General features: G+C 73.7%; 52 protein-coding genes (1 of these 52 running past the window's edge). 25 read left to right on the top strand and 27 right to left on the bottom strand.

Translation table 11 applies throughout. The annotated features are described in order from the left end of the window. Positions 1-358 carry the 5' portion of a hypothetical protein gene (locus ACPYO6_RS15360; RefSeq protein WP_425715652.1) on the bottom strand. 254 nt of this gene lie to the left of the window's left edge, so the window shows 358 of its 612 coding nt (coding positions 1-358); the start codon lies at positions 356-358; its stop codon lies beyond the left edge, outside the window. A gap of 71 nt (positions 359-429) precedes the next feature. Between ACPYO6_RS15360 and ACPYO6_RS15355 the strand changes: the two genes are divergently transcribed. From ACPYO6_RS15355 to ACPYO6_RS15335, 5 genes are all read left to right on the top strand, one after another. Further along, a complete protein-coding gene (locus tag ACPYO6_RS15355; RefSeq protein WP_425715651.1) occupies positions 430-2,388 on the top strand; it encodes an ABC transporter ATP-binding protein in 1,959 nt (652 codons plus the stop codon). A gap of 204 nt (positions 2,389-2,592) precedes the next feature. After that, entirely contained in the window at positions 2,593-4,506 is a 1,914-nt protein-coding gene (gene typA / locus ACPYO6_RS15350) for a translational GTPase TypA (RefSeq protein ID WP_425715650.1), read from the top strand. Then, positions 4,506-5,153, top strand: coding sequence for a hypothetical protein (locus ACPYO6_RS15345; RefSeq protein ID WP_425715649.1), 648 nt, complete (start codon positions 4,506-4,508; stop codon positions 5,151-5,153). Before typA ends, ACPYO6_RS15345 begins: the two co-directional genes overlap by 1 nt. Then, positions 5,150-5,659, top strand: coding sequence for a flavin reductase family protein (locus tag ACPYO6_RS15340; RefSeq protein WP_425715648.1), 510 nt, complete (start codon positions 5,150-5,152; stop codon positions 5,657-5,659). The genes ACPYO6_RS15345 and ACPYO6_RS15340 overlap by 4 nt, the downstream gene beginning before the upstream one ends. Positions 5,660-5,764: 105 nt before the next feature. Further along, the gene (locus ACPYO6_RS15335; protein WP_425715647.1) at positions 5,765-7,492 is read left to right on the top strand and encodes a VanW family protein; all 1,728 of its coding nucleotides are present in this window, start codon (positions 5,765-5,767) and stop codon (positions 7,490-7,492) included. On the opposite strand, the gene ACPYO6_RS15330 is transcribed toward ACPYO6_RS15335, so the two are convergent. Then, a complete protein-coding gene (locus tag ACPYO6_RS15330; protein ID WP_425715646.1) occupies positions 7,459-7,788 on the bottom strand; it encodes a hypothetical protein in 330 nt (109 codons plus the stop codon). The genes ACPYO6_RS15335 and ACPYO6_RS15330 overlap by 34 nt on opposite strands. A gap of 124 nt (positions 7,789-7,912) precedes the next feature. Between ACPYO6_RS15330 and fdxA the strand changes: the two genes are divergently transcribed. The 4 genes from fdxA to ACPYO6_RS15310 all read left to right on the top strand — a co-directional run bounded on the left by fdxA (position 7,913) and on the right by ACPYO6_RS15310 (position 12,164). After that, on the top strand, positions 7,913-8,254 hold the full coding sequence (gene fdxA, locus ACPYO6_RS15325) for a ferredoxin (RefSeq protein WP_425715645.1): 342 nt from the start codon (positions 7,913-7,915) through the stop codon (positions 8,252-8,254). A 1-nt stretch (position 8,255) separates the two neighbouring features. Continuing rightward, positions 8,256-9,383, top strand: a complete 1,128-nt coding sequence (dapC, locus tag ACPYO6_RS15320) for a succinyldiaminopimelate transaminase (RefSeq protein ID WP_425715644.1) — start codon at positions 8,256-8,258, stop codon at positions 9,381-9,383. A gap of 188 nt (positions 9,384-9,571) precedes the next feature. Then, positions 9,572-10,858, top strand: coding sequence for a citrate synthase (locus ACPYO6_RS15315; protein WP_425715643.1), 1,287 nt, complete (start codon positions 9,572-9,574; stop codon positions 10,856-10,858). Positions 10,859-10,985: 127 nt separating this feature from the next. Next, positions 10,986-12,164 carry an acyl-CoA dehydrogenase family protein gene (locus tag ACPYO6_RS15310; RefSeq protein ID WP_425715642.1) on the top strand — a complete coding sequence of 393 codons (1,179 nt, stop codon included), beginning with the start codon at positions 10,986-10,988 and terminating at the stop codon, positions 12,162-12,164. Between the two features lie 37 nt (positions 12,165-12,201). Here ACPYO6_RS15310 and ACPYO6_RS15305 read toward each other — a convergent pair whose 3' ends face one another. The 13 genes from ACPYO6_RS15305 to ACPYO6_RS15245 form a co-directional block, all read right to left on the bottom strand. Then, entirely contained in the window at positions 12,202-13,308 is a 1,107-nt protein-coding gene (locus ACPYO6_RS15305) for a fatty acid desaturase family protein (protein ID WP_425715641.1), read from the bottom strand. Between the two features lie 308 nt (positions 13,309-13,616). Then, on the bottom strand, positions 13,617-14,576 hold the full coding sequence (locus ACPYO6_RS15300) for a hypothetical protein (protein ID WP_425715640.1): 960 nt from the start codon (positions 14,574-14,576) through the stop codon (positions 13,617-13,619). A 13-nt stretch (positions 14,577-14,589) separates the two neighbouring features. Then, a complete protein-coding gene (gene dapD / locus ACPYO6_RS15295) occupies positions 14,590-15,525 on the bottom strand; it encodes a 2,3,4,5-tetrahydropyridine-2,6-dicarboxylate N-succinyltransferase (protein ID WP_425715638.1) in 936 nt (311 codons plus the stop codon). 138 nt (positions 15,526-15,663) lie between these two features. Continuing rightward, complete coding sequence (locus tag ACPYO6_RS15290; protein WP_425715637.1) at positions 15,664-16,932, bottom strand: MFS transporter; 1,269 nt, start codon at positions 16,930-16,932, stop codon at positions 15,664-15,666. A gap of 16 nt (positions 16,933-16,948) precedes the next feature. After that, on the bottom strand, positions 16,949-17,932 hold the full coding sequence (locus ACPYO6_RS15285) for an NUDIX domain-containing protein (protein ID WP_425715635.1): 984 nt from the start codon (positions 17,930-17,932) through the stop codon (positions 16,949-16,951). A 35-nt stretch (positions 17,933-17,967) separates the two neighbouring features. Beyond that, positions 17,968-19,920, bottom strand: a complete 1,953-nt coding sequence (locus tag ACPYO6_RS15280) for an acetyl/propionyl/methylcrotonyl-CoA carboxylase subunit alpha (RefSeq protein ID WP_425715634.1) — start codon at positions 19,918-19,920, stop codon at positions 17,968-17,970. 284 nt (positions 19,921-20,204) lie between these two features. Continuing rightward, positions 20,205-20,870: a Maf family protein gene (locus ACPYO6_RS15275; RefSeq protein WP_425715633.1), complete on the bottom strand. Its 666-nt coding sequence runs from the start codon at positions 20,868-20,870 to the stop codon at positions 20,205-20,207. A gap of 140 nt (positions 20,871-21,010) precedes the next feature. Next, on the bottom strand, positions 21,011-22,705 hold the full coding sequence (locus ACPYO6_RS15270) for a DUF885 domain-containing protein (RefSeq protein WP_425715632.1): 1,695 nt from the start codon (positions 22,703-22,705) through the stop codon (positions 21,011-21,013). A 25-nt stretch (positions 22,706-22,730) separates the two neighbouring features. Further along, positions 22,731-23,726, bottom strand: coding sequence for an ABC transporter ATP-binding protein (locus ACPYO6_RS15265; protein ID WP_425715631.1), 996 nt, complete (start codon positions 23,724-23,726; stop codon positions 22,731-22,733). Continuing rightward, positions 23,723-24,775, bottom strand: coding sequence for an ABC transporter ATP-binding protein (locus ACPYO6_RS15260; protein ID WP_425715630.1), 1,053 nt, complete (start codon positions 24,773-24,775; stop codon positions 23,723-23,725). The genes ACPYO6_RS15265 and ACPYO6_RS15260 overlap by 4 nt, the downstream gene beginning before the upstream one ends. Beyond that, positions 24,772-25,740 carry an ABC transporter permease gene (locus ACPYO6_RS15255; protein ID WP_425715629.1) on the bottom strand — a complete coding sequence of 323 codons (969 nt, stop codon included), beginning with the start codon at positions 25,738-25,740 and terminating at the stop codon, positions 24,772-24,774. Before ACPYO6_RS15255 ends, ACPYO6_RS15260 begins: the two co-directional genes overlap by 4 nt. Continuing rightward, positions 25,737-26,681, bottom strand: a complete 945-nt coding sequence (locus ACPYO6_RS15250; protein WP_425715628.1) for an ABC transporter permease — start codon at positions 26,679-26,681, stop codon at positions 25,737-25,739. The genes ACPYO6_RS15255 and ACPYO6_RS15250 overlap by 4 nt, the downstream gene beginning before the upstream one ends. 13 nt (positions 26,682-26,694) lie before the next feature. Next, positions 26,695-28,263, bottom strand: coding sequence for an ABC transporter substrate-binding protein (locus tag ACPYO6_RS15245; RefSeq protein WP_425715626.1), 1,569 nt, complete (start codon positions 28,261-28,263; stop codon positions 26,695-26,697). Between the two features lie 153 nt (positions 28,264-28,416). Here ACPYO6_RS15245 and ACPYO6_RS15240 point away from each other — a divergent pair, with 153 nt between their 5' ends. Then, entirely contained in the window at positions 28,417-29,223 is an 807-nt protein-coding gene (locus tag ACPYO6_RS15240) for a DUF1028 domain-containing protein (RefSeq protein ID WP_425715624.1), read from the top strand. A gap of 20 nt (positions 29,224-29,243) precedes the next feature. Here ACPYO6_RS15240 and ACPYO6_RS15235 read toward each other — a convergent pair whose 3' ends face one another. After that, the gene (locus ACPYO6_RS15235) at positions 29,244-29,840 is read right to left on the bottom strand and encodes a helix-turn-helix domain-containing protein (RefSeq protein ID WP_425715622.1); all 597 of its coding nucleotides are present in this window, start codon (positions 29,838-29,840) and stop codon (positions 29,244-29,246) included. A 48-nt stretch (positions 29,841-29,888) separates the two neighbouring features. On the opposite strand from ACPYO6_RS15235, the gene ACPYO6_RS15230 reads away from it, so the two are divergent. Further along, positions 29,889-30,488, top strand: coding sequence for a hypothetical protein (locus ACPYO6_RS15230; RefSeq protein WP_425715620.1), 600 nt, complete (start codon positions 29,889-29,891; stop codon positions 30,486-30,488). A gap of 143 nt (positions 30,489-30,631) precedes the next feature. Here the strand turns inward: ACPYO6_RS15230 and ACPYO6_RS15225 are convergent, their stop codons facing one another. Further along, a complete protein-coding gene (locus ACPYO6_RS15225; protein ID WP_425715618.1) occupies positions 30,632-32,095 on the bottom strand; it encodes a CAP domain-containing protein in 1,464 nt (487 codons plus the stop codon). A 187-nt stretch (positions 32,096-32,282) separates the two neighbouring features. On the opposite strand from ACPYO6_RS15225, the gene ACPYO6_RS15220 reads away from it, so the two are divergent. From ACPYO6_RS15220 to ACPYO6_RS15210, 3 genes are all read left to right on the top strand, one after another. Next, positions 32,283-33,350, top strand: coding sequence for a hypothetical protein (locus ACPYO6_RS15220; protein WP_425715617.1), 1,068 nt, complete (start codon positions 32,283-32,285; stop codon positions 33,348-33,350). Between the two features lie 16 nt (positions 33,351-33,366). Next, positions 33,367-34,491 carry a hypothetical protein gene (locus ACPYO6_RS15215; protein ID WP_425715616.1) on the top strand — a complete coding sequence of 375 codons (1,125 nt, stop codon included), beginning with the start codon at positions 33,367-33,369 and terminating at the stop codon, positions 34,489-34,491. A 244-nt stretch (positions 34,492-34,735) separates the two neighbouring features. Further along, positions 34,736-35,311, top strand: a complete 576-nt coding sequence (locus tag ACPYO6_RS15210) for a hypothetical protein (protein ID WP_425715615.1) — start codon at positions 34,736-34,738, stop codon at positions 35,309-35,311. On the opposite strand, the gene ACPYO6_RS15205 is transcribed toward ACPYO6_RS15210, so the two are convergent. Together ACPYO6_RS15205 and ACPYO6_RS15200 are read right to left on the bottom strand one after the other, a co-directional pair. Further along, a complete protein-coding gene (locus ACPYO6_RS15205) occupies positions 35,302-35,685 on the bottom strand; it encodes an acyl-CoA carboxylase epsilon subunit (RefSeq protein WP_425715613.1) in 384 nt (127 codons plus the stop codon). The two genes, ACPYO6_RS15210 and ACPYO6_RS15205, sit on opposite strands and share 10 nt — an antisense overlap. After that, entirely contained in the window at positions 35,682-37,262 is a 1,581-nt protein-coding gene (locus ACPYO6_RS15200; protein WP_425715669.1) for an acyl-CoA carboxylase subunit beta, read from the bottom strand. Before ACPYO6_RS15200 ends, ACPYO6_RS15205 begins: the two co-directional genes overlap by 4 nt. Before the next feature lie 250 nt (positions 37,263-37,512). On the opposite strand from ACPYO6_RS15200, the gene ACPYO6_RS15195 reads away from it, so the two are divergent. The 5 genes from ACPYO6_RS15195 (at position 37,513) to ACPYO6_RS15175 (ending at position 42,521) form a co-directional block, all read left to right on the top strand. Next, positions 37,513-38,373 carry a biotin--[acetyl-CoA-carboxylase] ligase gene (locus ACPYO6_RS15195; protein WP_425715612.1) on the top strand — a complete coding sequence of 287 codons (861 nt, stop codon included), beginning with the start codon at positions 37,513-37,515 and terminating at the stop codon, positions 38,371-38,373. An 81-nt stretch (positions 38,374-38,454) separates the two neighbouring features. Beyond that, on the top strand, positions 38,455-39,636 hold the full coding sequence (locus ACPYO6_RS15190; protein ID WP_425715668.1) for an adenylate/guanylate cyclase domain-containing protein: 1,182 nt from the start codon (positions 38,455-38,457) through the stop codon (positions 39,634-39,636). A gap of 140 nt (positions 39,637-39,776) precedes the next feature. After that, positions 39,777-40,463 (top strand): response regulator transcription factor, encoded by a 687-nt coding sequence (locus ACPYO6_RS15185; RefSeq protein WP_425715611.1) that lies wholly within the window; start codon positions 39,777-39,779, stop codon positions 40,461-40,463. A 1-nt stretch (position 40,464) separates the two neighbouring features. Beyond that, the gene (locus ACPYO6_RS15180; RefSeq protein ID WP_425715610.1) at positions 40,465-41,787 is read left to right on the top strand and encodes an ATP-binding protein; all 1,323 of its coding nucleotides are present in this window, start codon (positions 40,465-40,467) and stop codon (positions 41,785-41,787) included. A gap of 89 nt (positions 41,788-41,876) precedes the next feature. Beyond that, entirely contained in the window at positions 41,877-42,521 is a 645-nt protein-coding gene (locus ACPYO6_RS15175; RefSeq protein WP_425715609.1) for a lysoplasmalogenase, read from the top strand. Between the two features lie 41 nt (positions 42,522-42,562). Here ACPYO6_RS15175 and ACPYO6_RS15170 read toward each other — a convergent pair whose 3' ends face one another. Next, positions 42,563-43,186 (bottom strand): GtrA family protein, encoded by a 624-nt coding sequence (locus ACPYO6_RS15170; protein WP_425715608.1) that lies wholly within the window; start codon positions 43,184-43,186, stop codon positions 42,563-42,565. Between the two features lie 76 nt (positions 43,187-43,262). On the opposite strand from ACPYO6_RS15170, the gene ACPYO6_RS15165 reads away from it, so the two are divergent. The 3 genes from ACPYO6_RS15165 (at position 43,263) to ACPYO6_RS15155 (ending at position 46,289) form a co-directional block, all read left to right on the top strand. Continuing rightward, positions 43,263-44,447, top strand: a complete 1,185-nt coding sequence (locus ACPYO6_RS15165; RefSeq protein WP_425715607.1) for a 5-(carboxyamino)imidazole ribonucleotide synthase — start codon at positions 43,263-43,265, stop codon at positions 44,445-44,447. Positions 44,448-44,533: 86 nt separating this feature from the next. Next, entirely contained in the window at positions 44,534-45,034 is a 501-nt protein-coding gene (gene purE / locus ACPYO6_RS15160) for a 5-(carboxyamino)imidazole ribonucleotide mutase (RefSeq protein WP_425715667.1), read from the top strand. Positions 45,035-45,041: 7 nt separating this feature from the next. Next, positions 45,042-46,289, top strand: coding sequence for an amidohydrolase (locus ACPYO6_RS15155; protein ID WP_425715606.1), 1,248 nt, complete (start codon positions 45,042-45,044; stop codon positions 46,287-46,289). Positions 46,290-46,342: 53 nt separating this feature from the next. Here ACPYO6_RS15155 and ACPYO6_RS15150 read toward each other — a convergent pair whose 3' ends face one another. From ACPYO6_RS15150 to ACPYO6_RS15130, 5 genes are all read right to left on the bottom strand, one after another. Beyond that, positions 46,343-47,764 (bottom strand): hypothetical protein, encoded by a 1,422-nt coding sequence (locus ACPYO6_RS15150; protein ID WP_425715605.1) that lies wholly within the window; start codon positions 47,762-47,764, stop codon positions 46,343-46,345. A gap of 46 nt (positions 47,765-47,810) precedes the next feature. Continuing rightward, the gene (locus ACPYO6_RS15145; RefSeq protein ID WP_425715604.1) at positions 47,811-49,370 is read right to left on the bottom strand and encodes an LCP family protein; all 1,560 of its coding nucleotides are present in this window, start codon (positions 49,368-49,370) and stop codon (positions 47,811-47,813) included. 82 nt (positions 49,371-49,452) lie between these two features. Next, the gene (locus ACPYO6_RS15140) at positions 49,453-50,868 is read right to left on the bottom strand and encodes an LCP family protein (protein WP_425715603.1); all 1,416 of its coding nucleotides are present in this window, start codon (positions 50,866-50,868) and stop codon (positions 49,453-49,455) included. A gap of 146 nt (positions 50,869-51,014) precedes the next feature. Beyond that, the gene (locus ACPYO6_RS15135; RefSeq protein WP_425715602.1) at positions 51,015-51,482 is read right to left on the bottom strand and encodes a DUF2304 domain-containing protein; all 468 of its coding nucleotides are present in this window, start codon (positions 51,480-51,482) and stop codon (positions 51,015-51,017) included. Continuing rightward, a complete protein-coding gene (locus ACPYO6_RS15130; RefSeq protein ID WP_425715601.1) occupies positions 51,482-52,174 on the bottom strand; it encodes a glycosyltransferase family 2 protein in 693 nt (230 codons plus the stop codon). Before ACPYO6_RS15130 ends, ACPYO6_RS15135 begins: the two co-directional genes overlap by 1 nt. Before the next feature lie 105 nt (positions 52,175-52,279). Here ACPYO6_RS15130 and ACPYO6_RS15125 point away from each other — a divergent pair, with 105 nt between their 5' ends. The 3 genes from ACPYO6_RS15125 to ACPYO6_RS15115 are packed head-to-tail and all read left to right on the top strand — an operon-like array spanning position 52,280 to position 55,025. After that, a complete protein-coding gene (locus ACPYO6_RS15125; protein ID WP_425715600.1) occupies positions 52,280-52,879 on the top strand; it encodes an acyltransferase in 600 nt (199 codons plus the stop codon). Positions 52,880-52,893: 14 nt separating this feature from the next. Then, complete coding sequence (locus ACPYO6_RS15120; protein ID WP_425715666.1) at positions 52,894-54,000, top strand: DegT/DnrJ/EryC1/StrS family aminotransferase; 1,107 nt, start codon at positions 52,894-52,896, stop codon at positions 53,998-54,000. A 17-nt stretch (positions 54,001-54,017) separates the two neighbouring features. Further along, positions 54,018-55,025: a Gfo/Idh/MocA family protein gene (locus ACPYO6_RS15115; protein WP_425715599.1), complete on the top strand. Its 1,008-nt coding sequence runs from the start codon at positions 54,018-54,020 to the stop codon at positions 55,023-55,025. 178 nt (positions 55,026-55,203) lie between these two features. Here the strand turns inward: ACPYO6_RS15115 and ACPYO6_RS15110 are convergent, their stop codons facing one another. Together ACPYO6_RS15110 and ACPYO6_RS15105 are read right to left on the bottom strand one after the other, a co-directional pair. Next, positions 55,204-56,196, bottom strand: coding sequence for an IS3 family transposase (locus ACPYO6_RS15110; RefSeq protein ID WP_425713788.1), 993 nt, complete (start codon positions 56,194-56,196; stop codon positions 55,204-55,206). 74 nt (positions 56,197-56,270) lie between these two features. Next, on the bottom strand, positions 56,271-56,657 hold the full coding sequence (locus tag ACPYO6_RS15105) for a hypothetical protein (RefSeq protein WP_425713778.1): 387 nt from the start codon (positions 56,655-56,657) through the stop codon (positions 56,271-56,273). Positions 56,658-56,702 lie beyond the last annotated feature (45 nt).

Raw genomic sequence — 56,702 nt, 5'->3', positions numbered from 1 at the left:
CGCGACCACGCCGCAGGCGGCGTGCCGAGGCCGACGACGCCGGCACTGCCCAGGAGCCGAAGCGCCCCTCGTCGGTCACGACGGTCAGCGACCAGCGCGACTCGACGTCCCGCAGGGCCGGCCAGGGCACGTGGACGTCCCGGAGCAGATCGAGCACACCGATCCCGCCGTCGGAGACCTCGACCGCGGGGCGCCACCACACGACGTGCAGGACGAGTGCGGCGCAGGCGATCCAGGCCAGCGCTCCCGGCCCGACGCCGTCGACCAGGACCATGACGGCCGCCAGGGCGCAGACGACCCAACCGGCGACGGCGATCGGCCGGGCCGCGCGCGTACGGAAGACCAGGGTGGGTCGCATTCGTCGATCCTCCCACCTGCGAGCGGCACAGCCCGTGCCCCGCTCGCCGGCACGACCCCGAGGATGACCACGTGACTGAGACCATCGAGACCACGCCCTCCGCGAGCCGGTTCGCGGACCAGGACCCCATCCTGCGGGTGCGTGACCTGACGATCGAGTTCCTCGTCGACGACGAGTGGTTCACCGCCGCCGAGGACCTCAGCTACGACGTCCACCCCGGCGAGGTCCTCGCGATCGTCGGCGAGTCCGGGTCCGGCAAGACCCAGTCCTCGATGTCGCTGGTCGGCCTCCTGCCGCCCAACGGCCGGACAACCGGCTCGGCGCGGCTCGGGGAGACCGAGCTCGTGGGCCTGCGGGGCCAGCGACTGCGCAACGTCCGTGGCGACGAGATCGCGGTGATCTTCCAGGAGCCGATGACGGCGCTCAACCCCGTCTACACGGTCGGCTTCCAGATCGTCGAGACGCTGCGCACGCACCAGTCGTTGCTGCCGGCGGCGGCGAAGAAGCGGGCGATCGAGCTCCTCACGCTCGTCGAGATCCCCGAGCCCGCGCGTCGCTTCGACTCCTACCCGCACCAGCTCTCCGGCGGCCAGCGACAGCGGGCGATGATCGCCCAGGCGCTCGCCTGCAACCCCCGGCTGCTCATCGCCGACGAGCCGACGACCGCGCTCGACGTCACCGTCCAGGCGGAGATCCTCAAGCTCATGCGGGACCTGCGCGAGCGGATCGACGCGGGCATCATCCTCATCACCCACGACATGGGTGTCGTCGCCGACATGGCGGACACGATCCTCGTGATGAAGGACGGGCAGATCGTCGAGCGCGGCGTCGCCGACGAGATCTTCCACCGGCCGCAGCACCCGTACACCCGCCAGCTGCTGTCCTCGGTGCCCCACCTGGGCTCCCACACCTCCGCGGACGAGTCGTTCGCCCCGGAGGCGGAGGACGGCACCGGCGGGGCGCGGCCCCGGACCGACCGCCTCGAGGTCAGCGACCGCGCCGCCGCGCCGTCCCCGTCCGGTGCCACCGCGGGCACCGCCGAGGTCACCCCGGTCATGCGGGCCGAGGACGTCGTCCTCGAGTACCCCAAGCGCGGCCGGCAGAAGGCCTTCGTCGCGGCCGAGGACATCAACCTCCACATCAACCCCGGCGAGGTCGTCGGTCTGGTGGGGGAGTCGGGCTCCGGCAAGACGACGATCGGCCGCGCCATCGTCGGCCTGCTCCCGGTGAAGTCCGGGTCGCTGGTCGTCGACGGCATCGAGATGCGCGGGGCGAACCGGTCCGCGCTCAAGCCCCTGCGCAGCCGGGTCGGCATGGTCTTCCAGGACCCGGGCTCGTCCCTCAACCCGCGCCTGCCGATCGGCGAGTCGATCGGCGAGCCGCTGCTGCTCCACACGGAGCTGTCGAAGGCGGAGCGCAACACCCGGGTCGAGGACCTGCTCGACAAGGTCGAGCTGCCGCGCGTCATGCGCAACCGCTACCCGCACGAGCTCTCCGGCGGCCAGCGCCAGCGCGTCGGCATCGCCCGCGCCCTCGCGCTCGAGCCGACGATCCTCGTGGCCGACGAGCCGACCTCGGCGCTCGACGTCTCCGTCCAGGCACGCGTGCTCGAGCTGTTCAGCGAGCTCCAGCGGGAGACCGGGTTCGCCTGCCTCTTCATCAGCCACGACCTCGCCGTCGTCGAGATGCTGTCCTCCCGCATCGCCGTCATGCACAAGGGGCACCTCGTCGAGACCGGTCACTCCGGCCAGGTCGTCAACGACCCGCAGCACCCCTACACGCAGCGGCTCATCGCGGCCGTGCCGGTGCCGGACCCCGACGAGCAGGCGAAGCGCCGTCGCACGCGCGACGCCGTCCTCGAGGCATACGCCAAGGCGGGCGAGGACGGGGAGGTCGTCGTGGACTCGCCGACCGACCGGGACGACACGGTGCGCCGCGCGGAGGAGCGCGACAGCGTGGAGGCCCTCGACCGGCTCGACAACGAGGGCCACGACGCCCAGGACCCGGGCTCGTCCGAGCGCAAGCACTGACACGCCGAGCTGCGCCCGTTCGGGCCCGCTCGCAGGCCCGGGTCGGGGGAATCACGGCCGCGGGGCAGGACGGGGGCGCGCCCGCGCGCGTAGGATCGCGGTTCGGGGCACGTGCCGCGACCGGCGAGCCGACGCCCCTGCCGATCGGTGCGCACCAGCGCGTGGACGCCGGAGGTAGCCACCGGACCCGAAGGAAGCACTGCCATGCCCCAGCGCCAGGACCTGCGCAACGTCGCGATCGTCGCCCACGTCGACCACGGCAAGACCACCCTCGTGGACGCCATGCTGTGGCAGTCCGGGGCGTTCGGGGAGCACGACCACGTCGACGAACGGGCGATGGACTCGGGCGACCTCGAGCGCGAGAAGGGCATCACGATCCTCGCGAAGAACACGACGGTCAACTACAAGGGACCGGCGGCCGCCGCCGCGGGCGCGCCGGACGGCGTGACGATCAACGTCATCGACACCCCGGGGCACGCCGACTTCGGCGGCGAGGTCGAGCGCGGCCTGTCGATGGTCGACGGCGTCGTCCTGCTCGTCGACTCCTCCGAGGGCCCGCTCCCGCAGACCCGGTTCGTCCTGCGCAAGGCGCTCGCGGCGAAGCTGCCGGTCATCCTCGTCGTCAACAAGGTCGACCGCGGCGACGCCCGCATCGCCGAGGTCGTCGAGGAGGCCACGGACCTGCTCCTCGGCCTGGCCTCCGACCTCGCGGACGAGGTGCCGGACCTCGACCTCGACGCCGTCCTCGACGTGCCCGTCGTCTACGCCTCCGCGCGTGCGCGCCGCGCCTCGCTCACGCGTCCCGGGGACGGCGAGATGCCGGACTCCGAGGACCTCGAGCCGCTGTTCGCCACGATCCTGCAGACGATCCCCGGGCCCCGCTACGAGGAGGACGCTCCGCTCCAGGCGCACGTCACCAACCTCGACGCCTCCCCGTTCCTCGGCCGCCTCGCGCTGCTCCGCATCCACAACGGGACGATCCGCAAGGGCCAGACCGTGGGCTGGGCGCGGCAGGACGGCACCGTGGCCAACGTCCGCATCTCCGAGCTCCTGCGCACGGAGGCGCTCTCGCGGGTGCCCACCGAGTCGGCGACCGCCGGTGACATCGTCGCCGTCGCCGGGTTCCCGGACATCACGATCGGCGAGTCCCTCGTCGACGCCGACGACCCGCGCCCCCTGCCGCTCATCACGGTCGACGACCCGGCGATCTCGATGACGATCGGCATCAACACCTCGCCGCTCGCCGGCCGCGTCAAGGGCCACAAGCTCACCGCCCGCCTCGTCAAGGACCGCCTCGACCGCGAGCTCATCGGCAACGTCTCCCTCAAGGTGCTCCCCACCGAGCGGCCGGACGCCTGGGAGGTCCAGGGGCGCGGCGAGCTCGCGCTCGCGATCCTCGTCGAGCAGATGCGCCGCGAGGGCTTCGAGCTGACCGTCGGCAAGCCCCAGGTCGTCACCAAGGAGGTCGACGGCAAGCGGCACGAGCCGATGGACCGGATGACGATCGACGTCCCCGAGGAGTACCTCGGCGCGGTCACGCAGCTGCTCGCCGCCCGCAAGGGGCGGATGGACTCGATGGTCAACCACGGCACGGGCTGGGTCCGGATGGAGTTCCTCGTCCCGTCCCGCGGCCTCATCGGCTTCCGCACCCGGTTCATGACCGAGACCCGCGGCACCGGCATCGCCTACTCGATCGCCGAGGGGCACGAGCCGTGGCACGGCCCGATCGAGCACCGTTCGACCGGATCGCTCGTGGCCGACCGCCCGGGAGCCGTCACGCCGTTCGCGATGATCAACCTCCAGGAGCGCGGCTCGTTCTTCGTCGAGCCCACCGCCGAGGTCTACGAGGGCCAGATCGTCGGCGAGAACTCGCGCAACGAGGACATGGACGTCAACATCACCAAGGAGAAGAAGCTGACGAACATGCGGTCCGCCACGGCGGACTCGTTCGAGAGCCTCGTCCCGCCGCGCAAGCTCACCCTCGAGGAGTCCCTCGAGTTCGCCGCCGACGACGAGTGCGTCGAGGTCACCCCCGAGATCATCCGCATCCGCAAGGTCATCCTCGACGGCACCGAGCGCGCGCGGGCCGCCGCGCGGTCCAAGAGGCAGGGCGCCTGATGACGGCGGCCGCGGGACCGGGCCACGCCGGGGGGCCGCAGGTCGGCGGCGAGGCACCCACCGGTCACGCGGCACCGCGCCGCGGCGTGGGGGAGTGGGTCCTCGAGGCCGTCGTCACCGTGCTCCTCACGGTCCTCGTGGCCGTCGCGGGAACGGTCGTCCACCGGATGGAGTCGGGCGGCCTGCCGCTCGGGATCACCCTGGGGATCGCGCTCGCACTGTCCGGCGCCGTGCTCGTGCGCGCGGTCTGCGGCACCACGGCCCTGCTCGCGTACGGCGCGCTGGGGATCGGCGTCGTGCTCCTCATGACCTACTGGGGACCGGGCGAGGACGTCCTCGTCACCTCCACCCCGCGCGCCATGCTGTGGATCCTCACGATGCCGCTCGCCGCGGCGATCGGGTGGGCCGCCCCGCGCGCCTGGTTCTCGTCGTCGAGCGTGCGGTTCGGCCACCGGCGTGCCGCAGGCACCACCGGGCACGACGACGAACGACGCGATGCGCCCGCTCATGTCGACGGGGGCGCCGGCCGGGACACGCGCCCCCACGGAGAGGTGCAGGTGGGCACGGATGCGTCCGCCGGCACCGGCACCGACGCGTCCGCCGGCACCCCCGCCGTCTCCGACGAGGGCGCCGGGACGCAGCGGTGAGGGGCGACGCGCTCGAGGAGGGCTTCCGGGCGGCGCTCGCACGCCGGCCCGCGGGGATCGCCGTGCTCGGCGTCCGCGCCGGAGGTCATCCCCTTCTCGTGCCGGTGACCGACGTCGCGTCGGCGTCGCTGCGTCCGCCGATGGTCACCGTCTCGGTCTACGCCGACTCGCGCGCCGCCGAGGCGCTCGAGGACGCACCGGAGTGGGGGCTGTCCGTCCTGGACGGCTCCACCGAGGCCGGTGCCGCGCTCGCCCGCGTCGCGGAGCCCGGCCGGCCGCTCGTCGGCCAGGCCGTGGGCATCGAGCTGGTCGAGCGTGCCGGGGACGCGGTCCTCCTCGAGGCGGCGAGCGCGCACCTCGTGCTCCGCACGTCGTGGACGCGGCTCGCGGGCGACCACGTCGTCGTCGCCGCGGACGTCCTCGAGGCGCGGGCCACGGGCCGGCCCGGCGCCCACGTCCACGCCCTCGGGCGCGCGCGGCCGTGGTCGCCTCCTGGACAGGGCTGACGTCCCCATCACGGCGTCCGCGCGCCGCCCTCCACGTGCGATGAGATTCCCTACGATGGACCGGGCCGCAGCGATGACGGCCACACACCACGGAACGAGGAACGCATGACCCGCCACGCCCGCGACGCAGGCCCAGCCGACGGCCGGAGGCGGCGCCGCGGTCGCGGCTGGCTGATCGGGCTCGGCGTCACGGTCCTCGTGCTCGCCGGTGCGTACTTCGGCGTCGCGTGGTTCATGGGGGACAAGGTGCCGACCGGCACCGTCGTCGCCGGCGTCCAGATCGGCGGGCTCGAGGCCGAGGAGGCCGTCGAGGAGCTGCGCACCGGCCTGTCCGACGAGGTCGAGGCCCCCGTCCGGCTCACGCTCGACGGCAACGAGGCGGAGATCAGCTCCGCCGAGGCCGGCCTCACCTTCGACGCGCAGAGCACGGTCGACGGCCTCACCGGCTTCGCCCTCGACCCGCGCGTGCTGCTCGGCCACTTCACCGGCCTCGGCGCCTACGACCCGGTCCGCAGCGTCGACGAGCCCGCGCTGCTCGCCGCGATCGAGGCGGCCGAGGAGGAGCTCGCCACCGAGCCCGTGGACGGAGCCATCGAGTTCAACGGGTCCACCCCGAGCGTCACCGACCCGGTCGTCGGTCAGCAGATCGACGCGGAGGCCACCGGCGAGATCGTCGTCGAGGAGTGGCTCGTCTCGACCACGCCCATCGAGGCCGTCGCGACCGAGGTCCAGCCCGAGATCGGCGAGGAGGAGATCGCGGCCGCGCAGGAGTCGATCGTCGCCCCGCTCACCTCCGGCCCGGTCACCGTCCAGGTCGGCGACTCCGAGGTGGACCTCGGGGTCGACCAGCTGACGGCCGCCGCGACCATCGAGCCCGTCGACGGGGCGCTCACCCTGACCATGGACGGCGACCAGCTCGCCGACGCCGTCCTCGAGTCCGGTCCCGACATCGGCACCGAGCCCCAGGACGCGCAGATCACCCTCCGCAACGGAGGGCCCTACATCGTCGGCAGCGAGACGGGCGCGACCCTCGACCCCGAGGGCCTGGGGGCGACCGTCGCGGCCGCGGCGACCTCGACCGAGGACCGCGTCGCGGTGGCCGACGTCGTCGAGGAGGAGCCGGAGTTCACCACGGAGGACGCCCAGGAGCTCGGCGTCCTCGAGGTCGTCTCCGAGATCAGCACGCCGCTCACCTCGGACGACGTCCGCACGCAGAACCTCGTCAACGGCACCGCGCTCGTCACCGGCACCCTGGTCCTGCCCGACGAGCAGTTCGACCTCGCGGCCGAGCTCGGCCCGATCACGGAGGAGAACGGGTTCGTCAGCTCCGGCGTCGTCGAGAACGGCTTCAACGCCACGGCGCTCGGCGGCGGCGTCTCCCAGCTCTCGACGAACATGTTCAACGTCGGCTGGGAGGCCGGGCTCGACGACATCGAGCACCGTCCGCACAGCAAGTACTTCGACCGGTACCCGATGGGCCAGGAGGCCACCCTCTGGGTCGACGAGGACAACCCGGAGAACTCGATCAACATGATCTGGGAGAACAACACGCCCTACGGCGTGCTCGTCGAGGCATGGGTCGCCGACGGCGAGGTCCACACCCGCCTGTGGTCCACCCCGTACTGGGACGTGACCACCGAGATCCAGGGCCCGTACAACATCACCGCGCCGCAGGACGTCGTCAACGACTCGCCCTCCTGCGTCCCGGAGTACGGCGGCGTCAACGGGTTCTCGGTGACGGTCTCCCGCGAGCGCAGCCACGAGGACGAGACGCTGCCGCGCGAGGAGTACGAGTGGACCTACTCCCCGCACAACCGGGTCACCTGCGGCTGACCGAGCCTGCTCGTCAGGGCGTCAGGGCGTCCGGCGGGGCGCGGGCCGCTCGGACCTCCGCCTCGGGCCGGCCGCGGGGGCACCCGGTGCCCGGACAGGATCGCCGCCACGGGCACGACGACGCGGCCCCGCCCGGTCTCGACCGTGAGGCCGTCCTCGCCGGATGCGACCAGGTCGCCGAGCGCGTCCCGGGCGTGGTCGCCGTCCCGGAACCGGACCACGACCCGGTCGCCGAGGGACCACGTGCGCCAGGCGACGCCGCCCGGCCCGGGGTAGCCGTCGAAGGTGTGGGCCATGCGCCTCAGCGTCGCACACCTGCTCCGGCCGGTTCGTCCGGAACGACCGGTCCTGCGCCGGAACGGGTGTCTCGCGAGCGAGCCTGGGCCGCGCGCCACGCGAGTCTCGTGGGACGATGGGGGCATGACGTACGTGATCGCCCAGCCCTGTGTGGACGTGCTCGACCGCGCATGCGTCGACGAGTGTCCGGTCGACTGCATCTACGAGGGCGACCGCATGCTGTACATCCACCCCGACGAGTGCGTCGACTGCGGCGCCTGCGAGCCGGTGTGCCCCGTCGAGGCCATCTACTACGAGGACGACACCCCGGCCGCGTGGTCCCAGTACTACGACGTCAACGTCAACTTCTTCTCCGACGTGATGCCCGGCCAGTCCGAGCCGGTGGGTTCCCCCGGCGGCGCGGCCCGCACCGGGCGGCTCGGGTTCGACCACCCGGTGGTGGCCGGGCTCCCGCCCCAGGCCTGACGTGACCCTGCACGGCGACGCGCTGCCGGACTTCCCCTGGGACTCGCTCGCCGGCGCGCGCGAGGTGGCGACCGCCCATCCGGGCGGGATCGTCGACCTGTCCGTCGGGACCCCCGTGGACCCGACGCCGGCGGTGGTCCAGGACGCGCTCCGGGCGGCCGCGGACCGGCCTGGCTACCCGACGACGATCGGCACCGACGAGCTGCGCGCCGCGATGGTCGACTGGTTCGGGCGGCGGCGCGGCGTTCCCCTGACCGAGCGCGGCGTGCTGCCGACGGTCGGTTCGAAGGAGGCCGTGGCGCTCGTTCCCGCGATGCTCGGGATCGGCGCGGGGGACCGGGTCCTGCACCCGGCCGTCGCGTACCCCACCTACGACGTCGGGGCCCGGCTCGCCGGTGCCGAGCCGGTCGCCGTCGACCCCGCGCGGCCGCAGGACTGGCCGCGGGACGGCGTGCGGCTCGTCTGGCTCAACTCCCCGGCGAACCCGCACGGGCACGTGCTCGGGGTCGACCAGCTCGCCGCCGCGGTGGCGTGGGCGCGGGAGGTCGGCGCGGTTGTCGTCGCCGACGAGTGCTATGCCGAGCTGGCCTGGGAGGAGCCGTGGGCGAGCTCCGGCGTGCCCAGCCTGCTCGACCCGCGGGTGACCGGCGGCGACCACACCGGCCTGCTCGTCGCGTACTCGCTGTCCAAGCAGTCCTCGATGGCCGGCTACCGCGCGGCCCTGCTCGGGGGCGACGAGGCGCTCATCGGTCGCCTGCGGGAGATCCGCAAGCACGCCGGGATGATGGTGCCCGCCCCGGTCCAGGCGGCGATGGCCGCGGCCTTGGCGGACGACGCCCACGTCGACGCGCAGCGGGCCCGCTACGGCGCTCGGCGCGAGCGGCTGCTCGGCGCCGTCAGCGCGTACGGCCTCGCGCCCGACCCGGACTCGGTGGCCGGTCTCTACCTCTGGCTCGGCCGGGAAGGCGCGCAGGGGCGCGAGCTCGTCGACGAGCTCGCCGCGCTCGGCGTCCTCGTGGCCCCCGGCGAGTTCTACGGCTCGCTCGGCGAGGGCCGGGTGCGCATGGCGCTGACGGCGAGCGACGAGCGCGTCGACGCCGCGGTCGCCCGCCTCACCGACGGCGAGTGAGCCGGGCGGTGCTCGACGGCACGGTCGAGCACCACGCGGGCGGGGTTCGTCGTCGTCGGCGGGTGTGACCCGTGGGCGCCCGTGACCTCCGACCGGCGGTATCTTGGACGGTGGACGACCTCCGACGGGGGCGGTGCTCCGCCCCTCGTGCGCCCACGAGGCGCTCACCATCCACGAAGGGGACCAGCATGACCGAAGACGCCACGCTCACCGTCGACGACAAGACGCTCTCGCTGCCGAGGGTGAAGGCGTCCGAGGGCAGCGACGGTCTGACCATCGGCAAGCTCCTCGGCGAGACCGGCACCGTCACGCTGGACTACGGGTTCACGAACACCGCGTCGACCGAGTCGGCCATCACGTACATCGACGGGGACGCGGGCATCCTCCGTTACCGCGGGTACCCGATCGAGCAGCTCGCGAAGCAGTCGACCTTCCTCGAGACGGCCTACCTGCTCATCTACGGCGAGCTCCCCGACGCCGAGACGCTCGAGGCCGTCACGCGCCGCATCAAGCGCCACCGCGTGCTCCACGAGGACTTCAAGGGCTTCTTCACCGCGTTCCCGCCCAACGGCCACCCGATGTCGATGCTCCAGGCCGGTATCGCGGGGCTCGGCACGTACTACCCGCACACGCTCGACCCGCACGACGAGTACCAGAAGGAGCTCTCCACGGTGCTCCTCATGGCGAAGCTGCCGACGATGATCGCGTACATCGCCAAGCGGGCGTCGGGCCTGCCGCTGCTGTACCCGGACCAGTCCTACAGCTACACGGCGGACTTCATGCGGATGACGTTCGACCTGCCCTACCAGCACCGCGACGTCGACCCCGAGATCATCCGGGCGCTCGACCTGCTGCTCATCCTCCACGCGGACCACGAGCAGAACTGCTCGACGTCGACGGTCCGGATGGTCGGCTCGTCCGACGCGAGCATCTACGCCTCGATCTCCGCCGGCGTGGGCGCGCTGTCCGGCCCGAAGCACGGCGGTGCGAACGAGGCCGTCCTCGAGATGCTCTCGCGCATCCAGGGCAGCGACGACTCGGTCGAGACGTTCATGAAGCGCGCGAAGGACAAGAACGACAACGTCCGGCTCATGGGCTTCGGGCACCGCGTGTACAAGAACTACGACCCGCGCGCCGCGATCGTCAAGAACGTGGCGCACGACGTCCTCGAGCGCCTCGGGACCGACGACGAGCTGCTCGACATCGCGATGAACCTCGAGGAGATCGCGCTGAACGACGACTACTTCGTCGAGCGCAAGCTCTACCCGAACGTCGACTTCTACACGGGGCTCATCTACAAGGCGATGGGCTTCCCCACCCAGATGTTCACCCCGCTGTTCGCGCTCGGGCGCCTGCCCGGCTGGATCGCCCAGTACCGCGAGATGATCGAGGACAAGAACACGAAGATCGGCCGCCCCCGGCAGGTCTACACCGGCGCCACCGAGCGGGACTACGTCCCGATCGAGAAGCGCTGAGCCGGTACCGGGGGCGCAGGCGGTCCGCCGCCCCGCCCCCGGTCCCCCCGTACTCGTCGAGAGTGCGGTTCGCACGCGTGGCCGTCGCGGTTCGTCGCCGGCCGCGGCCGAGCAGAGAGGCGGGTCGATGGAGACCCTCTACCCGGACAGTGACCTCTACCGGTACGCGGACCTGCTCACCGGGGTCGAGCGGGCCGAGATCCTCCGGCTGCGCGCGGTCCTGGCCGAGCACCTCCCGTCCGAGGTGCTGGCCGACCACTGGGACCGGGCCGCATTCCCGGCCGACGCGGTCGAGCCCCTCGCGGCCGGCGGCTTCATCGAGCCGGAGGCCCTCGGCGGGTCACCCGTCCGGTGGCTGTTCCAGGGCTTCCGCTCCTTCGAGCTCGCCCGCCACGACGCGTCCGTCGCCACCTGGTACAACGGGCAGGCCTCGCTGTTCCTCACGAACATCGAGGTCGGCGGGTCGCCGGAACAGGTCGCGCGGTGGCGGCCCTCGGTGGTCGACTTCTCGGCGCGCGGGGTCTTCGCGATGACGGAGCCGGACCACGGGTCCGACGTCGCCGGGGGCCTCGAGACCACCGTCCGGCGGTCCGGCGGGGACTGGGTCCTCGACGGCACCAAGCGCTGGATCGGCTCGGCCGCCTACGCCGACCACCTCTGCGTGGTCGCCCGCGAGCCCGACCGCGGGCCGGTGCGGATCCTCGTCGTGCCGGCGGACGCCGACGGCGTGCGACTCACCACCATCGAGCGGAAGACCTCGGTCCGGATGGTGACGAACTCGGTCATCGAGCTCGACTCCGTGCGGGTGCCCGACGAGCTGCGGCTGGCGAACGTCGAGTCCTTCGCCGACGTCGGGGCCATGCTGCGGCGCATGCGGATGACCGTGGCGTGGCACGCCGCCGGGGTGCAGGCGGGGGCGTTCGAGGCCGCGCGCCGGTACGCCCGCGCGCGCGAGCAGTTCGGCCGCCCCATCGGCGGGTTCCAGCTCGTCCAGGACAAGCTCGCCCGGATGCTCGGCAACCTCACGAGCACGCTCGGGATCGTCGTGCGGCTCTCGCAGCGCCAGGACGAGGGCGTGTTCGACGAGGTCGAGTCGTCCCTGGCCAAGCGCGAGACCTGCCGGCACATGCGCGAGACGGTGGCGCTCGCCCGCGAGGTGTGCGGCGGGAACGGGATCACGCTCGACTCGGACGTCGCGCGGTTCCACGCCGACGCCGAGGCGATCTACACGTACGAGGGGACCGACGACATCAACGCACTCGTCGTGGGCCGGGCGATCACGGGGCTGTCCGCCTTCACGCGGTAGGGCGCGAGGGCGGGCGGTTCGCCGTCGGGCGGGGTCGTCAGGCCGTGCGCATCTGACCGGCCAGCGGGCACGCCCAGATGTCGGCGCCGCCGCGCCCGACCTTGTGGACGTGCGCGGTGACGGCCTTGTAGGACTGGAACAGCGTGGTCTCGGTGTACCGCACGCCGATCGCCCGGCAGTGCTCCCGCACCATCGGGGCGACCTTGCGCAGGTTCGGGCGGGCCATCGACGGGAAGAGGTGGTGCTCGACCTGGAAGTTGAGCCCGCCCATGAACGTGTCGACCCACCTGCCGCCGGTGATGTTGCGGCTCATGAGGACCTGCCGCTGGAGGAAGTCGACCTTGAGCCCGCGTGCGACGATCGGCATCCCCACGTGGTTCGGGGCGAACGACAGGCCCAGGTAGGCGCCGAACAGCCCCATCTGGATGGCGATGAAGGCGAGGGCCTTGCCCGGCGACAGGACGAGGAACACGAGCGCCACGTATGTGCCGAGGCGGAACGCGATGAACGCGGCCTCGACCCAGCGGTGCTCGAGCTTGGTGCGGGAGAACAGGCGGGCGATGCCCTGGACGTGCAGGCTGAGCCCCTCGAACGCGAGCAGCGGGTAGAACGTGTAGGCCTGGATCCGCGCGAAGAACCGGCCCACGCGGCTCCGGCGCGTCTGCAGCGCCTCGTTGGTCCAGATGACCGGTCCGGGCTCGATGTCCGGGTCCTTGCCGAGCTGGTTGGGCGCCGAGTGGTGCTTGTTGTGCTTCTTGTTCCACCAGCCGTGGCCCATGCCGGTGACGAGGTTGATGAGCACGAGGCCGGCCCACGTGTTCCACCGGCCCGAGTTGAAGATCTGGCGGTGCGCGGCGTCGTGGCCCATGAACGCGGTCTGCGTCATGAGCAGGCCGAGCGCCGCCGCGATCCCCATCTGCCACCACGAGTTCCCGATGAAGAGGAACGCCACGACGAGGCCCGCCCCGATGACCATGAGGATCGCGAACTTCGTCCAGTAGTACGCGTACGCCCGGCGCATGAGTCCGGCGTCCTTCACAGACTTCGTCAGCGTGGTGAAGGAGCTGACGTAGCGCTCGCCGGCGCCGCGCATGGGGCGCTCGGGGCGGGACGGCGGGGCGGGGGCGAGGTCGGTCACCGACACGGTGGGCCTTCTTCCGGGGGAGCTCGAACGAAGCAGGTCGCCCCGAACTCCCTCGACCGTACTGCGTCGGGGCCCGGCCCGTGGGTCGGTCCAGCCGCGGGATCGCGCATCTCTCGCCCGACGACGACGAACGACGCCCCCGACGACGAACCGCAACCTCGACGTCGACCACCCGCAACCTCGAGGACGACGAACCGCAATGTCGGTGGGCGTGAGCCGCACCCTCGACACCGACGACGAACCGCAATCTCGACGACGACGAACCGCAATCTCGACGACGACGAACCGCAATCTCGACGGGCTGCGGGTCAGCCGATCGCGACCTGGCCCGGTTCGAGGCCGGCGGCGGCGTCGACGACCGACTGCTCCACGGGTGAGAGACCGGAGCCGACCTCGTCGAGCGCGGTCCACCCGGCGTCGTCGCCCTCGGAGCGCAGCCACACGCGCCCGTCGGTGGCGACGGCCAGGGCATCCGTCTCGGTGGCCGTCGCCACGCCCCAGTGGGCGACCCCCCAGCCGGCGGCCGCGCCGGAGTCGTCGGAGGCGGCCCCGTCCGGCAGCCCGGCGGAGTCGAGGACGAGCACGCCCGCGTCGCGCTCCTCGGGCGTGAGCCCCAGGTCGCGCAGGGCGAGGTCGGTGACCGTGGCGGTGGCGAGGGAGTCGGTGGCGTTCTCGGCGTCGTCGGGCATGGACAGGCGGCACGTGAGTCCGCCCTCGACCTGGCCGACGAGGTTGGCCGCGAACGCGCGGGCCATGGGCTCGTGCTGGGCGTACGCCTCGGGGTAGCCGGAGCGCTGGACGGCCTGGGCGGCGTCGTTGATCGACATCTCCTCCCAGCCGTCAATCGTCACGAGCTCGTCGTAGAACCGGCCGGTCGAGTAGACGGGGTCCATGATCTCCTCGACCGAGCCCCAGCCCTGCGACTCGCGCTGCTGGAAGAGGCCGACGGAGTCGCGGTCGCCGTAGTCGATGTTCCGCAGCTTCGACTCCTGCATGGCGGTCGAGATCGCCACGGTGGTCGCGCGGATCGGCAGGTCGCGCTGCTGGGCGAGGCCGACCATGAGGGCGGCGTTCGCGGCCTGGTCGCCGTCGAGGGTGGCGGAGAGGTCGCCGCCGGCCTCGGCGCGGCACGTCCCGGACGCGGGGGAGCGCACCACGTAGGTGAGGATCGCGACCACTCCACCGACGGCGACGGCGAGGACGAGCGCGACCACGGCGAGCCCGCCGAGGCAGGACAGGCCGGAGCGGGTGCCGGGCTCGTCGCTCACGCGCGGGGTCGGGTCAGGCGTGCAGGGCGTCGTTGAGCGCGACGCCGTGCCCCTCGCGGGCGAGGACCTGGACCGCGCCGGTGACCGAGTGGCGGCGGAACAGCAGGCCGCTCACGCCGGACAGCTCGCGCGCCGAGACGACCGTCTCCTCGGGCAGGACGGTGACCTTGGTGCCGGCCGTGACGTAGAGGCCGGCCTCGACCACGCAGTCGTCGCCGAGCGAGATGCCCACGCCGGCGTTCGCGCCGAGCAGGCAGCGCTCACCGATCGTCACCTGCTCGGTGCCGCCGCCGGAGAGCGTGCCCATGATCGAGGCGCCGCCGCCCACGTCGGAGCCGTCGCCGACGACGACGCCCTGCGAGATGCGGCCCTCGACCATCGAGCGGCCGAGGGTCCCGGCGTTGTAGTTGACGAAGCCCTCGTGCATGACGGTCGTGCCCTCGGCGAGGTGCGCGCCGAGGCGGACGCGGTCGGCGTCGCCGATCCGCACGCCGGACGGGACGACGTAGTCGATCATCCGCGGGAACTTGTCGAGGAGCTGGACCACGAGGTGGTGCCCGGCGTCGGCGGCGCGCAGGCGCGCGGCCGGGAGGTCGGCGGGGGCGACCGGGCCGAGGGACGTGAAGGCGACGATCGGGAGGACGCCGAAGATGCCGTCGAGGTTGACCGTGCGTGGCGCGACGAGGCGGTGCGAGAGCAGCTGGAGGCGCAGGTACGCGTCGGCGACGTCGGCCGGGGCGGTGTCGAGGTCGATCGTCGTGGTGACGACCTCGACGACGACGCCGCGGACGGCGTCCGTGCGAGCGCCCGTGGCGATCTGCGCGAGCGCCTCCGCGTCGTGCGCGGCGGGCGGGGCGCCCAGTGCGGGGTGCGGGTACCAGACGTCGAGCGTCTCGCCGGACTCGGTGCGGGTGGCCAGGCCGTGGCCCCAGGCGCTGCGGGAGGTCATGGAGCCAGGATAGGTCGCGGCCGCGGGGCAGCGGCGGCCCGTCCGGCGTGAGACCGGTCCCTGGCCGCGGTCGTGGCGGTGCCGGCGCGCTGCCGCGAGCACGACCGGCGCGGTCGGCGCGGTCGGCGTCCGGAGCGGTCAGCCCTCCGCCTTGATCCGGGCGTCCCGCATCGGGGAGAGCGTCACCACGAGGGTCGCGACGGCGAACACCGCCGCGACGGCGACGAACGTCCACCGGTACCCGATCGCACCGACGAGCACGCCGCCGGCCAGCGCCCCGACGAGGGCCACGGTCCGGTTGGCCGACCGCCTGCCCGCGTTGACCCGGCCGAGCATCGCCCGCGGGGTCCGCAGCTGCCACCAGCCCATCTCCGGGGCGTCCTCGACGCCCATCCCGAAGCCGTGGACGAGCTGCACCCCGGCGAGCCAGACGACGAGCAGCCAGACGTCGGCGTCGGCGGGGGTGAGGGCGCCGGCCACCCAGGCGGGCACCATGAGGGCGCGCCCGAGGACGACCGTGCGCCCGGCGCCGAGCCGGGCCGCGACGGTGGTCGAGGTGAGCGTGCCGACCAGGGCGCCGACCCCGCCCAGCGCGAGGACGAGACCGTACGCGGCGGCGGAGAGCTCGAGCTCGCGCAGCACGAACAGCCCGAGAGCCGTCGTCACCGCGCTGTTGGCGAGGAACCACACGTGCGTGGAGATCGCCAGCGGCGCGAGCGTGCGGTGCCGGTAGACGAAGCCGAGCCCCTCGGCGATCCCGCGCCACAGGCGGGGCCGGTCGGGGTGCGGCGGGGGCTCCTCCTCGCGGATCCCCGCCACGAGCAGGGCGGACGCGAGCCGGGAGATCGCCGTGACGACGAGGGCGAACGGGGCGGTGACGAGCGCGACGACGGCGCCGCCCAGCGCGGGCCCGGACGTCTGCGCGACCGTCGAGGCCTGGCCGATCCGCGCGTTCGCCGCCACGAGCGATCCGCGGGGGACGAGGTCGGGGAGGTAGGTCTGCTCCGCGGCGGCGATGACGACGCCACATGTGCCGACGGCGACCAGCACGAGGGCCGTCAGCCCCACGGTGAGCGCGCCCGCCAGGTGGAGAAGGGGGATGGCCGTGAGCAGGAGGGCCTGGACGATGTTGGTGATGACGAGGGTGGGACGGCGCCGCCAGCGGTCGACGTAGGCGCCCGCGATCAGCCCGACGAGCAGGTAGGGCAGGAACTGCGCCGCCCGGACCGCCCCGACCTCGGCCTCCGAGGCGTGCAGGACGTCGATGACGAGGACGTCGACCGCAACCACCGAGACGGCCGCCCCGACCTGCCCGACCGAGGTGGAGAGCCATAGCCCGCGGAAGCCTTGCCGGCGCAGCGGTTCGACGGGACACGACGGGCCGGTGCCGGCGTCGGTGGAGCTCACGCGCGTCCGCCGCGTCTCACGCGCGCGGACGGGACTGTGAGCGCCTCACGAGAGAGGGGCCGACGACGACGGCGCCCACCGCCCGGCACCGCTCGGCGAGCGCGCGGTCGGCCGTCGCCACGACGACCCGCACGAAGCCCGGCTCCGGCGGGGCGGGGGAGTTTGCCGCGAGCGCGGCGGCGACCCGGACGATCTCGTCGTCGCCCTCGCCGGGGGCCTCGTGGACCGTGACGTCCGCGGTCGAGCCGACCCCGCGCGCGGCGCCCTCGGTGACGAGGTGGATCTCGGGGAACCAGCGCGTCCCGGGCAGGCCGACGGCGTCGGCGGGCAGCCCGTTCGCGGCGAGGTCGGTGAGGGAGTCCCGCAGGCGCACCGTGGCGGCGCGTCGGTCGCGCCACCAGCCGTCCGGCACGGAGCCGACGACGTTCGCCGAGTCGACGACGAGCACCACGCGCCCGAGCATCCCGGCGAGCTCGTCGAGGGAGTCGGCGAAGGCGGGCAGGAGGGGTAGGTCCCCGGATCGGAGCTCTGGGGCGCCGACCCAGCGGACCTCGAGCGACTCGGCGTCGGTCGCCGCCACGCGGGCGGACGGGGCGGCCCGGGCGACGACGGTCGTGTACGACCAGTCCGGGTGGGTGAGGACGCGGGTGGCGAGGACCCGCAGGTGGCGCTCCTCGATCCCGGACTCCTCGGCGGCCTCGCGCATGGCCCCGGTCAGCGCTGTCTCGCCGTCGGCGATGGCGCCGCCCGGGATGCCCCACGTCCCGCCGTGGTGGGACCACGCGGCACGGTGCTGGAGGGCGAGCTCGACGCCGGCCGCGTCCGTGGGCCCGGCTGCGTCCACGGCCCTGCTCGCGTCCTCGACGGCGGTCGCACCGGGGGTGGCGCCGTCGTCGTGCCCCGACACCGGCCGCCACGCGAGGAGACCGGCCGCGCCGTTGAGGCCCCAGTGCCGGGCGCCGCAGGCGCACTCGACCCAGCCGTCCCCCGGCATGCGCATCGGGCGTCGCGCGGACGGGGGAGGGCCGGGGGCGGTCACGGGGCGGGCGGCAGCGGGACCGGCGACGGCGTCGTCTCGGGGGTGTCCGTTCCCGGGGCGTCCCCGCCCGGGGCGCCGTCCCCCGCGGGGGGCGACCCTGCGGCGTCGGGCGTGGCGTCGGACCCGGCGTCGACGATCGAGCAGATGACGGTCCCCGCCGAGACGGTGGCGCCGGCGGTGCCGGACAGCCCGGTCACGCGGCCGGCGCGATGCGCGGCGAGCGGCTGCTCCATCTTCATGGCCTCGAGGACCACGACCGTCTGGCCGGCCTCGACGAGGTCGCCCTCGGCCACGGCGAACGTGACGATCGTGCCCTGCATGGGGGCCTTGAGCGCGTCGCCGCCCGAACCGCCGGCACCTCCGGTACCGCGGGCGGCACCGGAGCGGCGCAGGGGCCGGCGGACCGGGCCGCGGCCGAAGCGGTTCTGGGAGATCCCCAGGCCCGCGGGGATGACGACCTCGAGGCGCTTGCCGCCGACCTCGACGACGACCCTCTCGGTCGGGGCCGGCTCCGGCGCGGGCTCGTCGGCCGGCGGGGTCTCGGGGCGGGTGCTCGGCAGGCCGCTGAGCTCCTCGGCGTAGTCGTTCTCGATCCACGTGGTGTGGACGCGGAAGGCCTCGGGGCCGTCGGCGGCGACGTAGTCGGGGTGGTCGAGCACCGAGGCGTGGAACGGCAGGACCGTGGGGACGCCGGCCACGCGGGTCTCGCGCAGGGCGCGGCGCGCGCGCTCGATCGCCTGGGTGCGGGTGGCGCCGGTGACGATGATCTTGGCGAGCATCGAGTCGAACGCGCCGGAGATCTCGTCGCCCGCGACCACGCCGGAGTCCACGCGGATGCCCGGGCCCGCGGGCCACGCGAGCTCGGAGACGGTGCCGGGCGCGGGCATGAAGCCGGACGCGGGGTCCTCGCCGTTGATCCGCAGCTCGATCGAGTGGCCGCGCAGCGGGACCTCGTCGTAGCCGAGGGGCTCGCCGGCCGCGAGGCGCAGCTGCTCGCGCACGAGGTCGATCCCGCTGACCTCCTCGGTCACCGGGTGCTCGACCTGGAGGCGGGTGTTGACCTCGAGGAAGGAGATCGTGCCGTCCACCCCGAGGAGGAACTCGCACGTGCCGGCGCCGACGTAGCCGGCCGCCGAGAGGATCGCCTTCGACGACTCGACGAGACGCGCGTTCTGCTCGTCCGTGAGGAACGGCGCGGGCGCCTCCTCGACGAGCTTCTGGTGCCGGCGCTGCAGCGAGCAGTCGCGGGTGGAGACCACGACCACGTTGCCGTGGGTGTCGGCGAGGCACTGGGTCTCGAGGTGCCGGGGGCGGTCGAGGAACCGCTCGACGAAGCACTCGCCGCGCCCGAACGCCGCCGTGGCCTCGCGGACCGCGGAGTCGTACTGGGCGGTGACCTCCTCGGCGCTGCGGGCCACGCGCAGGCCGCGGCCGCCGCCGCCGAAGGCCGCCTTGATGGCGAGCGGGTAGCCGTGCTCGGCGCCGAACGCCTCGATCTCGGCCGCGCCGGCGACCGGGTCCTTCGTGCCGGGCACGAGCGGGGCTCCGACGGACTGGGCGATCCGGCGGGCGGTCACCTTGTCGCCGAGCGACTCGATCGCGGCCGGCGGCGGGCCGATCCACAGGATCCCGGCGTCGGTGACGGCGCTCGCGAACTCGGCGTCCTCGGACAGGAAGCCGTAGCCCGGGTGCAGCGCGTCGGCGCCGGAGCGTCGGGCGGCGTCGAGGACCTTGCCGGCGTCGAGGTACGTCTCGGCGGCGCGGGTCCCGGACAGGGCGTAGGCCTCGTCGGCGAGCAGCACGTGCTGCGCCTCGCGGTCCTGGTCGGCGTAGACGGCGACGGTGGCGATCCCGGCGTCGCGGCAGGCGCGCACCACCCGGACGGCGATCTCGCCGCGGTTGGCCACGAGCACCTTGCGGGGCAGCGGGTACGTCCCGTCGTTCGCCATGCCTCTCCTCGCTGCCGGTGGGTGCGCGGACGCCTGCGTGCGCGCGTGCCCCGCTACGTTAGCCGAGGGTGCGTCGAGGCCCAATCAGGGGTGGTGTGACGTTCTGCGCGGCCCGCCCGATTCCCGCCGTGGTCGAGAGTGCGGGTCAAGGCCCCCGCAGTCGTCGAGATTGCGGTTCGTGCACGCCGAGATTGCGGTTGGTCGCCCCGCGTCGGTCGAGAGTGCGGGTCAGTGCGACCTGCACCGAGGTCGTGGTTCGACGTCGTCGAGGGTGCGGTTCGTCGTCAGGCCCAGAGCTCGGTCACCGAGACACCGTGCTGCCCGAGCAGGTCGCGCAGCAGCGGCAGCGAGACCCCGACGACCCCGTGGAAGTCCCCCTCGATCCCCGCGACGAACGGCCCCCCGATCCCGTCCACCGTGAATCCGCCGGCCACCTTCAGCGGCTCGCCGGTCGCCACGTAGGCGTCGATCTCGTCGTCGGAGAGGTCGGCGAAGAGGATGACGGCCGAGGACACGCCCCCGACGCCGACCCCGCCGTCCCGGCCGGCCCCGGCGTCGACGAGCCAGTGCCCGGTGTGCAGCACGCCCGTGCCGCCGCGCATCGCGCGCCACCGCCGGGTCGCCGTCTCGGGGTCGCCGGGCTTGCCCACCACCTCGACCCCGGCGCCGAGGTCGGCCTCGAGCATGGAGTCGCACCCGAGCACGAGGACCCGCTCGCCGGGCGCCGGTGCCAGGTGGCCTGCGACGTCCTCCGCCTTGGAGCGGGCGAGCGCGAGGACCTGGTCGGCGGGCGAGAGTGGGGGAGCGCCCGCCTCCGCCGCCGCGCGCGCCTGCGCCTCGAGCACGGCGGGCTCGTCGACGTCGGAGACCTGGACGTCGTGCACGATCTCCGCCGCGGTCAGCGTGGCGGTGCGGGCGGGCGAGGCGGAGGCGAGCAGGAGGCGAAGCACGAGCGGCAGGCTATCGGCGGTACGGACGGCTCCCAACCGCACTCTCGACGCGCAGGCGGTCTCCCAACCGCAGTTTCGGCGTGCACCAACCGCAATTTCGACGTGCACCAACCGCAATCTCGACGAAACGGGGGCGAGGGTCAGGCGAGGGCGCGGCGGAGGGTGTCGAGGCCGACCGAGCCGACGTCGAGCGCCCGCCGGTGGAACCGCCTGAGGTCGAAGTCGGCGCCCTCGCGCTCGGCGGTCTCGTCCCGGATCTGCTCCCAGATCCGCTGGCCCACCTTGTAGCTCGGCGCCTGGCCGGGCCAGGTCATGTAGCGGTCGAGCTCGAAGGCGAGGAAGGCGTCGTCGGAGTTCGCGTTCTCCTGGAGGTAGGGCCACGCGACCTCGGCGTCCCAGGGCCCCGTGCCGAGGTCGGCGGGGCGGGGCAGCCCCAGGTGCACGCCGATGTCGAGGACGACGCGGGCCGCGCGCATCCGCTGGCCGTCGAGCATGCCCATGCGGTCGCCCGGGTCGTCGAGGTAGCCCAGCTGCTCCATCAGCCGCTCGGCGTACAACGCCCACCCCTCGCCGTGGCCGGAGACCCACACGCCGACCCGCCGGTAGGTGTTGAGCAGCGACGAGCGGTAGGCCGTCTGTCCGGTCTGCAGGTGATGGCCGGGCACGCCCTCGTGGTAGACGGTCGTCAGCTCGCGCCAGGTGCCGAACTCGGTCACGCCCTTCGGCACGGACCACCACATCCGGCCTGGCCGCGAGAAGTCCATGCTCGGCGCGGTGTAGTAGATGCCGCCGGTCTGGGTCGGGGCGATGCGGCACTCGAGCCGGCGCACCGGCCCGGGGATGTCGAACGAGGACTCGGCCAGCTCGGCGACCGCCCGGTCGGAGGTCTCCTGCATCCACGCCTGCAGCGCGTCGGTGCCGTGGAGCTTCCGCGCCGGGTCCGCGTCGAGCCGCGCCATCGCCTCGGCGACCGTGGTGCGGGGCCCGTACAGCTCCGCCGCGACGGCCTCCTGCTCGGCCGTGAGCCGCGCGACCTCCTCGAGCCCCCACGTGTACGTCTCCTCGAGATCGACGTCCGCACCGAGGAAGTAGCGCGAGTGCAGTGCGTAGCGCTCGGCCCCGACGGCGTCGCCCGCCTCCGCGTGCGGCGCCAGCTCCGTCCCGATCACCTCGGCGAGAGCGCCGTAGGCCGCCCGCGCCGCCTCGGCGCCCCGCGTCAGGTCGGCGGCCAGCTCGGCGGACGGCTCGGCGCCGTCGACCCGGGCCCCGGCCGCGAACGACGTGAAGAAGGAGTCCTCGCCGGCGAGCTCACGCGCCTGCTCGACGCCGATCCGCACCTGGCGCTTCGACGGGTACCTCCCGCGGGCGGCCTGGGCCCGCAGCGACTCCGTGTAGCCCGCCAGCGCGTCCGGGAGAGTGCGGAGGCGCTCGGAGATCCACGACCAGTGCTCGGCGGTCTCGGTCGCCATGAGGTCGAACGTGTCGCGAAGGAACTGGATCGGTGAGGAGAGGTTGTTGATCGGGGCGAGGTCCTCGCCCGCCTCGTGCAGCGCGATCTCGGCGCCGAGGCGCTCGCGCAGGACGTCGGCGGTCACGGCGTCGACGTCGTCGGCCGGCTCGATCCCCGCGAGCTCGGCGAGCGTGCCGCGGCGCTGGTCCGCCCGGGCGGCCACGCCGGCGGGGGAGAGGTCCGGCCACTCGTGCTCGTGCCCGGGCAGCCCCATGTCGGTCGCCTCGGTCGGGTCGAGGGCCGCGGCGGCGGCGAGGTGGCGCTCGGCCAGCTCGTCGATCGCGGTGGCGGTGCGCGGGGCGGGCTCGGGCGTCGTCGTGGTCACCGGCCCAGGCTAGGGGTGCTCCGACTCACCCGGCGAGCGCTTTGTCGACCACCTGCTCGCCGGCGCGTACGCACCACGAGGAGTGGCCGGTCCCGAGGTCGACCGGGGCCGGCTGCTCCTGCGCGCACGCATCGATCGCGAGCGGGCAGCGGGTCCGGAACACGCAGCCCGACGGCGGGTCGATGGGCGAGGGGACGTCGCCGGCGAGGATGATCCGCCGCCGCTCCCGCTCGGCGACCGGGTCCTCGAGCGGGATCGCGGACATGAGGGCCTGCGTATACGGGTGCCCGGCCGTGCCGTAGAGGGAGGACGCCGGGGCGGACTCCATCGCCCGTCCGAGGTACATGACGAGCACGTCGTCGGACATGTGCTCGACCGAGGCGAGGTCGTGGCTGATGAACAGGTACCCGAGCCCGAGCTCGGTCTGCAGCTCCTTGAGCAGGTTCATCACCTGTGCCTGGACGGAGACGTCGAGGGAGGCGGTCGCCTCGTCGAGGATGAGCAGCTTCGGCCCCGAGGCGAGCGCGCGGGCGATGCACACCCGCTGGCGCTGACCGCCGGAGATCTCGTGCGGGTACCGGTCCGCGAACCGCTCGGGCAGCCCCACGAGGTCGAGGAGCTCGCTCACGCGCCGCCGTCTCCCCGCCCGCTCGCCGATCCCGTGGATCCGCAGGGGCTCGCTCACCGACGTGGCCACCGTGCAGCGCGGGTCGAGCGCCGCCCGGGGGTCCTGGAAGACCATCGCGACGTCGCGGCGCAGCGCCTTGAGCTCGGCGCCCCGCGCGGCGAGCACGTCGCGCCCCTCGAGCCGCACCGTCCCCGAGGTAGCCGGCACGAGGCGCATGATCGCGTTGCCCACGGTGGACTTTCCCGAGCCGGACTCCCCGACGAGCCCGAGCGTCTGCCCGGCCCGGATCGTCAGCGAGACGTCCTCGACGGCGTGCACGCGCGCCGTGCGGGACCCGCGCACGGGGAAGCGCACGACGAGGTCCTCGACCTCGAGCAGCGGCTGGTCGCTCATGCGTCCTCCTCCACGAGATCCGACTCCGCGCGAGCCGTACCACCACCGTCGATCGGCCCCATGTCCGCCCGGTACCACGACCGGGCGAGGTGACCGGGGGAGACCTCCCGCAGCTCGGGGTGCTCGCTCTCGCACCGGGCATCGCCGCGGACCGAGCAGCGGTCCCAGAACACGCAGCCGGGCGGCACGGCGCGCGGGTCCGGCGGCGCCCCGGGGATCGTCGTCAGCGGCGAGCCGTCCCCGCCGGCACGCGGGCGGGACTCGAACAGGCCGCGCGTGTAGGGGTGCGCCGTCGACCGGAAGAGCTCGACGGTCTCGGACTGCTCGACGATCTCCCCGCCGTACATGACGACGACCTCGTCGGCGATCGACCCGACGACGGCGAGGTCGTGGCTGATCCACACGACCGCCGTGCCGAGCCGCTCCCGCAGGTCCCGCACGGCGTCGAGGATCTGCGCCTGGATGGTGACGTCGAGGGCGGTCGTCGCCTCGTCGGCGATGAGCAGGTCCGGGTCGCACGCGAGCGCGATCGCGATCATCACGCGCTGGCGCATCCCGCCGGAGAGCTGGTGGGGGTAGGCGCCCAGGCGCCGCTCGGGGTCCGGGATGCCGACGAGCTCGAGCAGCTCGAGGGCCCGGGTGCGGGCCGCTCGGCGCGTGAGTCCGAGGTGCTCGATCGTCCCCTCGGTCAGCTGCCGTTCGACGTCGAGCAGGGGGTTGAGCGAGGTGGCCGGGTCCTGGAAGACGAACCCGATGCGCCGCCCCCGCACGCGCCGCCGCTGCTCGGCGGACATCGTCAGCAGGTCGACCGGCCCGGCGTCGTCGTCGTCCGCGGCAGGTCCGAGCAGGGACCGGCCCGTGACCCGGGCCCGGTCCGACCCCATGAGGCCCGACGCCGCGAGGACGGACATCGACTTGCCCGACCCGGACTCGCCGACGATCCCGAGCGTCTGCCCCCGCTCGACGGACCAGGAGACGTCGCGGACGATGCGGGCGTCGCGGATGGACACGTGCAGACCCTGGACCTCGAGGGCCGGTGCGGCGGTCATCGGCGCTCCTCTCCGGCGGTGCCGCGCACGTCGAGGACGTCGCGCAGGGCGTCGCCCAGCAGGTTGAAGGACAGCACGGTGAGGAACACGGCCATCCCGGGGAAGACGGCCATCCACCACTGCTGCGGGAACTCGCGCGCGACGTTGAGCATGCCGCCCCAGCTGGGGGTGGGCTGCTGGACGCCGAGGCCGAGGAAGCTGAGCGCGGCCTCGGACAGGATGGCGAACGCGAGGGACAGCGAGGTCTGGACGATGATCGGCGCCACCGAGTTCGGGAGCACGTGCCCGAGCATGAGCCGCGCGGGTCCTGCGCCGAGCGAGCGGGACGCGCTGACGTAGGTCTCGGTGCGCACCGACAGGGCGGAGGCCCGGGTGACGCGCGCGAAGATCGGCGTGTAGACCACGGCGATCGCGATCGTCACGCTCGTCGTGCCCTTGCCCATGATCGCCACCACGGCCATGGCCAGCAGCATCTCGGGGAAGGCGAACATCACGTCGGTGATCCGCATGATCACCGTGTCGAGGATGCCCCGGAAGAACCCGGACACGAGGCCGAGCGTCACGCCCGCGACGAGCGCGATCGAGACGGACACGAGCGAGACCTGCACCGAGATCTGCGCGGCGAGGATGACGCGGGAGAGGATGTCGCGTCCCACCTCGTCCGTGCCGAAGGGGTGGGCGAGGCTCGGCGCCTGCAGCATGGCGGACGTGTCGACCTCGTTGATGCCCTGCGGCGCCACGAGGTCGCCGAAGATCGCGAGGAGGACGACGAGCAGGAGGAAGCCGAGCGAGATCACGGCGACGGGCCGGCGGAGCAGCCGGCGGACCGGGTGCCGACGCTCGAGCGGCGGCGCGGCCACGGCGGTGGTGGCGGCAGCGCCCGCGCCGTTCGTCGTCGGGCCCGTGGGTGTCTCCCCCGCCGGGGACGGGGCCCCGGAGGCCGGGTCGTGGTCGTCGGTGGTCATGCGCCCTCCGCGATCCTCGGGTCGATCGCCGCGTAGGCGAGGTCGACGAGCAGGTTGACGACGAGGAAGAACGTGGCGATGAGGAGGACCGCGCCCTGGACGACCGGGTAGTCGCGGGCCTCGACGGCGTCGTAGACGAGGTACCCGAGCCCGGGCCAGGCGAAGACGAACTCGACGACGATGACCCCGCCGAGGATCGCCGCCACCTGGGTGCCGACGATCGTGACGACCGGGACCATCGCGTTGCGCAGGACGTGCCAGGACAGGATCGTCGAGCGGCGCAGCCCCTTCGACTCGGCCGTGCGCACGTGGTCCATCGCGAGGACCTCGAGGACGGACGAGCGCACGTACCGCGTGAGGATCGCGCCCGCGACGACCCCGACCGTGACCGCCGGCATGATGACGTGGCTCAGCCAGTCCACCGGGTCCTCGGTGATCGAGGTGTACCCCGACGGCGGCAACCACCCCAGCTGCGTGGAGAAGAGCAGGATGAGCAGGGTGGCGAGGAAGAAGTTCGGCAGGGACACCCCGAGCTGGCTGACCGCCCGGGTGATCGAGTCGGACACCGAACCGTGGTGCGTGGCCGTCCAGACGCCGAGCGGGATCGAGACGAGCAGGGCGATGACGATGCCGACGCCAGCCAGCGACACCGTGGCCGGCAGCCGCTCGGCGAGGATCTGCGTGACCGGCTGGCCGGAGCGGAAGCTGACGCCGAGGTCGCCCGTCACCGCCCGGCCGACGTAGGAGAAGTACTGCTCGACGAGCGGCCGGTCGAGGCCCGCCCGCTCGCGCAGCGCGTCGTAGGTGTCCGGGTCGAACCGGGTGCCCATGGCGATCCGCACCGGGTCGCCCGGCACGAGGTGGACGATCGCGAAGACCACGACCGTCACCCCGAGCAGGACGATCAGCGAGTGACCGATCCGGGTGAGGACGAAGCGCACGGGAGGTCCCGCCTCAGTCGGCGATCTCCGCGTCGCGGAACCGGATCGCCCGGTCCGGCAGCGCGGTGTAGCCGGAGAGGTCGGTCGACCAGGCCTGCACGACGTCGGGGTTGTAGAGGTAGATGTAGCTCGCGGTGTCCGCCACGCGGGTGGCCACCTCGTCGTAGATCTCCTCGCGGGCGGCCTCGTCGGTCTCCGTGCGGCCGGCGTCGAGCAGCTCGTCGAGCTCGGGGTCCGCGTTGCCCTGGTGGTTGTTCGACCCCTCGGAGTGGTGCTGGCTGTAGTAGAAGTCGTCGGGGTCGATGTTGCCGAGCCAGCCGAGCATGAGCATGTCGAAGTTGCCCTCGGTCTGCTCGGACAGCCAGGTGCCGAAGTCGAGGGTGTTGATCGTCGTCGTGATCCCGACCTCCTCGAGCTGGCTCGAGATGATCTGCGCGGCGGTGACGGTCTCCGGGTACTCGGAGGTGACCATGAGGTCGATCGTCAGCGAGGCCGGGTCGACCCCGATCTCGTCGAAGAGCTCGAGCGCGCGGTCCGGGTCGTGGCTGTAGGTCGTGTACTCGGTGAACCAGGACGAGGACTCGGGGATGGCGGTCTGGTTGACGGTGGCGGCCCCGAACATCGTGGCCTCCGTGATCGCCTCCCGGTCGATCGCGTAGGCGATCGCCTGCCGCGCCTCGACCTGGTCCCACGGCTCGTTGCCCTGGTTGAGGGCGAGGTACCAGTAGTCGTTCGACCCGACCTGGCCGATCTCGAGGGCGTCCTCGCCGGAGAGCGTCTCGACCTGCTGGGGCGGCACGTTGTCCGTCCAGTGGATCTCACCGGAGCGCAGCGCGGCCAGCGCCGTCGACGCCTCCGCGATGAACTGGAACTCGACGCCGCCGATCGCCGGCTCCCCGCCGAAGTAGTCGGGGTTGGCGGCAAGCTCGACGGCCTGCCCGGAGGAGTAGGTCTCGAACGAGAACGGTCCGGTGCCGATCGGGTCGGTCGCGATGTCGCCGGAGGAGGCGTTCTCCTCCTGGACGATCGCGACGCCCTTGTACCCGCCGATGCTCGCGAGCAGGTTGGGGGAGGGGGCGCTGACCTGGATCTCGACCGTGAGGTCGTCGGTCGCGGTCACCGACTCGACCGCGGCGAACCGCCACGAGGCGGCAAGCTCCTCGTCGATGATCCGGTTGAACGAGTACGCCACGTCGTCGGCCGTGAACTCCGAGCCGTCGTGCCAGGTCACGCCCTCGCGCAGCTGGAACGTCCAGGTGAGCTGGTCCTCCGAGGTCTCCCACGACTCCGCCAGGGCGGGCTGCATCTCGAGGTTCTCGTCCGGCTCGACCAGGGTGTCGAAGACGTTCTCGAGGATCTGGAACGAGAAGTACGAGGTCGTCGAGTGCGGGTCGAGCTGGTCGGGCTCGCCGGCGATCGCGGCCACGAGGACCTCGCCGGAGGAGCCGGACCCGCCGGACCCGTCGGATCCGGACTCGCCGTCGACGTCGACCGACTCGCCACCGCCCCCGCAGGCGGCGAGGACGAGCAGGGCGGCTGCCGCCACGGCCGTCGGGCGCAGGACGCGGGCTGTGAGGCGCATGGGGGATCTCCTCCGGTGCGGGACGACGACGTCGTCGTAATGAACGTGAGTTCACTATGCTTGGCGTTGGCGGGCGATGCAAGCCCGAATGATGATCGGCGTCACATCGTGACGCGGACGAGACCGGCGTCGACGCCGGAGGTAGGAGGGGGCGTGACCTACTCGATCGTCGCGCTGTCCGACGACGGCGCATCCCTCGGCGTGGCGACCGCGTCGGCGTCGCTCGCGCTCGGCGGGATGGTGCCGGCGCTCGCCCCCCGGGTCGGAGCGCTCGTCACCCAGGCGTGGACGAACGTGACCTTCCGTCCGCGCGGCCTCGAGCTGCTCCGGTCCGGGCTCGCGCCGGCCGATGTCGTCGACGTCCTCGCAGCCGAGGACGAGGGGATCGAGCGGCGCCAGGTGGCCCTCGTCGACGCCCGCGGGCGGGTCGCGAGCCGCACGGGGAGCGGGTGCACGCCGTGGGCGGGGGGCCTCGAAGGTGACCGTGTCGTGGTGGTCGGCAACTGCCTCGCGGGGCCGGGCGTGCTCGACGCGATGCTGGCGGCCTACCGGGACTGCGGGGCGTGGTCGTCTGCTGAGCCGCAGTCTCGATCAGTCGCCGAGCCGCACTCCCGACGACGAACCGCAATCTCGACGACGACGAACCGCAATCTCGACGACGACGAACCGCAATCTCGACGACGGACTGAGCCGCACTCCCGGCCGGGCGGGGCGGGGGACCTCGGACGGCGACTCGTGGCTGCCCTGGCGGCGGGCGAGGCGGCCGGGGGAGACGTGCGCGGGCGGCAGTCCGCGGCCCTCGTCGTCGCCGCCGTGGACGAGGACGACGTGGCCCCGCCGCGGACGGCGCTCGACCTCCGGGTCGACGACCACCGCGACCCGGTCGTCGAGCTGGGTCGGCTGCTCGCGCTGGCCACCGCCGAGGGGGAGGCCGCGGAGGTCGAGCGCAGCGACGGGTAGTGGGCGAGCCCTCCGGCGGCTCAGCGGCTCAGCGGCACGGTGACGCCGAGGACGACGGCCTCGTCGGGGCCGGGGTTCGCCCACCAGTGGCCGGTCGAGCAGTCGTAGGTCAGGGTGTCCCCGGCGCGCAGCCGGCTCGTCCGTCCGTCGACGGTGACGTCGAGCTCGCCGGAGAGGACGTGGACCGCCTCGGTGCCGAGGTGCCGGTAGGGGCGGGACTCGTTCGTCAGGCCGACGGGGACGACGGTGCGGATGACCTGCAGCGGGGCGTCGAGGCTCGGGGTGAGGAGCTCGCGCTCGAGTCCGGGGCTCTCGTCGGGGGTCCGCAGGCGTCGCCCCTCGCCGGCACGGACGAGGGCTGACTGGCTCTCGCGGCGCGGCTCGAGGAGGTCGGTGACGCCCATCCCGAGCGCGTCGGCCAGCGAGCGGAGCGTGCTGAGCGCGGGGTTGCCCTGGCCGCGCTCGAGCTGGGAGACCAGGCCGACGGACAGGCCCGCACGGGCGGCGACGTCCCCGACCCGCAGGCCGAGGCGCAGCCGCTGGGCCCGGGCGGTCTCGGCCAGGTCGGCGGCGGGGCCGCCGGGGACGTCGTCGTCGCTCGCGGCGCGCGGTGTCATGGCGTCGACCCTAACCAGGGGCGTTCGTCGCCCGCCTATCGTGGCTCCGTGCGCCGGTCCGACTACCCCGACCTCGTCCCTGCCGCCGGTCTCGAGACTGTCAGGCCGCACCGGCTCCGGGACAACCTCCGGCGCGTGGTGCTCTGGCTCGCGCCCGTGCTGGCGCTGGGCGCCGTGGTCCTCGTGGTCGAGCACTGGTGGCGCAACGGGACGGACGCTCCGATCCCCTGGGGCCTCCACGTCGTCGTCCTTGCCCTCTCGACGGTCGTGGTCCTCGCCATCCTCGTGCTCGTCCTGCGGCAGCATGGTCGCCCGCTGGAGGTCGACCTCGTCGGCCGGCGCGTGCGGGTCCGGGACGAGACGGTCGGGTTCGAGGCGATCGCCGGGATCACGCCCCACGCGGACGCCGCCCGGCGCGGTGCCTTCGGCAGTGGTGTGCGGGCGTCCGCGAAGGAGGGCGCGGCGATCTGGGTGTGCCTGGCGTCGGGGGTTCGGGCCTCGAGGGCGCTCTCGGGGCCGCTCGGTGGCCGGCTCCGCGAGCGGGACGCCTGGTTGCTCGCCGAGCTCGCCCGCGTGAGCGGCGCCCCCGACTCCGACCTCTCGCGGCGCCTGATCCACGAGGCATACGGCTGGCCGCCGCCGCGCTGACCGACGGCCGGCCGACGACGCATCGACGCGGCCGCGGCCCCCACGCACGACGACGGGGCCACCGGTCCGGGTGGACCGACGACCCCGTCGTGGCGTGCAGGCGCCGGGGCGTGGCGGGCCGGTAGAGGACGGCCCGCCACGCGTCAGCGGGTCTGCTCGATGCGGACGACCCCGAGGCTGTCGGAGCCGTCGCCGTCCCAGTCGCCGAACGCGGCGGTGTCGCCGTCGCGCCCGTAGCGGGTCTCGGTGATCTCGGCGTCGGAGGAGTTCTCGTTCGTCACGAAGAAGTCCGCGCCGCGCTGGAGGGCGACGCTGTCCGCGCCGTCGCCGTCCCAGTCGCCCACGAGGACGAGGTCGGAGTCGCGGCCGAGGGAGAGCTCGCCGTCGACGGACGCGCCGGCCGGGTCGTTCGTCCAGATGACGTCGGCGCCGCGGCGGATGCCGAACGTGTCGGTCCCGTCGCCGTCCCAGTCGCCGACGAGCAGCGTGTCGCCGTCGGCGCCGAAGGCCGCCAACTCGATCTCGCCCGGGTTGTCGAGGTCGTTGACGATCTCCATGACGTTGCCGTCGCGGATCGCGAAGGTGTCGGTGCCGTCGCCGTCGAAGTCGCCCTGGACGAGCTCGTCGCCCGCGTCGCCGAGCTCGACGACGTGCTCCGCAGGGCCGGTGCCCAGCGTGTTCGTGATGTGCAGCTCGCTGCCACGGCGTACCGCGATCGTGTCGCTGCCGTCGCCGTCCCAGTCGCCGACGAAGATCTCGTCGCCCTCGACCCCGTAGAGGAAGCTGTGCACGGCGTTGCCGGCGAGCTCGTCGGACAGGAGGAAGCGCGGCGTGCCGGGCACCGGCTCGGGCTCGGGGGCCGGCTCCGGCTCGGTGCGGGCGGTGTCGCGGGTCGCGGCGTCGGCCTCGCGGGCGGCCTCGGCGTCCGTCGTGGGCTCCTGCTCGATCTCGGGCTCGGCCTGCGGCTCCGCCTCGGCCTGGGGCTCGGCCTCGACCTCGGGGGCGGTCTCGGCGGGCGCATCGGCCGTGGGGGTGGAGCCGGAGGGGCCGCCACCGGCGTAGGTGGCGAAGTTCTGCGTGGCGAACACGCGCCCGTCGGCCGAGACGGCCACGCCGACGCCGAAGTGCGTGTAGGACCCGGTGAGCAGGATGTTGTTGTGCACCGGGGAGTTGCGCCACTGGCTCATGAAGTAGTCGGCCTGGTGGTCCGGGTAGATGCCCCAGGACAGGATCTCGGAGGTCCCCGAGGAGCCGGCGGGCACGGCGGAGCGGCCGTAGTCGCCGCGGTGGACCATGGCGCCGATGCTCGCCTGGTGGTTGGACCAGGACTGGGCGACGGAGTCGATCGAGCCGGTGCGGGTGAGCTGCGAGAGGCCGTTGGCTGCGCGGTAGGCGTTGGTCTGCGCCGCGATCGCGTTGGCGACCTGGTTCTGCCAGCCGGCGTCGGTGCGGATCGAAGGGGTCACGGTGCGGACGCCGGCCGGGGCCTCGGCGGCCTGGGCGCTCGTCGCGACCGACGTCGCCGCGGCGACGGTCAGCAGTGCGGTGGCGACCCGGGGGGCAAGGGTGCGGTGCCGTGCGTGGCGGCCGCGCGGGGGTGCGAACACGTCGGGGGTTCTCCTCGTTATCGGAAAGTTACCGGGCGACGCTAAACCGTGACCTTCGATCGGGTCGAGGAGTTGTGTCATGTCTCACCGGTCGCTCATCGACCGCTCATCGGCTGCTCGCCGACCGCACCCCGGCCGGCCGCGAGCACCCGCAGGACGCCCGCACGCCCCCGGTAGCCTCGGCCGCGTGACCTCACCAGCACCGACGCCGCCCGGACCGCAGCCGATCACCCGGGGCGCGATCGTCGACAACGCCCCTGTCCTCCTCCTCATCACGGTGGGCGTCTCGCTCGTCGGCGCGTTCGCCGGGTTCGCCGCCGGTGGGGGCACCACGGCATGGACGATCGGCGGGTTCGGCATCGGTCTCGTGCTCATGGTCGGCATCCTGTGGCTCACCCTGCGCCCCTACGTGCGCGTCGACGCGGACCTCGGCGCCGCGACGATCGCCGCCAAGGGCCGCACCGTGCCGCTCGCCGAGATCGACCAGCTGCACATCGGGCCGGCGAGCTTCGGCACCTTCGGGAAGCCGGGCGTCCACATGGCGTTCGGGCGCGGCACCGACGTCGTCGCGCCCGTCTACCTCCGGGGCGCCCCGCTCCGGCGCCTCCCCGGGCCGCAGGCCCAGCTGCTCGCCGAGGCCATCCACCGCACCTCGGCGGCGCCCGCGGCCGACGCCGTCGAGGCGCTCGTCGTCAGCGGCATGATCGAGCGGCCCGCCTGGCACGAGGTGCCCGACCCCGACCGGCCCGAGGGCATGGTCCGCTACCTCCTCGTGGGCCCGCTCACCGGGCGTCCCGACCCGGCCGGCCTCGCCCGCGTCGCCGCGAACCTCTCCCTCCCCGTCGAGGCCCTGTCCGCGACCATCGGTGGCAGCGTGCGCGCCTCCCGGGAGGTCGCACGGGCGCTCGCCCGGGCCGGCATCCAGGTCGAGCGCCTCCAGGGACCCGCCGACGACGCCGCCTCCGGCGGGGCGGGCACGAGCGACGGGCCCGGCGTCGATGCCGCCGTGCTCGCCGAGCGGGCCCGCGCCGTCACCGTGCTCACCGAGGGGCCGCGCGACCTCACGGGCATCACCGGTGAGGACTCGACGGCCGCGGTCTTCGAGTACGTGCGCCTCGTCAATCCCGCCGGCGCCCGACAGATGCTCGAGCAGCTCGCCTCCGCCCGGCCCGCGGCACGGGACAAGCAGCTCGACTCCGACGCCGGCCTGCGCAAGGTGTGGGCGCGCTACGGCCACGAGGTCTCGGCCACGTGAGCCGCGGACCCGCGGCGTGAGCGGGCCCGAGGAGCTGGTCCGGCTCACCCCGAACCTCTACCGGCACAACCTCCACGTCGTGGTGATCGGTGTCGCGCTGCTCGGGCTCGCCGGCGCCATGGTCGGGGTCGGCCTGGCCGACCTCCGCGGTGAGATCGCGGAGGTGCGCAGCGGGGAGGTCGTCGTGGGCGGCGCGGCCGGAGCGCTGACGGGGGCGGTCCTCGCGCTGCTCCTCCTGCGGCAGGTCGCCCGGCGGTACCCGCCGGTCACCGCGGATCTCGACACTGGCACGATCCACTCCGGCGGTACGGCCACGCCCCTCGCGGACCTCGACAGCTTCCGCGCCGGCTCCCGGCCCGGCGCCACCTGGTGGGCGCCGACCCCGACGTCCGCGCCCCAGGAGCTGGAGCTGAGCGCGGGCGGTGTCGTCGTCGCCCGCATCCTCCTCATGGGTGTGCCGCTCGTGCGGCGGCTGCCGCGGCGCCACGTCGAGCGGGTCGCCGACGTCCTCGGGCGCGCGGGTGGGGCGACCGCCCCGGTCGTGCGCGCCATGGTCGAGCGCGGGCTGCTCGACCCGCCGGGCTGGCTCGAGCCGCCCGCGGACGGCACGCCCGAGGCCACGGTCCGGTCCGTCCTCCGCGGGGCCGTCGTCGACCGACCCGAGCCTGCCGGCACGCGCGCGGTCTCCCGGAGCCTCGGCGTCGACCCGGATGCCGTCCGCCTCGTCATGCTCGGCGACCCCGGTGCGGCGCGCGCCGTGGTGGCGGCGCTCGTCGCGTCCGGGGTCGACGCCGGCCGGCTCGGCGCGGCCTCGCGCGGGGGCGGGGAGATCCTCGAGCCGCTCGAGCCGGAGTCGGGGAGGGTCGTCCTCGGCGAGGTCTCGACCCCTGTACTCGATGTCGAGGTGGTCCGGGCGCTCGCCGTCCTGACCGGTTCGCGCGACGTCACGGCCGTCGCCGCGCAGGACGGCCCCCGGTACCTCGCCGAGCTGGGCATGCTGCTCAGCCCCTCGGCCACGGGGGAGGTCGTCGAGTGGCTCCGGCGCTCCGGACCGGTGGGTCGCGCCGTCATGCTCCGGATCTCGGCGCGCCTCCGGGGGATGTGGGAGCTGTTCGGAGCCGGCACGGGCCACCCGTCCTGAGAGGCGGGTGCGGCCCGCGGGCCCGGATACCCTGACCCGCGTGACCGGACACCAGCCGCCGTGGTCGCCCACGAGCGGGACGCCGTCGTCTGGGCATGGCGCCCCGCCGCCGGGGCATGGCGCCCCAGGGCCGGGCCACGGGCTGCCGGGTCACGGGACACCGGTGCGCGGTCCGGTCACGATTCCACGCCCGTCCCTCTGGGGAACTCTCTGGCGCGCCCTCCTCTACGCCGTGCCGTGCGGGGTGATCGGGTACTTCCTCCTCCAGGTCGAGGGTGGCTGGGGTCACCGGGACCAGGCCACGCCCGAGGAGGCGCTGGTCGCCGCCGTCGGCACCGTGCTCGTCATTCTCGCCGTGCTCGGGTTCGTCGGGGCGCGGCTCCGCGGGCGGATCGTCGTCGACCTCGGCGCCCGGACCGTCACGGTGCGCGGCGAGCGCACCTCGCTCGACGACCTCGCCGACGTCGGCTTCCTGCCCTACTTCAAGCGCAAGGGCGAGCGGCCCGACCCGCGGGCGCTGCCGCCGGCGCAGGGCTACCCGGCGGGCGACACCATGATCTACGTGACGCTCCGGTCCGGCACGCAGGCCGCCCGACCCTTCCGGATGCGGATGGTCGCCCCGACGATGCCCGAGTCCGACGCGCGGCTCCTGCACGAGATCGCCGTCGCGGTGCGCGCCCCGAGCCTCGCGCAGCTGACGACCGCATTCGCGAAGCAGTACGGGTGGGCCGTCCCGGAGCCGTTCCCGTCCCCTCGCCCGGTCTCGCCACCGGGCCCGGTCTCGCCACCGGGCCCGACCTCGCTCCCCGGCTACCGCTGAGCGGACCAGCGCCAGGCGCCCGCGCCCGCGCGTCGAACGCCGAGCCGGTGGGCGTGGTCGCCCCAGGCCGACGTCGCCCGACCGGCACCGCCGGACCCCGCCGCGCCGGCCGTCACGCCGCCCCGGGGCCGTCCCGCCTCGCCCGTCCCGCCGCCGTCCGCGTCGTCGGTGCGCGCGAGCGCCCGCGCCGTCGCGAGGCCGGCGAGCAGGGCCGCGAGCTCGTCCTCGTCGGGGGTCCCGGAGACCACCGTGAGCGCGGCGAGCGCCGCGACGTCCTCGGTGGACGGGCCGTTGCCCAGGTCGCGGCGCGCGTCGGCGACGAGCTCGTCGTCGCCCTCGGGCCCGGACCAGTCCCGCGCGTCCCCCTCGGTCACAGCGGGATGTTCCCGTGCTTCTTCTCGGGCAGGGTGGCGCGCTTGGTGCGCAGCGCCCGCAGCGCCCGGACCACCTGGGAGCGCGTCTCGTGGGGGGCGATCACCGCGTCGACGTCGCCGCGGCGGGCCGCCTCCCACGGGTTGATGAGCGCGTCCTCGTACTCGCCGGTCAGACGGGCGCGCTCGGCCTCGACGTCGCCGCCCTCCTCGCCGACCTTCTTCAGCGCACCGCGGTGGAGGATGTTGACCGCACCGCCGGCGCCCATCACCGCGATCTGCGCCGTCGGCCAGGCGAGGTTGATGTCGGCCCCGAGCTGCTTGGACCCCATGACGATGTAGGCGCCGCCGTACGCCTTGCGCGTGATGACGGTGACGAGCGGGACGGTGGCCTCGGCGTAGGCGTAGATGAGCTTGGCGCCTCGGCGGATGATGCCCTGCCACTCCTGGTCCGTGCCCGGGAGGAAGCCGGGGACGTCGACGAGCGTGAGGACGGGGACGTTGAACGCGTCGCACGTGCGGACGAACCGGGCGGCCTTCTCGGCGGCGTCGATGTCGAGCGTCCCGGCCATCGAGCTCGGCTGGTTCGCCACGATGCCCACCGGGCGGCCCTCGACGTGCCCGAACGCGGTGATGATGTTCGGCGCGAACGCCGCGGAGACCTCGAGCGCCTCGCCGTAGTCGACGATGTGCTCGATGACCGTGTGCATGTCGTAGGGCTGGTTGTCCGAGTCCGGCACGAGGTCGTCGAGCTCGTGGTCCACGGCCACGATCTCCGCGGAGTCCTCGGCGTCCGCCGGCGGCCAGCTCGGCGGCTCGGAGAGGTTGTTGCTCGGCAGGAACGAGAGCAGCGCGCGGACGTAGTCGATCGCGTCGTCCTCGTCGGACGCGGCGTAGTGCGCCACCCCGGAGCGGGTCGAGTGCGTCGAGGCCCCGCCGAGCTCCTCGAACCCGACGTCCTCGCCCGTGACCGACCGGATGACGTCCGGGCCGGTGATGAACATGTTCGACGTTCCCTCGGCCATGACGATGAAGTCCGTCAGCGCGGGGGAGTACACGGCACCGCCGGCGCTCGGCCCGAGGATGAGCGAGATCTGCGGGATGACGCCGGAGGCAGCCACGTTGCGGCGGAAGATCTCCGCGAACTGGGTGAGGGCCGCGACGCCCTCCTGGATGCGGGCACCGCCGCCGTCGGAGATCCCGATGATCGGCACCCCGGTGCGCAGGGCGAGGTCCATCACCTTGGCGATCTTCTGGCCGTGCACCTCGCCGAGCGAGCCGCCGAGCACCGTGAAGTCCTGGCTGTAGACACAGACCTGCCGGCCGTCGATCGTGCCGTGGCCGGTGATGACGCCGTCGCCCGAGACGCGCTTCTTGTCCAGGCCGAACGCGGTCGAGCGCAGCGTGGCGAAGGCGTCGAGCTCGGTGAAGCTCCCGACGTCGAGGAGCGCCTCGATCCGCTCGCGCGCGCTGCGCTTGCCCCGCTTGGCCTGCTTGGCCGCGCCGGCCTCGGTCACGGCGTCGATCTCGCTCTCGCGCCGGCGGGCGAGGTCGTCGATCTTCGACCGGGTCCCGCTCACGCCGTCGGGGCCGCTCGCCTCGTCGGGTCCTGTCGCAGGGTCGGCTCCGGTCGTGCCGGTGGGGTGGGGTGCTGCGTCGCTCACCCGTGGCAGCCTAGATGCTCGACCGGCCACCCCGACGCCGGGACGCGGGGCGAGGACCGGGAATCGATGCCACCCGGACCGCGTCTCCACGCATCTCGACACAGATCCCCCACGTGTCGCACGCTCGGCGGGCGCGCGGGGCCACGACGCGTGGTTGGCTCTGACCATGAGCACCTTCAGCCGCGTGGTCGAGGTCGACTCGACCGGTTCGACGAACGCCGACGCGCTCGCACTCGCGGACACCGACCCCGAAGCCTGGCCGCACCTGTCCGTGCTCGCGGCGCACCACCAGACCGACGGACGGGGCCGCGCCGGGCGCGAGTGGGTCACCGCGGAGGGCTCGGCCCTCACCGCGTCGATCGTCCTGCGGGTCGACCTGCCGCCGGTGCGCACCACCTGGGTGCCGGTCGTCGTGGCGCTCGCCGTGCGCCGGGCGCTCACCGACCTCGGCGTGCCCGCCGCCACGAAGTGGCCCAACGACGTGGTCCTCCTCGGCGCCGGTACCGATCCGGTCGACGGCTGGGGGCGGGCCCGCAAGGTGGCCGGCATCCTCGTCGAGGTCAGCCCACGCACGCGCGCGCTCGTCGTCGGAATCGGCGTCAACCTCGCCCCCGGCAGCGTGCCGGTCGAGTGGGGGGCGAGCCTCGGCGACGTCGGCGTCGTCGCCACGCCCGCGCAGGTGCTCGAGGCGATCGGCACGCACCTGCCGGGCCTGCTCGACCGGCTCGTGGCGGCGGGCGGCGACGCGGAGGAGGCGGGGCTGGCCGACGAGGTGGCCCAGGGGTCGATCACGATCGGGAAGTCCGTGCGCGTCACGCTGCCCGACGGCTCCGAGATCACCGGCCGGGCGGAACGGCTCGACCCGACCGGCGCGCTCGTCGTGGTCGACGACTCCGGCGAGGAGCACGTCCTCGTCACCGGCGACGTCACGCACGTGAGGTTCGTCCAGGTCGACCCGGCGCTCCCCGCCGGGGACGGGACGGCGGGGGACGGGACCGTCCTGCACGACGACGAGGTCGCGCCCTGATCCCGGCCTGAACGCCGCCGACCGGCCACAGGTCGGAGGGCCCACCCACGACCGGCGGGCACCCACTACGATCGCCCTGTGATGCAGCGCACGCCGGAGGGCCGACCTGCCGTCGGCCCGTCCGACGGTGGGGCCCGCGTCGACCCCGGCGCCCCTGAACTTGCCGAGAGTGCGGCTCAGGCGCCGGCGGCCACCTCCGACAGTGTCGAGAGTGCGGCTCAGGTACCGGCGGAGGCAGCGATCGGCCCCGGCACGGTCGACGACCGGGTGCGCGCCCTCATCGGTTCCGACGCCGTGTACACGATCCGCGAGCTGGCCGAGCAGGCCGGGACCTCCCTCGAGCTCGCCCACACGTTCTGGCGGGCGATGGGCTTCCCCAACGTCGGCGAGACGAGCGTCGTCTTCACCGACTCGGACGTCGCGGCGCTGCGCTCGATGGCCACGCAGCTCGACGACGGCAGGATCGACATGTCGACCGCGATCTCGCTGCTGCGCGCGCAGTCGCACACGACCGACCGGCTCGTGCTCTGGCAGACCGAGGCGCTCGTCGAGGGGATCTCGCGCCAGCGCGGGATCGACGACACGTCCGCCCGGCGCCTGTTCCTCGACAAGGTCGGCGACCACACCGACGTGCTCGAGAAGCAGCTGAGCTACGCCTGGCGGCGCCAGCTCGCCGCGCTCCTGCGCCGCACGGAGGCGGAGGTCGCGAGCCGCGAGCCCGCGACGGCGCCGGGATCGGCCGGCTCGGCGGAGCGCTACCCGCTCACCCGCGCGCTCGGGTTCGTCGACATGGTCGCCTACACGCGCCGGTCGACCGAGCTCGGCTCCGCGGCGCTCGCCGACCTCGTCCAGACCTTCGAGTACACCTCGCGCGACGTCATCACCTCGGCCGGCGCCCGCATCGTCAAGACGATCGGCGACGCCGTCCTCTACGTCGCCGACGACCTCGTGCTCGCCGCCGAGGTGTGCGTCGACCTCATCGCCGCGCTCACGGCGAAGGAGCGCATGCTGCCGGTGCGCGCCTCCCTCGTCTGGGGCGAGGTGGTCTCCCGGTTCGGCGACATCTTCGGCCCCAGCGTCAACCTCGCCTCGCGGCTCGTCGACGTCGCCCCGGCCGGGTCCGTCCTCATGGACTCCGCCACCGCGGACGAGCTCTCCGCCCGCGACCGGGTGGGTGAGTTCCGGATGGTCCCGCTGCCGGCCGCCGGCCTCGAGGGGATCGGCCAGGTTTCGCCGGTCGAGCTCGTGCGCGCGACCGGCTGAGCCCCCACGCCACCGGCTGTGCCGCCACGCGACCGGCTGAGCCCGCGTCGCGATCCGCCGAGCCCCCGACGCGACCGCCCCGGCACGTCCACGACCCGTCGACTTGACCAATCGTTGACGATTGCGCCTACGATGCAGATGTGACTGACGTGCTGCTCGTCGAGGACGACCCTGCGATCGCCGAACCGCTCGCCCGCGCCCTCGGCCGTGAGGGTTACGAGGTGCGCTCCCACACCACCGGAGGTGCCGCCCTCGAGGACGTCGCCCGTGGCGCCGACCTCGTGGTCCTCGACCTCGGGCTGCCGGACATGGACGGCCTGGACGTGGCCCGTGCGATCCGTTCACGCGGCCTGACCGTGCCGATCCTCGTGCTGACGGCCCGGGCGGACGAGGTGGACCTCGTCGTCGGGCTCGACGCCGGGGCGGACGACTACGTCACCAAGCCCTTCCGACTGGCCGAGCTCCTCGCCCGCGTCCGGGCGCTCCTGCGCCGCGCCGGTGGGGACATCACCGAGGAGGACGAGCTGGTGGCGCAGGACGTCCGCGTCGACGTCGCCGCCCACCGCGCCTTCCGCGGCACCCGCGAGATGCACCTGACCGCGAAGGAGTTCGAGCTCCTGCGCGTGCTCGTGCGGGACGCGGGCTCGGTCGTCACGCGCGAGGCGATCATGCAGGAGGTGTGGGGGACCGATCCCACGGGATCCACCAAGACCCTCGACATGCACGTGTCCTGGCTGCGTCGCAAGCTCGGCGACTCCGCGGACCAGCCGCGCTACATCACGACCGTCCGCGCGATCGGCTTCCGGTTCGAGACCTCCGGAGGGTGATGTGCGCCGCCGCGCGATCCGCATGATCGTCGTGGCGGTGACGGTGGCGGTCCTCGTCGTCGGCGCACCGCTCGCGGTGTTCGGCGGGGCGATGATCTGGGGCGACCAGCGCGCCACCCTCGACCTGCGCAACTCCTCGCTGTCCCGGTCGGTCGAGCGCCGCATCGCGACGAACGAGGAGCTCGACGACGACATGCTCGTCGCGTGGGTCGGCGGGCAGAACAACATCGAGGCCAACATCGTCGTCCGCAGCCCCGAGGGCGAGGTGTTCAACGGCGGACCGGCCATCGAGGGCGACGTCATGCGCTCGGTGAGCCGCACCCCGTCCGGCGCCGAGGTGATCATGGAGATCCCGATCTCCCAGGTGTGGTTCCGGGTCATGCAGGTGGTCGGCATCATCGCCGTCACCTCGATGATGGCCCTCGGCATCGCGGTGGCCATCGGCTCGCGGCTCGCGCGGCGCCTGTCCGCCCCGCTCATCTACCTCGCCGCCTCCGCCGAGCAGATCGGGTCCGGCCAGGTGCGGCCGCGCATGCAGGTCTCCGGCATCGAGGAGATCGACCTCGTCGCCGATGAGCTCGTGCGGACCTCCGACCGCATGGCCGGCCGGCTCGCCGCCGAGCGCCAGTTCGCCGCGGACGCGTCCCACCAGCTGCGCACCCCGCTCGCCGCGCTCTCGATGCGCCTGGAGGAGATCGAGATGACGAGCGAGCAGGAGGAGGTGCGCGACGAGGCGCGCCGCTCGCTCGAGCAGGTCGAGCGCCTGACCGGCGTGGTCGACGACCTGCTCAAGACGTCGCGCTCCGCGGGCGGCGGCTCGACCGAGGTCGTCAACCTCGACGAGATCTTCGCCCAGCAGGACGAGGAGTGGCAGCAGACCTTCCTCGCCGCGGACCGCGACCTCTCCTTCACCGACGACGCCGACATGCCCGTCCTCGTCACGCCCGGCTCCCTGTCCCAGGTGCTGGCGACCCTCATCGAGAACTCGCTGAAGTACGGCGCCGGCAGCACCACCGTGACGACCCGCTCGGCCTCCGGCGCCAAGGGCGTGTTCATCGACGTGGCCGACGAGGGCGACGGCGTCTCCGACGAGCTGGCGCCCGAGATCTTCACCAAGCACGTGTCCGGCAAGTCCGGGACGGGCCTGGGCCTGGCGCTCGCGCGCGAGCTGGTGACGGCCGACGGCGGCCGGCTCGAGCTCACGCAGCGGCGGCCCCCGATCTTCCGGGTGTTCGTCCACGCGGTCCCGCGCGAGCTGACCCCCGAGGCCGTCCTCCCGCAGGGCGCCCTCGTGTCCGTGGGCCGCAGGCGCGGGCGCCGGTGACCGGGGGCGGGCGTCGCGACGGGCCCCGGGGTGAGGCACGCCCCGGTCCGCGCCGCGGGCCCGGCCGCACCGAGGTCTCCGTCGCCCTCGTGTCCGTGGTGGTCCTCGCCGTCGTCACGCTCACCCACCTGGTCGCCCAGCTCACCGGGCCCGGCTGGCTGCGGGAGGTCTCGCAGCCGCTCCTCCTGCCGCCGCTCATGGTCGCGGTCCTCGCCCTGACCCCGGCGCCCCGCTCGCACACGACCTCCTGGGCGCTCGCCGCGCTCGCCCTGTCCTGGGGGGGCGACCTCGTGCCGCGCTTCCTCGACACGGGTGGGTTCGAGGCGATGCTCGCGCTGTTCCTGCTCGCCCACGTGAGCTGGGTGATCGCGCTGTGGCCGCGCCGTCGGGGCACCCCCGTGTGGCGCGCGCCCGTGCTCGTGCTCCCGTTCCTCGGCTACGGGATCGTGCTCGTCATGCTGTGTGCGCAGGGCGCGGGCACGCTTCTGCCGGCCGTCGTGGCCTACGCCGTGGCGATCCTCGCGACCGCGATGCTGGCGCCGGCGCTCGGCACGGCCGCCGCCGTCGGCGCGCTCGTCTTCATCGTCTCGGACTCGCTCATCGCCCTGCGCACGTTCGCCGGCCTCGAGCTGCCCGGGAACGGGATGTGGGTGATGCTCACCTACGTCGCCGCGCAGGTGCTGCTCGCCGCGGGCGTCGTGCGGGTCCAGGGCCGCGAGCGGGCGCGCGGCTGACGCACGCACATCGCCGCTCGCTGCCGGTCAGTAGTCGCCGGTCAGCGGTCAGCGGTGGCGCTGTCGCTGGACACCGACCCGTGCACGACCGGATCGGAGCCCACCGGGTCGGAACTCTGCGGGTCGGACCCGCCGCCGGCGGGCGCACCGGGCGCGGCGGGATCGTCGTCGGGCGTGGGGGTCTGCCCGTCCGCGCCGCCGCCGGACGAGTGGTCCTCGGTGAACACGACGTACCGGTAGCAGACGTACCGGAACGCGGTGCCGAGCACGAGCCCCACGCCGTTGGCGGAGATGTTGTCCGCCAGCGGCGAGGTGAGGCGGAGGACGTAGTGCGAGAACGCGAGGCAGCCGACGGCCACGAGCATGCCGCCGATGTTGACGAGCAGGAACATCAGCGCCTCGCGGTGGGCGGCCGAGCGCCGTTTCTCCCGGAAGGTCCACAGCCGGTTCCCGGTCCAGGCCACGACGATCGAGACGGCGACCGAGATGACCTTCGCCGTCAACGGCTTGTCGATGAGGAGCTCGCCGGGGCCGAAGCGCAGGAGGTTGAACAGGCCGATGTCGACGACGAACGCCGAGAGCCCCACCGTGCAGAACCGCAGGAACTCGATCCACCACTCCCGCCAGGTCTGGCCGCGCAGGAGGAGATCGATGAGGCGTCGCACCGGACAACTGTAGGCGGGCGGGGCCGCGCGGACGGGGCCGGTGCGGGGGAGTTCGCACCGTCTAGGCTGTCTCCCCGTGACTCGACGGACCGTGGCCGTGATCGGTGGTGGGCAGCTCGCCCGCATGATGGCGCCGGCGGCGCTCGCTCTCGACGTGCACCTGCGGGTCCTCGTCGAGTCCGCGGACGCGCCGACCGCGCAGGTGGTCCCCGACGCCGTGGTGGGACGGGCCGACGACCGCGACGCCGTGCTCCGGCTCACCGAGGGCGCCGACGTCCTCACCTTCGAGCACGAGCACGTCCCCGCCGAGGTCCTGGCCGCCGTCGCCGCCACCGGCGTACCGGTCCGCCCCGGTCCGGACGCGCTCACGCACGCGCAGGACAAGATCGTCATGCGCGAGCGCCTCGGCGCGCTCGGCGTCCCGTGCCCTTGGTGGACCACCGTGGCGAGCGCCGACGAGCTCGCCGCCGCCCTCGCCGAGGCCGGCGGTCCGGTCGTCGTCAAGACCGCCCGCGGCGGCTACGACGGCAAGGGCGTGCGGGTGGTCTCCGCCCCGGGCGACGTGGCGGACTGGCTCGCCGACCTCGCCCCGGGCGCGCGGCTCCTCGTCGAGGAGAAGGTGCCCTTCACGCGCGAGCTCGCGGCCCTGACGGCGCGCCGGCCGGGTGGCTCGGGACCTGACGCAGCGGGCCCGGACGGCGCCACGGGCGAGGTCCGCAGCTGGCCGGTCGTCGAGACGCGGCAGGTCGGCGGGGTGTGCGCCGAGGTGCTCGCGCCGGCGCCCGGCCTGACCGATGAGCTCGCCGAGCAGGCGCGCGCGATCGCCGAACAGGTCGCGACGGGGCTCGGCGTCACGGGTGTCCTCGCCGTCGAGATGTTCCTCGCCCCGGGCGACGACGGCGAACGGCTCCTCGTCAACGAGCTCGCCATGCGGCCGCACAACTCGGGGCACTGGACGATCGACGGCGCCGTGACCAGCCAGTTCGAGCAGCACCTGCGGGCCGTTCTCGACCTCCCGCTCGGGGACACCGCCCCGCTCGCCCCCGCCGCGGTCATGGTCAACCTCCTCGGCGCCGAGCGGCCCGAGCCGTCCGCCGCGTACCCCGCGGTCCTCGCCGGGCACCCGCGCGCGAAGGTCCACCTCTACGGCAAGGAGGTGCGGCCGGGCCGCAAGCTCGGCCACGTGACCGAGGTGGGGGAGGACCACGGGGGGCTGCTCGCCTCCGCGCGGGCGGCCGTGGAGCTGCTGCACCGCGCCTGAGCCCGCAGGGATGCCAGGATGAGGCACGGGCGGACGCGCGTGCCGCCGGAGCCGGAGGGGACGTCGTGGTCGAGGTCGGGATCGTCATGGGGTCGGACTCGGACTGGCGGGTGATGTCCGCCGTCGCGCTCGCGCTCGACGAGCTCGGCGTGAGCCACGAGGTCGACGTGGTCTCCGCCCACCGGATGCCGGACGAGATGCTCGAGTACGGGCGCGCCGCCGCCCGCCGCGGGCTGCGCGTCATCGTGGCCGGCGCCGGCGGGGCCGCCCACCTGCCCGGCATGCTCGCCGCCGTCACCCCGCTCCCGGTGATCGGCGTGCCGGTGCCGCTCGCGCACCTCGACGGCATGGACTCCCTCCTCTCGATCGTCCAGATGCCCGCGGGCGTGCCCGTCGCGACGGTCTCGATCGGCGGGGCCCGCAACGCCGGCCTCCTCGCCGCCCGGATCCTCGGCGCCGGCGAGGGCGCGCGGGCCGAGGAGCTGCGCGACCGGATGATCGACTTCCAGTCCGACCTTGCCGACTCCGCCCGCGCCCGCGGTGCCCGGCTGCGCGCCTCGCTCGCCGACGACCACCGGGACGACTGAGGTGGCGGTGCCCCTCGAGGTCGGTGCCGGTCTCGAGGCTGACGGCCGCCTCGCACACCTGCGCGCCCTCTACACCGACCTCCACCGCACGCCCGAGCTCGGCCTGGCGGAGCACCGGACGGCCGAACGGGTCGAGGCGGAGGTCACGGCCCTCGGGCTGACGCCCGTGCGCATCGGCGGCACCGGCGTCGTCGTCGTGCTGGAGAACGGGGACGGGCCGACCGTGCTCGCCCGCGCGGACATGGACGCGCTCGCCGTCACCGAGGCGACCGGCCTCGCCTACGCGTCCGAGGTCGAGGGCGTCATGCACGCGTGCGGGCACGACATGCACACCGCCGCCCTGGTCGGCGCACTCGGCGTGCTCGCCGAGCGGCGGGCGGACTGGTCGGGCACGTACGTCGCCCTCTTCCAGCCCTCGGAGGAGGACGCCGCCGGCGCGCAGGCGATGATCGACGACGGCCTGACGGACAAGGTCCCGACGCCGGACGTCGTCCTCGGCCAGCACGTCATGCCGATCGCGGCGGGCACGGTGGCGATCGCCCCGGGGCCCGTGCTGTCGATGGGGGACTCGGTGCGGATCACCCTGCACGGCCGCGGCGCGCACGGGTCGATGCCGCACACGGCGGTCGACCCGGTCGTGCTCGCCGCCGACGTCGTCCAGCGACTCCAGGGCGTCGTGGCCCGGGAGATCGAGCCGGGGACGTTCGCGGTGGTCACGGTCGGCGCGGTGCGGGCCGGGACGTCGGCCAACATCATCCCCGACCGCGCCGAGCTCCTGCTCAACCTGCGCAACTACGACCCGGTCGTGCGCGAGCAGGTGATCGAGGCGGTCGAGCGCATCGTGCACGGCGAGTGCGAGGCGGCGGGGACGCCGCGCGAGCCCGAGTTCGCGTACTACGACCAGTTCCCGCTCACCGACAACGACGAGGCCGTGGTGGCGCGCACCGCCGAGGGCCTGCGCGCCGACCTCGGCGCCGAGGCGGTGCTCGAGGCGACCCCGATGACGGCCTCGGAGGACTTCGCCCGGATCGGCGACGCGTTCGGTGCGCCGTACGCGTACTGGTTCGTCGGGTGCGTCGACGCGGACACCTACGACGACGCCGCCGGTCGCGACGCCGTGGCGACCGAGATCCCGGCCAACCACTCGCCGATGTTCGCGCCCGTCATCGACCCCACGCTCGAGGTTGCGGTTCGTGCGCAGGTCGCGGCCGCGCGGGCGCACCTCGGCGCCGGGGCGGACGACGCGGGGGCGTAGGAGGCTCGGTCGGCCCTCGCTGAGCCCCTGGTCCGCCCTCGCTCAGCCCCCGCTCAGCCCTGCGCCGGCCCGCCGGCGAGGTCCGAGCGCGCCTCCTCGGCTCCGTTCGCGGCCTGCTCGATCAGCGGGTGGTCCGGCGGGAGCAGGCGCTCGAGGTCGCCGCTCAGCTCCTCGAACTGGGCCAGCGCCCGGCCCGGGTCGACCTCGAGGGTCGCCCACGCCTCGCGGTGGCGGGCGTCGAGCGTGGAGAGGTGCTCGGGACCGACGCCGGGCCGGTTCGACCGCAGCGCGACCAGCTCGGCGAACACCTGGCGCGCCTCCTCGAACCGCCCCTTGGCGGCGAGCAGGTCTGCGCTGCGGGCCGTCGCGATGTCGGCGAGCTCGAGGTCCTCGGGGCGGTACCGGCGCGCGTCACGGCCGAGGAACATGTTGGCGTCGAGGGCCTCGTCGAGCTGCCCGGCCTCGACCAGGGCGGTGACGTGGCGGGCGCCGGCGCGCAGGGCGGTCCCCGAGGTCGGGCCGTCGAGCGAGGAGACGGCCTCCGCGCGGCGGGCGTAGGCCTCGACCGCGCCGTCCGGGTCCTCCGCGCGCGTGCGGGCCTCGGCGAGCAGGAGCAGCGCGTCGGGGAGGAGCTGGCGGTCGGCGGGGGAGTCCGCGCGGTCGACGAGCTCCTGGGCCCGCTCCGGCTCGACGCCGGTGGTCGCGGCCGCACGGAGGTCGTCGGCGAGCGACGAGCCGCCCGACGCCGAGCCCACCCCGGACATCGCCCCGGTGCTCGCGTGCGAGCCGGTCGTCACGGGCGCGCCGGTGTCGTCGAGGTCGTCCGAGCCGTCCGGCCCGGCGAACCGGTCGTGGTCGGGCACCTCGTCCGCGGCCGCGTGTGCCGCGCCGGCCGCGTGCGCCCCACCGTCCGCGTGCGCATCGGCCTGGTGCGGGCCGCCCTCGCCGAGGCCGTCGACGTTCGCCCCACCGGGCGCCCCGTCACCGCCACCGACGCCGCCGGCTCCGTTGCCCGCCTCGCGCCCGTGCGCGGCGGCGTACGACCCGCCACCGGCGGACGACCCGCCACCGGCCTCCTCGAGCTCACGCTCGAGCGACGGCGTCTCCTCGCCCCGACCCGAGGCGCGCAGCGCGTCGATGAGCGCGGAGATGAGACCGGTGCGGGTCTCGGCGTCCTCCGGGCCGAGCTCGCGGGCAAGAACCACCCCGGGGCCGAGGACGTCGACGGCCTCGTAGTGGCGACCGAGCAGCCCGAGGGCCTTGCCGAGCTCCCCGCGCACGAGCAGGACGTCGGCGTCGGCGGGGCCGTAGAGGGACTCGGACCAACCGAGGACGTCGCCGAGGGCGGTGACGGCCGCGGCGTGGTCCCCGGCGTCGAGCAGGTGCCCGGCGCGGTCGACCTCGGCGCCGAGCCGGGCGTCGTCCTCGGGCGTGGGGCGCCGCGGGGCGAACCCCTCGTGGGCGTCGGTGTTCATCGAAGTCCTTCCTCGCGCGACCGGTGCGCCGCGCACACCCCCGACGCTAGCCGCCCGCGGGGGTCGTCGGCTCCTCCGAGGACGGGGCGATCGTCCCGTCGCGGACGGACTCGAGCCACGCGGGCATCGCGTCGGCGTCGAGCAGGACGGTCACGCCGAGGCCGCCGGCCCGGTAGGCGGGGTCGGCCACGGGCGGTGCGCCGACGAACCCGCCGTTCGAGGCGCCCCGGAACGCGAGGGCGAGCCGGCCGAGGTCGACGATGCCGGTCTCCTCGTCGGTGATGAGGACGTCGGTGCCGGTCCGGGCGAGCGAGACGTGGCGTCGCGGGTCGAGCAGGGTGCCGGGCGTTGCCACGGAGTCGGCGATCGCGCCGATGACCTGGCGCTGGCGCAGCCCGCGGCCGATGTCACCGGTGGGGTCGGAGTAGCGCATCCGGGCGAACGCGAGGGCGGTCTCGCCGTCGGAGACGTGGCACCCGGCCTGCCAGCTGAGTCCGGAGAACTCGTCCTCCACGTCGTAGTCGAGGCAGAGCTCGACCCCGCCGACCGCGTCGACGATGTCCGAGAGTCCGCCCATGCCGATCTCCACGTAGTGGTCGACGGTGAGCCCCATGAGCTCCTCGACGGTCTGGACGAGCAGCTCGGGCCCGCCGAGCGAGTAGGCGGCGTTGAGCTTGTTGTCGCCGTGCCCGGGGATCTCGACGAGGGTGTCGCGCGGCAGCGAGATGAGCGAGGGAGTGCCGGACTCCGGGTCGTGCAGCACGAGGATCGAGTCCGAGCGCGAGCCCTCGACCCCGTCCTCGATGGCGCCGCCGCGGGTGTCGGTGCCCGCGAGGACGTAGGTGGTGCCGGTCGTGTCCTCGGCGCCCGAGAGCGCGGTGGTGTGTGCGATCCGGCCGTCGGCCCAGATCGCGAGGCCCACGGGCCACGCGACGACGAGCACGAGGAGGGTGACGAGCACGAGGGCGATCACTCGTCCCGGCCGACGACGACGCCGCTGCCGCGGGGGCCGACCCGGCGGCGGTGGCGGGCGGTGGCCGGGGTCGTCGGGATACCGCGGACCACCGGGGTGCTGCGGGCCGGGGGCGTGCTGCGGCTGGTCCGGGTACTGCGGCCCGGCGGACCGGCCGGCCCGCGAGGACGACGGCGGTGCGTACGACGGCGGGGGCTGTGCGGCCTGCGCGTGGCCGTCGTTCCAGCCGTCCGCCACGGCGGCGGGCATCGCGCGGGTGGCCCCGGCGTCGCCGTGCCCACCGGCGCGGGCGGCCCCGGCGTCGCGGGGCCCACCGACGGGGGCGCCACCTGCGTCGGCGCGCGTGGGGATGCCGCTGCGGTCGGCGGCCGCGCGGCGCGGGGAGGCGGCCGGGCTCTGACGGATCGACCGCCGCACGGTGGCGTTGCCCTGGTCGTTCGGCGGAGGAGGCGGCGCGGCGGACGAGCGGCGCGGGTTCACCCGGGTCGCGCCGGTGGCGGCACCGGCGCCGTCACGCGCACCGTCGGCCCCGGAGCCCGCGGGACGCTCGGACCGCGGCGGTCGCTGCGGCGCACCGTCGGACCGGCGCCCCCGGCGGGGTGCGTACGACGGCGGAAGCTCGTCGTCGTTCATCGTGTCCCCCCGGGTCGTCGTCCAGCGATCCGCAGGCTATCCGCGATCCCGACCGACCGGGTGGCACCACCCCGTGGAGTGGTCACCGGGTGCACGGCGGGAGGGGGGCGGCCTCCGGCTCGGCCGTCGGGGCGGGCGGGGCAGCGTCGTCGGGCGTGCCGTGGCTGTCGGCCTCGTCGGTGGGGGTCTCCTCCGCCGCGACCGCGTCCCGTGCCTCCTGGGCCAGGTCGCCGCCCGTGCCGATCGCCGTGCCGGTCTCCTCCGGGGCCGCGCCGTCCGACGCACCCTCCGACGCCCCCTCGGACGCGCTCTCGCCCGTCCCCGCGGAGTTCGACTCGTCGGTCGGGGTCCCGCCGCCGAGCTCGGGGTCCGCCGCCGCGGTCGTCCCCGGGATCGGCTCGTCCTCGCGCAGGGCGGCCCACACGTCGTCGGCCTCCTCGGTCGGGGTGACGCGGTAGCCCGCGGGCTCCCAGGGCATCGTGAGGAACCCGATGTTCTCGCCCTCGAGGCCGCGCAGCGAGACCGCGAGGCCGGCGAGGTTGCGGATGCTGCCGAACTCGGGCGAGGTCGTCAGGGTCTGCGTGCCGGCGTCGAGCACCGAGTACAGGCGCGGCAGGTCGAACAGGACGCGGCTGGAGAGCACGTCGCGGGCGATGGCGCTGACGAGCTGCTGCTGCCGGCCGATCCGGGAGATGTCCGAGCCGTCGCCGAGCGTCTGGCGGGCGCGCGCGTAGCCGAGCGCCTCCTCGCCGTCGAGGATCTGGCAGCCCTCGTCGAGCTCGAGCCCGGCACCCGGGTCGTCGATGTCCTCGTCCACGTACATCGGGACCCCGTCCAGGGCCTCGACGACGCCGATGAACCCCGCGAAGTCGACCACCATGTAGTCGTCGATCCGGACGTCGGACATGCCCTCGACGGTGGCGATCGTGCAGGCGGCGGCCGCGCTCACGTCGCCGTGCTGACCGCCCGTGTGGAAGGCGGAGTTGAACATCCCGGCCTCGACGGGCTCGGTCTCGGAACCGTCCTCGAGCGTGCAGGAGGGGATCGGCACGAGCGTGTCCCGGGGGATCGAGACGATGTCGACCCGCTCCCGGTCCGAAGAGATGTGGACGATCATCGTGGTGTCGGAGCGCATGCCCTCGACGTCCTCCTGACCGCCCTGGGCGCTGTTCGCGCCCTCGCGGGTGTCGGAGCCCATGACGAGGATGTTCATCGCCTGCCCGGCGTTCGGGTCGTCCGGGTCCTCGACGACGGTGGGGCGCTCGTCCTCGTCGAGGAGGTGCGTGACGTCCTCGGTGGTGATGTTGCCCTGGAGGTCGTTGTACATCGCGGCGACCGCACCGATCCCGACGGCGACGACCGCCGTGGCGGCCCCCGCGATGATCGGTCCGCGGCGCCGCCGCCGCTGCGCCGGGGCAGGCTTGCGGTGCCGGGGCTGGTAGGGCTCCTCGCGCGGCGTCTCCGGCTCGGCCGCGCCGTCCTCGGCGTCGGGCGGCATGACTCTCACGATACGGCCGGGTGGCCGAAAGGTGGACGTCCGTCGACGGCATGGCGGCGGGGAGTTCTGCCCCCGCGCTGGTCCTCGGCCCGCGATGTGGGAGGCGTCTCGTCCCAGGTGGGGCCGGTGGGTCGGTGGTGCGGGTGCTAGCCGTCGGCCCGGCGGTCCTCGACGGGGTCGTCCGCGTCACGCAGGGGTTCGTCGTCGGGCGCGTGGCGGGTGTCGTCGTCGGGGGTGTGCGGGGTCCCCGACGGTGCGCGCCGGACCTCGCCGTCGGCCTCCCGGATGGCGAGCCGCCGGGCGAGGATCGTCGTCTGCCGGTCGCGCCGTGCGTGCCCCCGGGCCGTGACGACCACGTAGCCGAAGAACACGACGACGAGGATGTAGAGCACGAGGTCCGTGCCACGCCCGACGCCGACGAACCGGGCCACCGACGAGACCCACGAGGGGAACAGCACCGAGATCGCGGCGAGCGCCATGAAGCCGAGGAGCCCGAGCCGGCGGATCGCCTGGTGGCGGGAGCCCGCCGTCGACCGGGTGAGCAGGACGGTGAAGGCGACGACGGCGACGAGGAGGAGGATCTGGATGATCCGCGTGTCTCCGGAGACGGGCATCAGCGGATCACCAGCTCCCACAGGATGTTGACGGAGTTGAGCAGCGACTGGCCCTTGGCCTTGGAGTAGTCGGTGTAGACGATCTCGATCGGGTGCTCCGACCACGGCAGCGACGTGCGGCCGAGCTGGAGCACGATCTCGGTGGCGTGCGCCATGCGGTTCTGCCGCAGGTCGACGTGCCGGGCGGCGTCGCGTCGGATGACCCGCAGACCGTTGTGGGCGTCGGTCAGACGCATGCCGGTGGACTGGTTGGTCACCCACACGGCCGTCTTGAGGACGAGCCGCTTGAGCAGGCCCGGCTTCGTGCGGTCGTCGAGGAAGCGGGAGCCGAAGACCACGGCGAGGTCCTCGGTGCGGGCCCTCTCCACCATGTCGACCGCGTCGACCACCCGGTGCTGCCCGTCGGCGTCGAAGGTGACGAGGTAGCGGGCGTCGGTGCGCGTGAGGACGTACTCGATGCCGGTCTGCAGCGCCGCCCCCTGCCCGAGGTTGAACGGGTGCGTGACGACGACGGCGCCCGCCGCGGCGGCCGCGGCCCCCGAGGCATCGGTCGACGAGTCGTCGACGCAGACGATGTGCGGGAACGTCTCGCGCGCCTCCGACACGACGCGACCGATGACGGACGCCTCGTTGAAGACGGGGATGACGAGCCAGGCGTCGTCCACGGGTGGCACCATGGGCATGGGCCGCATTGTCGCAGGCTCGTGGACGACAGCAGGGCAGCGTGCCGTGCGCGGGCCGGTCGCGTGAGCGGCTCGCCCGGGGCGGGGCGTCGGCCTCGACACGAAGGGCAGCGCATGACCGCACGGATCGTGGACTCCGCCGACGTGGCGGAGACCGCTCGCATCGGCGACGGCAGCTCCGTCTGGCACCTCGCGCAGGTGCGGGAGGACGTCGAGATGGGGGAGGGCTGCGTCGTGGGGCGCGGCGCCTACATCGGCACCGGCGTGCAGATGGGGCGGCACTGCAAGGTCCAGAACTACGCGCTCGTGTACGAGCCCGCGCGGCTCGGCGACGGCGTGTTCATCGGGCCCGCGGCCGTGCTGACGAACGACACCTATCCCCGTGCGATCAACCCGGACGGCTCGCTCAAGTCCGCCTCCGACTGGGACGCGGTCGGCGTGACCATCGAGGAGGGCGCCGCGATCGGCGCCCGCGCCGTGTGCGTCGCGCCCGTGACGGTGGGCGCCTGGGCGACCGTGGCTGCCGGCGCCGTGGTGACCAAGGACGTCACCCCGTACGCCCTCGTGGCCGGCGTACCCGCGAAGCAGATCGGATGGGTAGGACGTTCGGGCGCCCGACTCGTCCAGGACGGGGAACAATGGCGGTGCCCGCTGACCGGGCAGCGGTACGTCGAGACGAACGGCGTGCTGACCGAGACGGAGGAGAACGCGTGAACGACGAGCTGCCCATGATCCCCGCGGCGAAGCCGGTCATCGGCGACGAGGAACGCGCGGCGGTCGACCGCGTGATGCGGACCGGCATGATCGCCCAGGGGCCCGAGGTCAAGGCCTTCGAGGAGGAGTTCGCCTCGGTCCTGGCCGCCGGCCGCACCGCCGTGGCCGTCAACTCCGGCACGTCCGCCCTGCACATGGGCCTGGTCGCCGCCGGCATCGGTGAGGGCGACGAGGTCATCGTCCCGTCCTTCACGTTCGCGGCGACCGGCAACTCGGTGGCGCTGACCGGCGCGACGCCGGTGTTCGCGGACATCGAGCCCGAGCACTTCTGCCTCGACCCCGAGTCGGTGCGTGCCGCGGTCACCGAGCGCACGCGCGGCATCATGCCCGTCCACCTGTACGGGCACCCGGCGAACATGGACGCGCTCCAGGCGATCGCCGACGAGCACGACCTGCAGATCTTCGAGGACGCCGCCCAGGCCCACGCCGCCACCTACCGCGGCCGCCAGGTCGGCACGTTCGGCGCCTTCGCCGCGTTCTCCCTCTACCCGACGAAGAACATGACCTCCGCCGAGGGCGGCATGGTCACCACGGGCGACGAGAAGCTGGCCCGCCGGGTGCGCCTCCTGCGCAACCAGGGCATGGAGAAGCAGTACGAGAACGAGGTCGTCGGCTACAACACGCGGATGACCGACGTGCACGCCGCGATCGGCCGCGTCCAGCTCGGCAAGGTCCTCGGCTGGACCGAGCGGCGCCGGGCCAACGCCGCGTTCCTCGACGCCAACCTGCGCGGCGTGGTGGTGCCCCCGGTCGCCGAGGGCGCCGAGCACGTCTACCACCAGTACACGGTCCGCGTGCCCGTCGAGGGCGACGGCGGCGCCGAGCGCGACCGCATCGTCGCCGCGCTGCGCGCGGAGCACAAGGTGGGCTGCGGCGTGTACTACCCGATCCCCAACCACCGCCTCGAGTCCCTCGCCGTCTTCTCGCCGGGCCTCGAGCTGCCCGAGACCGAGCGCGCCGCGCAGCAGGTCATCTCGCTGCCCGTGCACCCCTCCCTCGAGCAGGGCGACCTCGACCGCATCGCGGCCGCGGTCGAGGCCGTGACCGGGGCGGGGGCCTGATCGCGATGGGAGACAACGTGGCTGGAACGACTGCGACCGATGCCCCGCTGCGCGTGGGGCTCATCGGGCTGGGCTCGATGGGGCGCCACCACGCCCGGGTCATCCGGGAGACCGAGGGCATGGACCTCGTGGCCGTGGCCGACCCGGGTGGCGACCGCTTCGGCGTCGCCGGGTCGCTGACGGTGGGCAGCGACGTCGAGTCGCTCATCGACGCCGGCATCGAGGCGGCCATGGTCGCCGTGCCGACGATCTACCACGAGGAGGTCGCCCTCAAGCTCGCCGAGGCCGGCATCCACACGATGGTCGAGAAGCCCATCGCGCACGACGTCGCCGCAGGTCGCCGCGTCGCAGGCGCCTTCGAGGAGGCCGGGCTCACCGGCGCCGTCGGGTACGTCGAGCGGTGCAACCCGGCGATCGTCGCGCTGCGGGACAAGCTGGCCGAGGGGTTCCTCGGCGAGATCTACCAGATCCAGACCTTCCGGCAGGGCCCGTTCCCGGCGCGGATCTCCGACGTCGGCGTGGTCAAGGACCTCGCGACCCACGACGTCGACCTCGCCGCGTTCGTCGCCGGCTCGCCGTACAGCTCGATCTGGGCGCGGACCACGCACCGCTCGGGTCGCGAGTTCGAGGACATGGTGCTGGCCACCGGACAGCTCGCCGACGGGACGATGGTGGGGCACACCGTCAACTGGCTCTCGCCCTTCAAGGAGCGCCGGACCGTCGTGACCGGTGAGCGCGGGGCCCTCGTGGCCGACACCCTCAACATCGACCTCACCTTCTACGCCAACGGCACGATCCCCACCGAGTGGGACGCCGTGGCCGCCTTCCGCGGCGTGTCCGAGGGCGACATCACGACCTACGCGATCCCCAAGCGCGAGCCGCTGCGGGTCGAGCAGGAGCGGTTCCGCGACGCCGTGCGCGGGGAGGGCGACGAGGTCGTGTCGATGGCCGAGGGTGTGCACACGCTCGAGGTCGTCGAGGCGATCCTCTCCGCCGCCGGCGACGGTGTGGCCGTCCAGCTGTAGCCGCTGATCGCTGACGCAGCACCACGAGGGGCCGACCGTCACCGGTCGGCCCCTCGTGCCGTTCGCCCGCGCGTGCCGACCGGCAACCTGCTCGGCGACCACACAACTTCTCGCCGAAAGGACGGTCTCCCGCCGAGGAGTCGGGTTGTGCGCCGAGAGTACTCACGGCCGGAAGGTGTCAACCTGTTTGGAGTCGTTGGGTTGATTGTTCGGTGTTGAGAGTGACGTTCGCTAACGGTGCTCTGATTCGGGGGGTGCGGGGGTAGCGCTCGGGGTGGCGGGCGGCCAGGTCTTCGAGAGTGGACTGTCGCTGGTGATGGACAGTGCGCCAGCTGCCGTCATGGACGCTCTGCGGTGTGTGGCCCTCGAGCGACGTGTGCCGGTGAGTGGTGTTGTAGTCGGTGATCACGGTCGTGGCCCAGCGACGAGCATGGGCCATGTCGTGGAACCAGCCGGGATAGCGGGACTGGTACTTCGCTGTCTTGAACCATGATTCGGCGTACGGATTGTCGTTGGAGACCCGGGGCCGGTTACGTGAGCGGGTAATGCCCAGCTCGCGGTAGAGGTCGGACAGGGTGTCGGACATCATCGACGGGCCGCCATCGGAGTGCACGATCTGCGGGTGCGTGCCCTGCGCGTCGAACGCGGTCTCGAACATCGCTCGGGCCAGGTCATCGTCCTCGCCCTGTTCAACCCGCCAGCCCACGACCAGGCGCGAGAAGACGTCGATGACGAGATAGAGACTGAGCCACTGCCCGTGGTACTTGCCCGCGAGCTTGGTGATGTCCCAGCACCAGACCTGGTTGGGCGCGGTGGCTCGGAACTGCGGCATCGCGCTGGCCCGCCGCCGGCGCCGGGGCCGGCTGGGCCGTTGCGGCCCCAGATGAGCAGCGGCGAGCCGGTGCCACGTCCTGAGCGAGGCGATCGGATCGCCCGCGTCCAACGCGTCGTGCCACGACGAGTACACGCCGCGACCGACGGCGAACCCCTGGGCGATCAGTCCCAGGATCTGCTCCCGCTCGGCGTCGGTGACCCGGTTGGGATAGTCCCGCCGTGCCTGCGGAACCGGACCGGGCACCCGGTCGCGGGGATGGCGGCGGTAGTGCCACGTCGCGCGACTGATCCCGAGCAGTTCCAAGGTGGCGCGCTGACTGGTCCCATAGCTCTTGATCTCAGCGACCAGCTCGTTCTCGAACGCGATGAAGTCCGAACCGCCCGTCGCCGTACCCGAGCCGGTGGTTGGGTTCAGCTCTCGTCCTTGGGCTCCTGCTGCTCGCCGGCGCGGTCGTGCAAGAGCCCGATAGCTTTTCCCAGCGCATCGTTGACCTCCTGGAGTCGCTCGATCTCAGCGGCGTGTTCCCGCCGATCGGCCTCCCGCGCAGCCTTCTCCGCCGCGAGCTGGACCTCGAGCTGTTTGAACTTGGCTCCACCAGCGACATCCATCAAGGAAGTGTCCCTGGGAATCAGCTCGGCATCCAGATCGCCAAAGAAGAACGCCTTACGCCAACGACTCATCGTTCGCGAGTCGATCCCCCTCTCTGCGAGCCATGCCAACTTCTGACCGTGCTCGACAACCAGGTACTCGGCCACGAACTCAGCCTTCTCCTGCGGAGTGCGCAGACGTGCCAACATCGACCTCCTCGATCGACTCACACCCAGGCTGACACACAGGGGGCG

The sequence above is a fragment of the Georgenia sp. Z1344 genome (assembly GCF_049856295.1).
Lineage (GTDB): Bacteria > Actinomycetota > Actinomycetes > Actinomycetales > Actinomycetaceae > JB111.
Note: the sequence above shows the minus strand (reverse complement) of the source record. Positions and strands in the feature narration are given on the sequence as shown.

Coding starts and splice junctions, on each gene's coding strand:
- typA (WP_425715650.1), top strand. CDS start 2,593: ATGCCCCAGCGCCAGGACCTGCGCAACGTCGCGATCGTCGCCCACGTC.
- ACPYO6_RS15345 (WP_425715649.1), top strand. CDS start 4,506: ATGACGGCGGCCGCGGGACCGGGCCACGCCGGGGGGCCGCAGGTCGGC.
- ACPYO6_RS15335 (WP_425715647.1), top strand. CDS start 5,765: ATGACCCGCCACGCCCGCGACGCAGGCCCAGCCGACGGCCGGAGGCGG.
- ACPYO6_RS15330 (WP_425715646.1), bottom strand. CDS start 7,788: ATGGCCCACACCTTCGACGGCTACCCCGGGCCGGGCGGCGTCGCCTGG.
- fdxA (WP_425715645.1), top strand. CDS start 7,913: ATGACGTACGTGATCGCCCAGCCCTGTGTGGACGTGCTCGACCGCGCA.
- ACPYO6_RS15315 (WP_425715643.1), top strand. CDS start 9,572: ATGACCGAAGACGCCACGCTCACCGTCGACGACAAGACGCTCTCGCTG.
- ACPYO6_RS15310 (WP_425715642.1), top strand. CDS start 10,986: ATGGAGACCCTCTACCCGGACAGTGACCTCTACCGGTACGCGGACCTG.
- dapD (WP_425715638.1), bottom strand. CDS start 15,525: ATGACCTCCCGCAGCGCCTGGGGCCACGGCCTGGCCACCCGCACCGAG.
- ACPYO6_RS15285 (WP_425715635.1), bottom strand. CDS start 17,932: ATGCGCATGCCGGGGGACGGCTGGGTCGAGTGCGCCTGCGGCGCCCGG.
- ACPYO6_RS15280 (WP_425715634.1), bottom strand. CDS start 19,920: ATGGCGAACGACGGGACGTACCCGCTGCCCCGCAAGGTGCTCGTGGCC.
- ACPYO6_RS15265 (WP_425715631.1), bottom strand. CDS start 23,726: ATGAGCGACCAGCCGCTGCTCGAGGTCGAGGACCTCGTCGTGCGCTTC.
- ACPYO6_RS15260 (WP_425715630.1), bottom strand. CDS start 24,775: ATGACCGCCGCACCGGCCCTCGAGGTCCAGGGTCTGCACGTGTCCATC.
- ACPYO6_RS15255 (WP_425715629.1), bottom strand. CDS start 25,740: ATGACCACCGACGACCACGACCCGGCCTCCGGGGCCCCGTCCCCGGCG.
- ACPYO6_RS15245 (WP_425715626.1), bottom strand. CDS start 28,263: ATGCGCCTCACAGCCCGCGTCCTGCGCCCGACGGCCGTGGCGGCAGCC.
- ACPYO6_RS15235 (WP_425715622.1), bottom strand. CDS start 29,840: ATGACACCGCGCGCCGCGAGCGACGACGACGTCCCCGGCGGCCCCGCC.
- ACPYO6_RS15195 (WP_425715612.1), top strand. CDS start 37,513: ATGAGCACCTTCAGCCGCGTGGTCGAGGTCGACTCGACCGGTTCGACG.
- ACPYO6_RS15190 (WP_425715668.1), top strand. CDS start 38,455: ATGCAGCGCACGCCGGAGGGCCGACCTGCCGTCGGCCCGTCCGACGGT.
- purE (WP_425715667.1), top strand. CDS start 44,534: ATGGGGTCGGACTCGGACTGGCGGGTGATGTCCGCCGTCGCGCTCGCG.
- ACPYO6_RS15150 (WP_425715605.1), bottom strand. CDS start 47,764: ATGAACACCGACGCCCACGAGGGGTTCGCCCCGCGGCGCCCCACGCCC.
- ACPYO6_RS15145 (WP_425715604.1), bottom strand. CDS start 49,370: ATGAACGACGACGAGCTTCCGCCGTCGTACGCACCCCGCCGGGGGCGC.
- ACPYO6_RS15140 (WP_425715603.1), bottom strand. CDS start 50,868: ATGCCGCCCGACGCCGAGGACGGCGCGGCCGAGCCGGAGACGCCGCGC.
- ACPYO6_RS15135 (WP_425715602.1), bottom strand. CDS start 51,482: ATGCCCGTCTCCGGAGACACGCGGATCATCCAGATCCTCCTCCTCGTC.
- ACPYO6_RS15130 (WP_425715601.1), bottom strand. CDS start 52,174: ATGCGGCCCATGCCCATGGTGCCACCCGTGGACGACGCCTGGCTCGTC.
- ACPYO6_RS15125 (WP_425715600.1), top strand. CDS start 52,280: ATGACCGCACGGATCGTGGACTCCGCCGACGTGGCGGAGACCGCTCGC.
- ACPYO6_RS15120 (WP_425715666.1), top strand. CDS start 52,894: ATGATCCCCGCGGCGAAGCCGGTCATCGGCGACGAGGAACGCGCGGCG.
- ACPYO6_RS15105 (WP_425713778.1), bottom strand. CDS start 56,657: ATGTTGGCACGTCTGCGCACTCCGCAGGAGAAGGCTGAGTTCGTGGCC.